The organism is Anoxybacillus ayderensis (assembly GCF_013761015.1).
Classification (GTDB): domain Bacteria; phylum Bacillota; class Bacilli; order Bacillales; family Anoxybacillaceae; genus Anoxybacillus; species Anoxybacillus ayderensis.
Genome location: NZ_JACDUV010000004.1, coordinates 230,137 through 287,807, shown reverse-complemented (window position 1 = coordinate 287,807; position 57,671 = coordinate 230,137). Strand labels below are relative to the sequence as shown.

Genomic DNA, 57,671 nt, shown 5'->3' with positions numbered 1-57,671 from the left:
CAGCTTGTCGCTACTAGGCTTCAACATAACTTATGAACGGAAAGCTTTTTTTATGATAAAAATAAAAAAGACCGGCAAAAAAATGCCGATCCGTTTATGCTCGCGCTAACATGCGCTCAAGCGCTAACATCGCTCCTTCAGCTACATCTTTCGGAACAGTAATGCGATTGACAACTTTCCCTTCAAGCAAAGATTCAAGCGCCCAAAGCAAATGTGGTAAATCAATGCGATTCATCGTTAAACATGGACACATATACGGGTTTAACGATACAATTTCTTTATCTGGATGTTGCTGAATAATCCGATTAACTAAATTCATTTCTGTTCCGATTGCCCATTTACTTCCTGACGGTGCTTGAGCGATCGTTTCAATAATATATTTTGTTGAACCTGCATCATCTGCTTGTTGAACAACTTCCCAGCTACATTCTGGATGAACAATAATTTTCATATCCGGCTTTGTTTTTCGAATATGTTCAATATGTTTTACTGTAAAATTTTCATGGACAGAACAATGTCCTTTCCATAAAATCACTTTAATTTGCTGAACGTCACCGTCGTATTGAAGTGTATTTGACGCTGGATCCCATACAGCCATTTGTTCAAGTGGAACGCCAAGATCGTAAGCTGTATTTCTTCCTAAATGTTGATCAGGCAAAAAGAAAATGCGTTCCTTTTGTGTAAACGCCCAAGCGACCATTTTTTTCGCGTTTGATGATGTCACCGTCGCTCCGCCGTGTAAGCCGACAAACGCTTTAATCGCAGCGGTCGAGTTAACATACGTTAACGGTAAAATCGTATCTCCAAACATTTGTTGTAATATTGGCCATGCTCGCTCCACTTGTTCAATTTCCGCCATATCTGCCATCGAACATCCGGCACGCATATCTGGCAAAATGACGACTTGTTCATCGCTTGTTAAAATATCAGCTGTTTCCGCCATAAAATGCACGCCGCAAAATACAATATATTCAGCTTCCTTATTTTTCGCTGCTACTTGTGCAAGTTGCAATGAATCACCTGTCGCATCTGCAAATTGGATGACTTCATCTTTTTGATAATGATGTCCTGGAATAAATAAACGCGTACCAAGCTCTCGTTTGACACGAGCGACGCGCTGTTCCATTTCTTCGACTGACAACTGTTTATACGTCTCTGGCATCGCATCTTGTTGTTGCATGAGTTGTAATACGTTCATCGTTCATTCCTCCTACTGCACGTTTAAACTAATATCTAACGCTTTCGCTGAATGCGTCAACATGCCTAACGAAATATAGTCCACACCTGTATCCCGATACTGTGCAATATTTTCAAGAGTAATTCCTCCGGAAGCTTCCGTAATGATCGATGGTGGGACGAGTTGAACAAATTCACGAATTTCTTCAGGCGTACGATTATCAAACATAATGACATCCGCCCCTGCCTCAACCGCCTCGATCACTTGTTGTTTCGTCTCTGTTTCCACTTCAATTTTTACCATATGACCAAGCTGTGAACGGACGCGTTCGACTGCTTTTGTAATCGAACCACAAAACGCAATATGATTATCCTTAATCATCACTCCATCATATAAACCGAAACGATGGTTGTATCCGCCGCCACACGTTACCGCATATTTCTCTAACATCCGCAGGCCCGGCGTCGTTTTTCGCGTGTCACAAATGCGTGTATGGTTGCTGTTTAACGCTCGAACAGCTCGGTTTGTCAACGTAGCAATCCCGCTCATGCGCTGAAGTAGATTTAAAATGACGCGCTCACCTGATAAAATCGGGATGGTCGGACCTGAAACGACGGCGATAACCTCTCCTTTTTTTACGCGTTCTCCGTCTCTTTTATATAATTGACATGTGATCGATGGGTGCAATAGCTTATATCCGATATCAATCATCGATACCCCTGCGATAATTCCATCTTCTTTGGCAACAAATATCGCTCTTCCTTCATCCTCACGAGAAAAGATCGTTTCGCTTGTTATATCGCGTTCTCCGATATCTTCTAAAAAAAACTGCTTAAGCAACTCTTTTAGCTTTAGCTCATTCAACGGAATCCCTCCTTCATGAGATGTTCTTCTTTCGTGCGGACGATGCGCCGCTTTTCCCAATACGTTCTTTCAAATGGCTCGTCACTTCGATAATGAGCCCCTCGGCTTTCTCTTCTTTGCAAAGCTGAAGTCGTCACAAGCCAGCCAACGATCAACATGTATATAATCGTCCGCTTCTCGTCATCATACTCTGGTGACATGTTGACAAGCTCATCAATCGAATATTGTTCAAACCATTGTTTCGCGTAAAACAGTTGATCATAATCGCGCACAATGCCGACATATTGCGTCATGATATGCTGAATGTCCTCTTTTGTCGGTAACGCAATATGTACGTTATTTTCTTTTGTTTCGCTTTTCTTTAACATCAAACGTTGCTCCGTTTTGTTCAACAATTGGAAAGCAACGCGTCGACTAAAGACGAGCGCTTCGAGCAGTGAGTTGCTTGCTAAACGGTTCGCTCCGTGCACACCTGTACATGCTGCTTCCCCAACGGCATACAGTCCCGGTAATGTCGTTTCACCATCGACATTCACAACGATGCCGCCCATTAAAAAGTGAGCACCTGGGACAACAGGAAGGAAACCGTTGCGCCAATCGACTTGATAGCGCTCACAAAGCGATGTAATCGTCGGAAAACGGGATGAAAAATGCGGAATCATCGAGATATCTAAAAAAACAAGATGACCGTTTTTCATTTCGCGCTCAATGGCCCGAGATACGACGTCGCGCGGCGCTAAATCTTTTTGTGGATGCACTCCGTCCATGACGCGCCGACCGTCATAGGTCAATAAAATCGCTCCTTCTCCACGAACCGCTTCCGAAATGAGACCGACAGCTTTTCCGTCCACATAAAGCATCGTTGGATGAAATTGCACAAATTCCATATCTGCTACAGCAGCACCTGCTCGGTATGCCATCGCAATGCCATCGCCCGTTGCCGTTTCTGCGTTTGATGTAAACGTATATAACTGTCCAATCCCGCCTGTCGCAATCACGATCGCGTTCGCTGTATACGTTCCATTTTTCGTTTGTACACCTACGCAACGTCCATCGGAAACGAGCAAATCAATGACCGGATCGTTTTCAATAAACGTCACACGGCTAGAAAGCTTTTCAAATAAAAATGAAACCATGTTTTTTCCTGTCGCGTCGCCCCCCGCATGTAAAATGCGTCTCATACGGTGCGCCCCTTCTTGCCCGAAAAGCAATTGGCCATGCTCATCAACATCAAATGAAAAACCGAGGTTCATAAACTGTTGAATGACCTCGCGTCCTTCTTGAACTAAAATGCGTACCGCTTCCTCGTCATTATGCTCACATCCGGCAATTATCGTATCCGTATAATGAGTTAACCAATGATCGTCAGGATGAATGGCAGCCGCGACGCCCCCTTGAGCAAGCCAAGAGTTGCTCGTCTCTTTATTCGACTTCGTGAAAATAATCACATTTTTATGCTCACATAAATGATAGGCAACCATTAACGCTGCAAGGCCGCTACCAACGATAATCACATCCGCTTCGCGCATGGATGTTCCTCCATTTCATACTGTCTTGACACCTATATTGACATATATTTAAACTGATGACAAGACTTTTGTTTTTGGAAGTGGTGAACGAGATGATTTATTTAGATTACGCCGCAACAACACCAATGAGTGAAGAAGCTTTAGCGGTTTATGTAGAAAGTGCGAGAACATATTTTGGAAATGCAAGCAGCCTCCATGATGTCGGAACAGCTGCAAACGAATTGCTTACGATTTGTCGAAAACAACTCGCTCAACTCATTCGTGGCGAGGAAAAAGGAATATATTTTACAAGCGGAGGAACAGAAGCGAACGTTCTCGCTATTCGTTCGCTCGCTTACGCCCATCGTCATAAAGGAAAACACATTATTACATCAAGCGTCGAGCACGCTTCCGTTCACGCTGTATGCGCACAACTCGAACAAGAAGGATTTACCGTGACGTACGTGCCAGTCGACCGCTTCGGGCAAGTGGATATCGAAGCGCTTGAACAGGCATTAACGGACGAAACGATTCTCGTCTCTGTTCAACATGCCAATTCTGAAATTGGTACGATTCAACCGTTGCAACAAATCGGTAAATTATTAAAAGAAAAACAAATTGTCTTTCATAGCGATTGTGTACAAACTTTTGGTAAAATACCGATAGATGTGAAACAACTTCACCTCGATAGCATATCGATTGCTAGCCATAAAATTTATGGTCCAAAAGGGGTCGGGGCTGTGTATGTGAATCCGAGCGTACGTTGGCATATGTGGCTGCCAAACACAACACATGAAAGCGGATTTCGTCCCGGAACGGTAAACGTCCCTGGCATCGCTTCGTTCACAACCGCAGCGCTTGAAGCGGAAAAAAAACGAGAAACGGTTCAACAAAACATAACCGAATTGCGTCGTTATTTTGTTGAACAAATCGTGAAAAAACAATTGCCAATCACTGTTTTTGAACATCCGACAGATCAACTACCAAATATTGTTGGCTGTCTCGTTCACGGCTTTGAAGGACAATATGTGATGTTGCATTGCAATCGTCACGGGATTGCGATTTCTACCGGAAGCGCATGTCAAGTCGGCAAGCAAGCACCATCAAAAACGATGATCGCCATCGGCAAAGAAGAAGACGAAGCAAAACAATTCATTCGCCTATCATTTGGCATGCATACGACAAAAAGCGAGGTCGAAGCCGTTGTTTCCGCACTTGAACAGCTTCAAAGAGAAAGGATGTCACGATGAAAAAAGAGAGAAAACTACTAGGGGAAGAACGTCGAACGCTCATTTTGCAATGGTTAAAAGAAACGAAACGCCCGATGACAGGAACGGAGTTGGCTAATAAAACGAACGTGAGCCGCCAAGTGATCGTTCAAGATATTTCGCTATTAAAAGCAAAAAACGAACCGATTATTGCAACAAGCCAAGGGTACTTATATTTATCTCCTTCTTCTACCCATATGTATACGCGCGTCATCGCTTGTTGCCACACGCCAGAACAGACGAAAGACGAACTATATACAATCGTCGATCATGGCGTCACAGTAAAAGACGTGAAAATTGAGCATCCGGTATACGGAGATTTAACAGCGTCCATTATGGTTAGCAATCGGTTAGAAGTTGATGAATTTATTCAAAAAATTAACGAAACGAAATCTGCCTACTTGTCTCAGCTGACCGATGGCGTCCATCTGCATACACTCGAAGCAGATTCCATAGAAAAACTTGATGAAGCATGCGTTGCATTAAAACAAGCACGATTTTTGATTGAGTAAAAAAACATCCCTTTACACGAGGGATGTTTTTTTCACCGTATAGTATGGATAGCTACCTAATATTTGCACCGTGCAGCCGAGCGCTTCCAATTCTGCAATCGCTCCTGGAATTAAAACGTCGTCCATTTTTTGATCAATATCAATAATAAAAAAGTAGTTCCCTAGCCCTGTTTTCGCTGGGCGGGATTCAATTTTTGTCAAGTTAAGCTTTCGCCACGCGAACGCTGATAACACTTGATGAAGCGCTCCTGCCTGATCTTTTGGCAACATGACCATTAACGTCGTTTTAAACCCATCTTCTTTATTTGTAACAGGCAACAAATCGCGCTCGCGATGCAAAACAATGAAGCGCGTATGGTTGTAGTCATAATCATGAATGTTTTCTTTCGCAATCGCTAAGCCGTATTGTTTCGCAGCAAGACGATTGCCGATCGCCGCGATCTTTTCTTCTGGATGCTCGCTCACATATTTTGCTGCTGCGCTTGTTGATGTGACGTATTCATACGTGGCGTGCTTTAAATGACGATGTAAAAACTTATGGCATTGAGCAATCGCATGCGAATGAGAATAAATGCGTTCAACATGCATCCAATCGTCCAATTGAGATGGATGTATAAGCAAATGTTGCTCAATTGGTGCAATAATTTCCCCAACAATCGGTAAATTACATTCATGAATTAAATAATCGATCGTCAAATTTACAGAACCTTCTAGTGCATTTTCTAGCGGGACAACGGCTAGCTCGACTTCTCCGTCGCGGACAGCGTCCATACATTGTGGAATCGTATGATATGGAACGTTTCGTATATGAGGGAAAATCGCTTCAACAGCCGCATGCGTAAACGTCCCTTCTGGTCCTAAATATCCTATTTTCACAATCCTTCCCCTCTCTACGCCCCTGAACCGAGAATTTCTACTTTTTCAACAAAAGGCAACTGTTTTAATTGCGAAAGTAACTCATCGATTGTTATCGCCATCTCGCTCGTACTAACGGACAACGTGACATTCGCCCGCCCTTGAAGCGGAATCGTTTGGTGAATCGTAAGAACGTTGCAATTTGCGGAGGCAACGACGCTTAATAGCTTCGAAAGGGTGCCTGAGCGGTCTTCTAAATGGAAAAAAAGCGTAATAATTTGTTCCCGAACCATCGTATGAAACGGGAAAACCGCGTCACGATATTTATAAAAAACGCTTCGGCTGACATCGACAAGTTGCACAGCATCGGCAACAGAATCGACTTTTTTTCGTTCAATTAATTCTTTTGCCGCCAACACTTTTTTCATTGCTTCAGGTAATACATCTTCTCGCACTAAATAAAATTTTTTATCCACCGCACAAGCTCCCCCTTTCGCATTAGTCGACAAATTCAAATTCGTAATTCAACAGCTTTACAATATCCCCATCTTTTGCTCCGCGAGCGCGCAGCGCATCATCGACGCCAAGTGAACGCAATTGACGTGCAAAGCGACGCACCGACTCTTCCCGTGAAAAATCGGTCATTTTAAACAGCTTTTCAATTTTTTCTCCTGACAAAATAAACGTTCCATCATCATCACGCGTAATATGAAACGGTGCTTCCTCTTTTTCCAATTTGTAAACGACGCGATGAATCGCTTCTTCCTCTTGTGGATAAAGCGGAAATTCTGGCGTCGTTTCAAGCAGATCAGCAATCGCAAATAATAGTTCGCGCAACCCTTGGCGTGTCACTGCTGAAATCGGGAAAATCGGCACATCGTCCTTTAACTTTTCTTTAAATTCACGCAAATGTTGTTCCGCGTTTGGCATATCCATTTTATTCGCAACAATAATTTGTGGCCGCTCTGTTAGACGCAAATTGTACTGTTTTAATTCTTCGTTAATGACTAAATAATCTTCATACGGATCTCGGCCTTCTATGGCAGCCATGTCAATGACGTGAACGATGACGCGCGTCCGCTCAATATGGCGCAAAAATTGATGCCCAAGCCCGACACCTTGATGCGCTCCTTCAATGAGACCTGGCAAATCAGCCATAACAAAACTGCGACCGTCTTCCGTTTCAACAACACCTAAATTCGGAACGATCGTTGTAAAATGGTATTCTGCAATTTTCGGCTTCGCCGCTGAAACGACGGATAGTAACGTTGATTTCCCAACGCTCGGAAAACCAACAAGTCCAACGTCCGCGAGCAATTTCAATTCTAGCGTCACGTATCGTTCTTGCCCTGGCTCGCCATTTTCAGCAATTTCCGGAGCCGGATTTGATGCAGTCGCAAAGCGAGTATTTCCACGTCCACCTCGTCCGCCTTTTGCTACGACAAATCGTTGTCCATGCTCTGTTAAATCAGCAATCACTTCTTTCGTTTCATCATCAATGACAACTGTCCCTGGTGGCACTTTTACAATTAAATCTTCTGCATTTTTCCCATGTTGATTTTTTGACATGCCATGTTCGCCACGCGGCGCTTTAAAATGGCGTTGATAGCGAAAATCCATTAACGTGCGCAACCCTTCATCAACAACAAAGACGACATCGCCACCTTTTCCACCGTCTCCTCCAGCAGGTCCGCCTTTTGGTACGTATTTTTCGCGTCGAAACGCGACCATTCCGTTTCCACCGTCGCCACCTTTCACATATATTTTCACTTGATCAACAAACATCGTTTTTCTCCTCCGATCTTTTCATCTTTTACTCAACAAGATGAATCATTGCACATATGGTTAGTTCATGTTCATGAATCGCATGTTCACAAAGCGTGAACGCATCATATTGACTATGCTTTTGAATCCATTGTTTTACCATCTCAAGTTCATGAAGCATACCACGATAATCAAAAAAGAGCCGCACGTCGTTTTCTGTTAAGTCAATCGTAATCGTTACATAGTTTTCAACATGTGGAGAAGAACATTCCTCAAGCATATGTAAAAATCGTTGACACCACGTAGCGAGCATATGATCATATGCATGTAATGAACGTGGCTCCCCTAACACTTCATACTCTAGTTGAATATGACGTGCTTGCCAATGGTACGTCATGAGCAGTTCAGCAAACCGTTCTGTTTGTAAATTCGTGAGCTTCGCTTCATTTTCTGCTTCAATGATAATTTGTTGAATTATTTCATTGACGCGATCGATACGCTGTAAAGATAAATTTCCTTTAATTAATTGGATTTTATTGAGCCAATCGTGTCGGGAATGACGCAATGCCTCTACAATCGTCCACCGCTTCTCCATCATTCATTCTCCCATAAACAGTTTGACTATAATTATAACATACGCCAACAAAAAGAAAACCCTAACCAAGTCGGTTAGAGTTTTCCACTTCCTTATGCTTCTTTCACAACAGGATATACGCTCACTTTTTTACGATCGCGACCCATGCGCTCAAAACGAACGATGCCGTCAACTTTCGCGTAAAGTGTGTCGTCGCCACCGCGTCCCACGTTTAATCCTGGGTAAATTTTCGTTCCGCGTTGACGGTAAAGAATAGAACCGCCTGTAACGAATTGACCGTCTGCACGTTTCGCGCCAAGACGTTTTGCGATCGAATCACGACCGTTCTTTGTTGAACCTACCCCTTTTTTCGATGCGAAAAACTGAAGATCTAAACGTAACATGCCGTGTCACCTCCTACAACGTTTTCGTCGTTATTTTGACGTATTTTCCGTAATCACGCTCAATCGTTTGGAGCGACACGATCATCCCTTCAAGAAGAAGTTGCACGTCGGCTTGTGCTTTCTTATCTTCAATTGTCGGAAGTTCGCAATGAAGATAGCCGTCTTTTCCTTGTTGAATGATCGGTTTCACATTCGTCAAGGCGACGATTGCGTTAACCGCACCAAACGAAATGGCTGATACACCTGCACATACAATATCTTGTCCACGCTTCGCAAACTGAGCGTGTCCGCTAATCGTAAAGGAACGAATCGTCCCTTCCACCGTTCGATTAATCGTGATACGAATCATCGCTTACGCCTTATGCGTTAATTTTTTCGATTACAACTTTTGTGTATGGTTGGCGATGACCTTGCTTACGACGATAGTTTTTCTTTGGCTTATATTTGAAAACGATGATCTTCTTTTGACGACCATGTTTTTCAACTTTCGCCGTTACTGTTGCGCCAGCGACTGTAGGATTGCCAACTTTTACGTTTTCGCCACCTACAAATAGCACTTTGTCAAATGTTACTGTTTCGCCTTCTGCTGCATCAATTTTTTCGATGTAAATCGCTTGGCCTTCTTGTACCTTAATTTGTTTTCCACCAGTTTCAATAATCGCGTACATATTTGCACCTCCTAAATTAGACTCAGACTCGCCAGCTGTGAGGCGGTTCAAGCGAACGCTTAAATAGCCTTAGCCGAGCGGTTGTAGCACGGGTGCTACACAACATAGAAGATGATAGCATAAAAAGAAAACAATTGTCAATACGTATAAAGCAAATGGCCGATCGGTTCATTCGTTCGTTTCTCATGAAAATAAGCGTACAACAATTCGTTTTCATCAAGCTCCATTTCCATTTGATTTTTCTTTACGATAATCGCATGTTTTTTCCCGCGATGAAATAAAAGAAGAACGTGAAATAACGAATCGTTCGCATCCACGACAAGTCGCTTTAACGCTCGATATTCGACCCGTTTTCCGTAATATCGTTCCAACAAAAAACGCATCCACACATACGGACGTTGCTTCCATTCCATCCAAATGGCATGCGCTAAAAAGCAGCCGATGATCCATAAATTCATGTGCAATGGAGCGTTGATCAATAAAGCGACGAAACAGATGACTAAAAAAAAGACGGAAGCATAAAGCGTTTGTTCGTGCGCCCGTCGAAACGATGTACGCGCTGTACGATACAAAAAAAAGAGCTTCCCTCCATCAAGCGGCCAAATGGGCAATAAGTTAATGAGTAAAATAGATACATTATATTCAATTAGTTGATAATACCATTCATTAGATAACATGTTCGCTTCATGAGCGATATACGCGATGAAAAAAATAAATATATGCTGAAACGGCCCTGCTAATGTGACGATCAATTCTTCATGAAACGGTCGGTTCCCGTGTTCGTCCATTTCAGCCACTCCGCCAAACGGCAAAAGTAAAATGCGTTTGACGCGCCATGAAAACATATGCGCTGCGACAACGTGTCCGAGTTCGTGCCAAAGCACAATCCAAAACAGTAAAAGAAGCGTCTGAAATTGTGCAGTCATAATGGCAATAAGCGCAACAACCCAAAAAAGTGGATGAATATGAATGTTTATAAAAATAGATAACCATTTATTCAAAGGAAATCACCTGAACTGGATCAATAAAATGATCCCCTTGCTTCACCGCAAAATAAAACAAACCTTTATGATTATTTGTTTCCGCTCTCCCGACTTCTTTTCCTGCCTCAATGAAATCATACAACTTCACCGAAATAGCGGATAACTTTCCGTACCACGTTTCACTTCCATCGGCATGTTGAATAATGACTGTTTTTCCGTACGGTTCTTTCACTCCTGCAAATACGACAATTCCTTCTTCGACTGCTTTAATGGCTTGATCGGTTTCAATGACGATGCCTTGTCCATTATGTTCAAACGTTTCCACAACGCGCGCTGAAGCTGGAAAGGCATACGCGGCTGTTGTTGTCTCTTGTTGTTTTTTTACGTTAAAAAATGCTAATGGCTTCCCAAATGTTTTTTCGTACCATTGTGCAACTGTAGCAAATTGAAAATCTTTTTCCATCGCTTGTTTCACAAATGTACGCGCACCTTCAACGTTCGGGGAGTCGTATTGAAATAAAATCGCAACGCCAAAAAACAAAAGAGCTGATAAAAAGCTTTTCAATAAAAATATATCTTTCCGAAAAAGTGGCGGTTCCCGCTCCCCATCGTACGTCACAACTGTTGGATTCCCATATTTTTCTTCTTCACTCCAATTTGTCATCATCGTTTGAACGTAACGTTCACGCTCCTTTTTTCGCTTGGCGATTCGCTTTCGAATATGTTCAATTCGATCGCTCACACTCCCACACCCCTCTCGTCCGATTTGTATTATATGTATGGGGAAATGGAGAAGATATGAATAAAAAAAGCACCTCCAAACGGAAGTGCTAACGCGCGCTAAATAGCTTTTTTATTTTCGAGAAAAAACCTTTTTGTTCTTCATCATCGAGCGACATAAGCGGTACGGATTCACCGAGAAGGCGACGAGCGATGTTGCGATATGCTAAAGACGCTTTGCTGTTCGGATCAAGAACGATCGGTTCACCGTTATTTGACGCTTTAATGACATGTTCGTCATCGACTATAATCCCAAGTAAGTCAATCGATAAGTGCATCACAATTTCATCAATATCTAACATATCATGATTTTTTAACATATGACTACGAATGCGATTAATAATTAAACGTGGTCGTTTCATATGCTCTTCTTTTTCAAGTAAACCAATAATTCGATCAGCATCGCGCACAGCTGAAATGTCCGGCGTCGTCACGACAATTGCTTCATCAGCTCCTGCAACAGCATTTTTATATCCTTGTTCAATGCCTGCTGGACAATCAATTAAAATATAATCGTAATCTTGTCTTAAATCGTCAATGAGTTGTTTCATTTGCTCTGGTGTGACAGCCGATTTGTCACTCGTTTGGGCAGCTGGCAATAAATATAAACGATCTTCAAATCGTTTATCTTTCACGAGCGCTTTTTGAATGGTGCAACGTCCTTCGACGACGTCGACAAGATCGTAAATAATGCGATTTTCAAGTCCCATAATGACATCAAGATTGCGCAAACCGATATCGGTGTCAACGAGACAGACTCGCTTTCCTAATAACGCTAGCGCCGTTCCGAGATTTGCCGTCGTTGTCGTTTTGCCAACGCCGCCTTTGCCAGAAGTAATAACAATCGCTTCTCCCACTGTCAAAAACTCCTTTCTAACCGAGTTAAATTCGGACGTAAATGCATCAATAGCTGGAGTCGATCGACAACAATTTGATCATGTTCATCAATATAAGCGCACTCCATTTCATTTCCTTCATCGCTACGGTAGTCTGGCGCTCGATTCATCACATCACTAATGCGCAACTGCGTCGGCTTCATCACCGATGCAGCGATAATCGCTTGACGGTTTCCTTCATACCCTGCATGTGCAATGCCGCGCAATGCTCCTAATATAAAAATATTTCCTGTTGCAATAACCGTTCCACCAGGATTCACATCACCGATTAAAAGTAAGTCCCCATCAACGTGTAACACTTGTCCAGAACGAATAATTTTCGCAACAGATACAATTTCATTTTTCTTCTTCCATTCTAACGCTTCTTGTTTCGTCATGACATTGCTTACAATCGAGTGGACAATTAAATGCTTTTTCGTTCGAATCACATCGCGCAATCGTTCTTCTTGCTCACGCGTCAAATATCTGTTGCCAACATGAACGTGCACAGCAACAAGCGGCCCTTCTTCGTCGCGTGTTGTTGTCGTCAATAATTCATCCACTTGTTTTAACAATTCGTCATAGGCACACGTATCATCAAGATGCAACGTCAGCCCTTCTTTCGTCCCTTTCATTGACACATATGGTCTTTTCTCCTTGCCAGCCACGACTTTCACCTCAATGAATAGTTCTCCGCATTTTTCTTGTATTCCTTCATACTGGCGACGATTCGTCCCGCTTCTCACACCACTTAAGCAGCGTTTGCTTTAACGGATAAGCAATGATTAAAATAACAATTGTATGAATAAATAGCGTTGGCAAAAAGCGCGACTGCAAAAACGTTTGAACAGGCATCGTCGTCCGGCTAATAACGAGTTGAATGGCATATGCGTACCATTCGACACATGCAATGGCAACAATCGCAAAAAAGGAAGCTGTCCATGCATTTTTATGAAAAATGTTCATCGCTTTCGCAATTAAATAAGCGATAAGCGAAAAGGCGAACGCATAAGCGCCTAATAGTTCTGTATATGCGACATCATATAACAGACCAAAAATAAATCCATACGTCATTCCTTCTGTTTGTCCAATAAAAATCGTAATAAACACGATCAAAATAAGCAAAATGCGCGGAACGAGCAAATAAACATCGAATAATGGATCGGGGAAAAGTTGTACGATAATGCTTTCCAATAAAAACATAACGGTCACAAGGGAAGGAAGAAACAAACGTCTCATTGTCCTTCCTCCTCTTGCGACATTTCAATTTTTCGTTTCACGATCATCACATCATCAATGTCATAAAAATTCGCTGCTGGCTTGATATAGGCAATTTGTGTAAGCCCGTACTCATCCGCAACGACTTCTTCCACTTCTCCGATAAATAGTCCTTTTGGAAAAATCCCGCCAAGTCCTGATGTAAATACACGCTGTCCCTTGTTTATTTTCGCATCATATGGAAGGCGTTTCAGCAGCAATGCTTCCCGTTCTTCATCGTATCCTTCGATTAAACCGAATACGTTTTCATCTCCTTGAACAAACGCAGAGATGCGATTTTGTCGATCATTTGCGCTAAGAAGTTGCACCGTTGCGCTAAATGGTGAGACGCTACGCACTTTGCCGATGAGTCCTTGAGGTGTAATAACAGCCATATCTTTTTTTACACCGTGTTGGGATCCTTTATTTACAATTAACGTCTCTTCCCAACGATCTGGATTGCGCCCGATCACCGTCGCTTGAATGGCGACAAAATCACGTAAACTTTCTTTTTTATCAAGTAGTTCACGCAAACGTTCGTTTTCTTTTTTGAGCGATTCCACCTCGGACTGCAAGAGAACGTATTGTTCTAAATGCGCTTTTAACTGTTTGTTTTCTTCATATGTATGACGCAAATCGTTCACATTTTCAAAGAAGCCCGCAACGAGCTGTGCGGGCTTGTGCACGATAGATTGCATAAAAACAACGGTGTCTTTTGCGAATTTTTCCATCCATGTTAATTCACTTCGTTCTTTTAACGAAAAACCAATGAGAGCCACGAGCACCATGATGCTAACAAGCAAGATAATTAGCCGTTTATTTAAGAAAAATTTCGGCATGACGACACCTTCTTACACATTAGCGATGGTCTCGCGCTTTATTTTTAAATAAATGAATGTGGTCAAGCGCTTTTCCTGTACCAATCGCCACGCAATCGAGCGGATTTTCAGCAATAATGACTGGCATATTCGTCTCTTGGCTGATGACTTTATCTAAATTGCGCAACAACGCTCCTCCACCCGTTAACACAATTCCACGATCCATAATATCTGCAGCAAGTTCTGGCGGCGTTTTTTCAAGCGTATTTTTTACGGAATCAACAATGGCATATACCGTATCGCGCAACGCTTCAGCGATTTCTTCCGCATGAATTTCAATCGTTTTTGGCAAGCCTGTCAATAAGTCACGACCGCGAATTTCCATGCTTCCGATCCCTTCCGGATTGCCTGCCGAACCAATTTCGACTTTAATCGCTTCCGCTGTGCGCTCCCCAATCATTAAATTGTACGTTTTGCGAATATATTGGATAATTGCCTCATCCATTTCATCACCAGCAACACGAATTGACTGGCTCGTAACGATACCACCTAAAGAAATGACAGCGACTTCCGTTGTGCCACCCCCGATGTCGACGACCATGCTTCCTGTCGGTTCCCATACAGGCAAATTCGCACCGATTGCTGCCGCAAACGGCTCTTCGATCGTATAAGCGTCGCGAGCCCCTGCTTGTCTCGTCGCGTCAATGACGGCACGCTCCTCGACCGCCGTAATCCCTGACGGCACGCACACCATCACGTATGGCTTTCCAGCAAACAGTCCACTATTTTTCGTCGCTTGCTTAATGTAGTACTTCATCATAATGGCTGTCGTTTCGTAATCAGCGATCACTCCATCTTTCATCGGACGAAGCGCCACAACGTTTCCTGGCGTACGTCCGATCATTTGTTTCGCTTCATTCCCAACCGCAACAATTTGTTTCGTATCTTTTTGTAGCGCAACGACAGAAGGCTCGCGCAAAACGATTCCTTTTCCTTTGACATATACAAGCGTGTTGGCAGTACCTAAATCTATTCCGAGATCTCTTGATCCAATTCCAAACATGTTCGTATCTTCCTTTCTGAAACAAAATGCTTTCAAAAACTCATGACATTTATTATAACGCAATTACAATGAAAAGAGAATGATTTACACATATCCTTTTTCTTTTAAACTCACATATGTTTTATCACCAATAATTAAATGGTCAAGCAGCTCAATGCCAACGAGACGGCCGCATTCCGCGAGCCTGCGCGTCACTTCAATATCTTCGCGGCTCGGCGTCGGGTCCCCTGACGGATGATTGTGAATGCAAATGATGGAAGCAGCAGAACGTTTAATCGCTTCTTTATACACTTCGCGCGGATGGACGATCGATGCATTTAGACTGCCGATAAATACTGTCTTTTTATGCATCACTTGATTTTTCGTATTTAAATATAACACAACGAAATGTTCTTGGCTTAAAAAACGCATATCTTCCATGACGTAACGTGCACCATCTTCCGGAGAACGAATGACGTAACGATCATCGTATTGAATTTGATGCACGCGTCGGCCAAGCTCAAGCGCTGCAATAATTTGGATCGCTTTTGTTTTTCCGATCCCTTTAATGCTTGTCATTTCTTCAATCGTTGCATCTTTTAACTGACGAAGTCCTTCAAAATGGGTAAGTAAATGTTGCGCAAGCGTAAGAACGGAATATTGTTTCGTCCCCGTGCGAAGCAAAATGGCTAACAATTCTTGATTGGATAAACTTTGCGGTCCTTCAGAAAGCAAGCGTTCACGCGGGCGTTCATCGGGTGGAACATGACGAATAAGCATACGTTCCCCCCTCTATTTTAACCTTTTTTTAACGAAATGGATAAAATCCGAATTTTTTTAATTCGCGAGCGATCCTTGCAATCGGCAAACCAACAACGGAAAAATAGTCGCCGTCAATCTTTTTTACAAAAAGCGCTCCCCGTTCTTGAATGCCGTACGCGCCCGCTTTATCGAGCGGTTCTTTTGTCGCAATATACGCCCAAATGTCTTCATCTGTAAGCGGCCAAAACGTGACGTCCGTTTTTTCTGCAAAAGTGACGCACTCTTTTTCTGTACAAATGGCGACACCTGTCCATACTTCATGTGTCATTCCGGATAAACGTTTTAACATACGAAAGGCGTCTTGTTCGCTCGTCGGCTTCCCAAGCACCTCTCCTTCACACACAACGATCGTATCAGCCCCGATGACGCACGCGTCTTTTTTTTGTTGCCATACCGCATTTGCTTTTTTATGTGCGAGCTGCTGTACAATTTCACTTGGGGATAACTCAGCATCGAATAATTCATCGACATCGCTGACGAGGATGTCAAACGGAAGTCCAAGCATACGAAGAAGTTGTTTTCGACGAGGAGAACTAGAAGCTAACACAAGTTGCATCGTCATCACCTTTCTGTCATGAGCGTTTGTTTCAAGGAAGATACACTTGTATCGTACCAAATTTATACACAATATACAATGGTTCGACAAAGAAAAAAAGAAGCTGTGCGCTTCTTATTGTAAAACATTTAATATATGTTGTTGTGCGGCCCATAATTGTGCTTGATCGTTTGTTTGCCGGAAAGCGAAAAGCGCTTCATACGCTTTTTTCATCTGTTCATCATGAAACGAATACGACTGGAGCTGCTTCCATTGTTCATTTGAAAACGGTTGTCCATTCAATAATAAACTAATCGCGGAAACGATCGTCATAAACGGTTCATTTTCTTTTTCGTCCACGGATACGTTCCATGCTTTTACGTATGTGTCAATTCCGAGCGATTCGTATAAGCTCGCGATTTTCTTTGCCTCCTCTTTCGTTAATGCCATGCCTAAAAAGACGTAAATCGGTTGTTTTCCTACCATGACGCTTGGACGATGTTGTCCTTTTATTTTTTGCGCGTACGCTTTCGCCGCTTCCGCATCTTGAAACACCCCACCTTGAACGACAAAAACGGTTTCTGTCCGTTGCGCAACTGGCTCTTCTTCCTTTTGTTCTTGCTGCAATGTGGCGGTCGAAGGAGTGTCAGTTGTCGGAATGATCGTTAATACAAATAAACCGAAGCTTGTCCCAAGAACGACAGCTAAAGCGATCGCTAGCAAAAACGAACGCCAAGGTGATCGTTTTTTATATCGTTTACTATCCGTTTCAAATTGGATCGAATCATCTTGTTTTTCATGCCTTTCATCGCTCCCGTCACTTGACCATTGCGGTAATACGTTCGTCGCCGTCGTATACGGTTGTTCTTTCCCATTCACTTTAATCACAATTGCTTTTTTCGCTGGCTTGTCCAACTTTTCTCCCTCCCGCTGTCATTCTTCGGTCATCGTAACATAAAAAAAGAAAAAAAAAACGAGACATTTGTCGTCTCGTCGCGGAAGGTTTTCGTCAAATTTCGCACTATCGATCTTGAATGTCATCGACCGACAACTGATCGACAGGTACACCATTTTCTTTACAAATTTGCTTCGTTTCTCCTTTTAAACAAACCGCATATGCAATCGTGCCGTCATGTTGCTTCGTCACAATGACATACGAATCATCGTTTGGGGGCAACCGTTTCGATGTGTACGGATCCATGATTCCCTCAAGAACGCCATCGTCAACTAACTGTTTGTACGTTAATATTTCACTTTCATTTGGTGTTAAAAACTCTACTTTCTGCGCACCAACGTGAAGCCTTGCCGCCTCGTATAGCGAATACGCTGTCGCGACAAACGCTCGATCACGTGACTTTTTAATGACTTCAACAACAGAAATAGTCGCAATCATGACTAAAATACTTAAAATAACAATGACGGCTAACAGTTCAATTAACGTCATTCCGCGCTCATTTTGCATCCGACCGACTCCTTTATTGCTCCGTTAATGAAGGAAACGGATTGCGCTTTTCGCTCGGTTGCGGTAAATCAAGCGGTGGCAGTTGCTCAATCCATTGGCGTAACTCTGGTGCATAAAACGTTGAAACAGTGAGGGAATAAGACAGTTCCGGTACTTCATCCATCACCGTCGTCCATTCTTCATATCCTGTAAACGATAGCGAATCGACTGAAACGATGCGCTTCGATCGCTCCAACACATCAATAAATTGTTCGAGCGCAAAATAAGAAGGAGAACGAACAGATATATTGACCGTTAATTTTTGAATCGGAGTGGGAGGTCCTTCGACGTTTTCCCCTTCTTGAAATGTAAGCGACAATACCGTACTATTGGATACAACTTCCGCTTTTTCAATATCTAATAAAAATTGCTCGACAAACGGTTGAACAGGAACGCGTTTTTGTAACTCGACAAGACTAACACGCAAATCGTCCGACGGTTGTTTGCTTTGCAACGTTTGCAGCAACTTTTTTTCCGTCTGCAATTCTGTTTCCAGTTGTTCTTTTCGGTCATCAAGCGGTTTGTACATATATATATATAGCGCAAATGATAGTAGCGTAAGCAACAAGAGAGAGACCGCCACAATAAGTCCTTTTCTCATTTTTCCCCTCCTTGTTGCTGTTTTTTCCATTCCTCCATATTCAGTTGAACAGTAAACTGTCCGATATACCGCGGCATTGCTCCTTCTTCTTCCGCCTTTCCTTCTGATGCAGTTAAACTCGTCAGTTTTACGTCAGCGATAAACGAGGCATCTTTTAACGCTTGTAAATATGCAGCACTTTCACGCGTTGTATCAAATTGAGCAGTCAATTGAATGGCACCATCTCGCGCATAAGAAACGTTCATTAAAAACCCGCGCTCTGGCAAACGTTCAATCAATTCATGTAAAAGCGCGACCGTGTGAATGGGATATTGCTCCGCCCATTGAATCGCTTCTTGCAACTGGACTCCGACAGATGTGTTCGCAGCTGTTTTTTGTTTTTCTTCTTCTGCGATTCGTAACGCTTTCGTTTGATCGAGCTCCGTTTTTAATTGCGCGATTTGTTGTTCCATGCGCTGTACAATGACATAAAATGTTGTCGCGCCAACGATCAATAAAACAGTAAACACAATGGATAAAAGTGGAATAAGTCGGGATTTTTGTTCACGTTTTGGCAGTAAGTTAATTTCTACGAGCATATGCATTACCCTCTTTTAGTCCGAGTCCAATTGGTAAATAATAAGCTGGGTCGACCGAAAGCGGCAGCGTCAACGTTTCAACCGCGACATCAAGACGCTCTTGTAACAAGAGGGAAAATGTATGAACGAGCGGATGATCGCCGGTGATGATGACGCGTGTAATTTGCGCTTTGCCTTGCTGCAACGAAAAGCGATAAAAGTTCATGACGCGCTCGAGTTCTTTATATACGTCCTCTAGCTGACGTTCAGGTTGACCTTCTTTCAACCACGTCCATCCTTCATTCGTCTTTTCCCAAAACGTCCATTGGGCATCAAACGCTAACTGACGCGTGAATATTGGGCGATGTTGATAAAATACGCTGACGTTTAACGACGATAAATCAAATTGAACGAATAAAAAGTGATCGACATCGTTCGCTAAATCAAATGTGTAAAATAAGCGATATAAGCTAAGTGGAGAAATATCTGCCACAATCGGTTTTAATTTGACTGCTTCAAATAGCTGTGCATATTGCATTACGTTCGCTTCCGGTGCGGCAAACAATAAAACATGAAGCGCTTCTTTCGTTTTTTCAAGCACGGCGTAGTCAAATACGGCATCTTCAAACGGAAGCGGGATCGTTGAACCAATTTCCATAAATAAATAACTACGTATATCTTCTACATCGATTTCTTTCGGTAACGCAACTTTCCGAATAACGATGAGTGGATCAGGAACGAGGAATCGTACGCGGCGACGTTTCATTTTCCACATGTCGACACATTGCTCCATAATATGAGCGAGCTGTTCTTCATCGACAATTTTCCCGTCCCGCACAATTCCTTCTGGGAGCGGCCATTCCTCACACGTATGCAAAACGAGCGGTTGCTGTTGTTTTAACTCGACATAGCGAATGACGTGATCTTTTATAACAATGTTGCCCACTTTATGTTTCATCGAAAAAAGCCGCATAGTTCGTTCTCCTTACATCATAACCTTTACGTACGCGTGGATGATCGTTTCCCCGAAAAAATAAGCGATTAACGTCCCAACGACGATCGCTGGTCCAAACGGCATCGGTTCGCCTCGTTTCACACGCCCGAGCGCCATGCCAATCAGTCCGAATATCGTCCCGACGAGCGTCGATAAAAAGAACGCTAAAACGGTAAGCTTTGCGCCAAGCGCCAAACCAATTAACGCAAATAACTTAATATCTCCACCGCCCATGCCACCTTTACTCACAACCGCTATTACAAACAATATCATAAACCCAACAACACTACCGAGCAAACTATCCCACCAAGGAGTAAGCGGAGCAATCCATAAACGTTCAACAAGAAGAAGTGGAGTGAAAAATAATAAAACACGGTTTGGGATAACCATATAATGCACATCAGAAACAAAAATAATAACGAATAAAGAAATGAGCGTCCAACTAACGGCTACTTCCGCTGACCAACCGACAAAAAGCGGGGCAAGCGTAAACAATATAGCCGTGGACAGCTCAATTAACGGATAAACAAAGGAAATGCGCGCCGAACACGCGCGACATTTCCCTTTTTGCAACACATACGAAACAACTGGAATTAACTCTAACGCCGTCAACGTTCGCTTACAATGTGGACAATGCGAACGCGGCGCAACAATCGACTCCCCCTTCGGCACCCTTAACCCAACAACATTATAAAATGAGCCGAGGAGAAGACCTAAAACAAAAAATGCAATATAATATGCTGTAAACACGATCTTTACTTCCCTTAAACGATGTTATCTCACATTATCACGTTTTAACTGATCTTCAGCTACAGCTTTATTATCACTCGTTTGAACACCCCGAGAAGAATTCACTAATTTGACCTTATAACTCAATTTATTGTTACTATCAGCAGAAATAACAACATAAGAATCTGAACTTGGTTCAGTTAAAGTAGCTGAAGGAGCAGGAGTGTTGGCTGTAGCTTTTGTATAGCCTAAACCATCTGGATCCTTCACGGTCTCTAAGTATCCTTTATCCTCTAAATAGGAAAGATTTACATACAAACTCTGGCTTTTCGGAGGAACAAGAGATTTATCCGCTGTCACAGCAATTTTTGCAGCGTTAATCATTTGTTGTGCGTTTGCTACATGGGCGTCTTTTTTGGAGTTGTCGATTAATCCCCCAATACTCGGAATCGCAATGGCAGCAATGATCCCTAAAATAACGATGACTGCCAACAACTCAATTAACGTTAAACCTTTTTCGTTACGAATGAATCGTTTTAACATAATTCCTCTCCTTTGCAATTTTCTGTTTTCTCTCATCATTTTACACGATCACAGTCTAGTTGAAAAGTACTAGTTTTATTGTTGAATATGATTAAATATATCAAACATCGGCACTAAAATGGATGTGACGATCGTCCCAACAACGCTTGCAAGCAATACGATCATGAGCGGCTCAATTAACGATTTTAAACGATCGGTCGCTGCTTCGACTTCCGCTTCGTAAAAGTCAGCGACTTTGGCAAGCATCGCATCAAGTGAACCGGTTTGCTCTCCGATCGCAATCATTTGTGTAACAAGTGGCGGAAATGCCCAATGTCGCTTCATTGGCTCTGTTAACGATTCCCCGCGTTCAAGCGCATCACGCGATGTACGAATGACGCGGGCAACGACTTCGTTTTCAACAACCGTTTCAACGATCGCAAGCGCTTGTAAAATCGGAACAGCGCTTGAAAAAAGGGAACTTAATGTGCGCGTCATGCGCGCCAGCACCGCTTTTTGCATCATTCCACCGAAAATTGGCATGCGAAGCATGAGAACATCTAAGTAATATTTCGTTGCTTTTTGTCTTCTTAACACGATCAATAAAATATATAAAGCGATAAACAGCAAAATAACGCCCCACCAATACGTTTGCATCACTTCGCTTGCACGTAAAACAAACTTCGTAATGGCCGGCAACTCTGCACCAAAATCAGCAAACATCGAAACGAATGTCGGAACGACGCTCACGAGCAAAAAGATGACAACGATGACAGCAATGATTCCAACAACGATCGGATATGCTAAAGCAGACACAATTTTTTGTCTTGTGCGATGCACTTTTTCAAAATGATCGGCAAGCCTTTCGAGCGTTTCGTCAATGCTTCCGCTCGCTTCTCCCGCACGAATCATATTGACGACGAGCGAAGGAAAAATGTTCGGATGATCGGTCATCGCGACAGATAACGGTTGACCGCTTCTTAATTGCTCCTCAATGCGCACGAGCGCTTTTTTTAACGCTTTACTTTCTGTTTGTTCCCCTAAAATGCGAGTGGCGTCAACGATCGTCACCCCCGCTTTTAACAACGTGGCAAATTGGCGTAAATAAATGACGAAATGCTGCAGCTTCACAGGATTTCCAAACGTAATTTCTTTTGTTAATAACGTCTGCGGTACTTCGCGTACATCAATGACTTTTAATCGTTGCTCCCGCAATTTCATCATGACATCTCGACGCGAAGAAGCAACGATCGTACCTTTTTTCACTCGCCCATGCACATCGCGTGCTTCATAGCGAAATTGCGCCATCTATCTCATCCTTCCTGCAAATACGGCTCCACCGATTCTTTTGCAATGAACCCTTGCTGCACAAGCTCTTTAATGTTCGCTTCAAGCGTATGCATGCCGAGCGCGCGGCTCGTTTGCATAATGCTCGGAATTTGATGAATTTTTCCGTTACGAATTAAATTCGCAATCGCTGCATTGTTAATTAATATTTCTGTCGCTGCGATGCGCCCGTTTTTTTGAGCGCGTGGAAATAATCGTTGCGAAATAATTGCAACTAAAACGGTTGCCAATTGAATGCGAATTTGTGTTTGTTGTTCAGGTTGAAACACATCAATGATGCGATCAATTGTCGCCGGTGCGCTGGACGTATGCAGCGTCCCGAATACGAGATGCCCTGTTTCTGCGGCGGTAATAGCTGTTTGAATCGTTTCTAAATCGCGCATCTCTCCAACTAAAATGACATCCGGGTCTTGACGCAGCGCTGCCCGAAGTCCGTTTGCGAAGTTGTTTGTATCCGTCCCGACTTCACGCTGGTCAATAATGCATCCTCCATGCTTATGCACGTATTCAATCGGATCTTCAAGCGTAATAATATGTTTGCGCATCGTTTTATTCATATAATCGATCATTGCGGCTAACGTCGTCGATTTTCCGCTTCCTGTCGGTCCAGTAACGAGAATAAGACCTTGTGGTTTTGTCACTAACTTTTTCAATACATCTGGCAATTGCAATTCTTCAAGCGTCGGAATTTTTGTCGGTATGGTACGAATGGCGAGCGATATGCATCCACGCTGTTTAAACACATTTACACGAAAACGAGAAACACCTGATAGGCTATATGACAAATCTAACTCGCCGTCTTTTTCAAAACGCGGCCACATATGCTCCGGAACAATCGCTTTTGCCATTTGTTCCGTATCGATTGGCGATAACACCTCTTGACCGTATCGTTTTAAATCTCCGTTCACGCGAAAAATCGGGGGAACGCCGACCGTTAAATGAATATCAGATGCTTTTAGCTCAAATGCGGCACGTAACATCGCATCTACTTTTTGTTTCATCTTCATCACCTTATCCAATGCTTACACGCAACACTTCTTCTGTTGTCGTGAGCCCTTGTTTCACTTTTAATAGTCCGTCATCAATTAAAAAGATCATTTTATTTTTTATCGCAATTTCGCGCAGTTTCGAAAGCGATTCGCCATTTAAAATCACTTTTCTCATTTCATCAGACATGACCATTAATTCATGTAGCGCAATACGTCCTTTATATCCTGTCATATTGCACGTCGGACAGCCCCGCCCCCGCATCACTTTTTCAATTTTTAAACCACGACGCGCGAAAATGTCGATTTCTCGCTTCGTCGGTTCGTGCTCTTCTTGACAATCGCGACAAACGCGACGCACGAGACGTTGAGAAACAACCCCTGAAAGTGATGTGGCAACTAAAAACGGCTCGACCCCCATATCAATTAAACGAGCAACAGTGCTTAATGCATCGTTTGTATGCAACGTACTTAACACGAGATGTCCTGTTAAAGAAGCACGAATCGCCACTTCCGCTGTTTCGCGATCACGAATTTCTCCAACCATAATAATGTTCGGGTCTTGACGCAAAATCGAGCGCAACCCTTCGGCAAATGTCATCCCGACATTTGGATTGACTTGAATTTGGTTCACTCCTTCGAGCTGATATTCGACCGGATCTTCAATTGTAATAATGTTCACATGTTCGCCGTTTAATCGGTTCAATGCCGCATAAAGCGTCGACGATTTTCCTGAACCGGTCGGCCCCGTAATTAACACGATGCCCGTTGGTTGTTCGATCAATTGAATAAACCGTTGTAAATTCAATTTATTAAATCCAAGTTTGTTTAAGTCGTTTAACGCCGCTCCTAAGTCAAGCACGCGCATAACGATTTTTTCACCATAAATCGTCGGCAATGTCGATACACGCAAATCGACCGGGTGAAAATCGATATTCATTTTAATACGTCCATCTTGCGGAACGCGATGTTCTGTAATATCCATATTCGCTAAAATTTTAATACGCGCCGTTAACATTCCTTGCATATGCTTAGGCAACGCTCGTTCTGTACGCAAAATGCCGTCGATGCGATAACGAATGACGACTTTTGTTTCCTGGGGGTCAATATGAATATCGCTCGCCCGCTGTTCTACTGCCATTTGTAAAATTTGATTGACGAGTCGAACAATCGGCGAGTCATCTTCAACAAGTTTCTCTTGTTCGCGCACTTCTTGCGCAGGAGCAATGTTTAAAAATTCTTCCACCGAATCATCAATATCGTAATATTTATTAATTGCCCGTAAAATATCATCTTTTGATGCAATAGCTACTTCAATATGAAAGCCCGTCGATAAACGCAAATCATCAATCGCAAAAAAGTCCATTGGATCTGCCATTGCAACAAATAGCCGATCCCCTTCTTGCTTTAAAGGAATAAGCATGTTTCGTTTCGCAAATTCTTTCGGTACGAGATTCGTTAATTTCGGATCAATTGGATAACGATATAAGCTGACGTGTGGGATGCCAAGTTGAAACTCTAATACTTCAATTAACTGTTGCTCCGTAATGTATCCTCGCTGCAACAACGCATCCCCTAATTTTTGACCAGGTGCTTTTTCTTTTAACGTTTCTTCGAGTTGTTCTTTCGTAATTAATCCCGCTTCAATAAGCAAATCGCCTAATCTTTTTCGCTCTTGCTTTTTCATGAGGTCTCATCCTCATTTCCTTTCATTTGCTCGTTTTCATTTCCCCATATATCATCTTGTTGTGGTAACTGTGTTGAAGGTGATTCATTTGGAGTTGGTGTCTCACTTGTTCCGTTATTTACTCCCGATCGCAACCCACGCAATTCGACGCGATGAACAGGTGGATAAAAATCTTCCGAAACGGGTACCGTCTCAATTAATGTTCGGTTTCGATCGTACACTTCTTTATACAAACGAATGAGCATTCCTTTTTTTCCTTCTTCCTTGATCCGCTTTTCGTTCGGCTTCAACAATGCGCTATATTGGACAATCGTTTTTGGATCGTAATATTCAATTGGATCCGTCTTTAATACATATTGATACATAAACGGTATTCCTGTAAGAGAAAGTTTCATTTGACTGCCTTCCGTTCTCATTTCAACCGTGTACGACTGATCGTTTGGATTAAAAAACATAAAGTCTTTTTTATTTTGTTCAACAGCTGCTTCAAATCCTGCCTTAATCCCATTTGGTAATATAGGGCTCGTATGCCGTTCAACAATTTCAAAATTTGTCGGTACAACCGCCTCATACAATCCAGATGCAAATAACGTCATCGCTTCTTTTGATAAGCTTATTCCTTGCTTTTTGAAAAAGTCCAAAACAGAAAACACTTGTTTTGGCTCAATGACAACGGTTGTTTGCGTTATCGCATGAAGTTCTTGATGGAACGGGATAGTTGCTTGCGATAATATCGTTTCCTTTTGCATCTCTTCTCGAACGTATTGACTAAGAGATAGTTGAGCAGATGTAAGCGAAGCTGCAGCTTGTTCTACTTGTGCTCTTACTTTTTCAACATCGATCCAATCACTTAATGCACCAAGCGAAGAAATCACATCTTGCAAAGCTTGTCCATTAACGGAAACGAGGAGAGGGGTAGTTTTTCCGCTCTCCGCTTGTTTCATGCTCTCCTCAATATGAAATGTAAAATGATTAGTTTGTACCGTTGCTTCTTTTCCTTCTAGCATGAGCGTAATCGTCGCTGATTGTTTCCACTCATTTACTTTTTGATTGATTTGTTCATACGCTTCTTCGTATGAACGATTTGATATATCGACTGGTCCGATCATCGTTCCTTCAACAAATGTATCGCCACTAACGAACGACTCGTACGCCCATGTCGCCACTTTCGTACTTGCAAGTAAATATGAAACGGTAAGAAGTAACGTAAAAAACAACTTAAGCGAAGCGATTTGGCGCACGGCATACGCCTCCTTACTCGACATTCATCGACAGTTCAATAACAACGTCTGGCCCTTCTTCTTGGGCACGAATAATATGTTCTTTCGTTAAAATTGTATCTTTCGAGATGAATATTTGACCGTTTGCATCCACAATATCTTTTAACACTCGTTTTCCTGTTAACATATCAATTTGTTTTCGACGCAACTCATCAAGTTCAGTTTCAACTGTTTTTGGAGCAATTTGTTCAATAAGGGGCTCTACTTGCGTCCCTTTTAGTGGCAACAATTCACTCACGTCCGAAGCAACTGTTTGCTGTGCATCTTCATGAACAATTAATAATTCTTTTCCATACGTAATGACGTGATCAGCACGAACGATGCGAGATTCATTTCCAATTTGCACTTCAATCCCGGTAATTTGTCCGGTTTCTTCGTCAATATAAAACTCCGTTGCTTCGCCAAGCAATTGTCCTTTTCTTGTCATTACTTTCGCTTGTTTAATCGAAATTTTTTTATTGACAAGCTCATTTGCGATCGGAATGACGTTTAAATCGAGCACAGCTCGCTCTTCTTCAACCGTTACCGCAAATTCACCAATTCCGATGACGTTTCGAAACGGAATCGCTTTCATACTAATTTCCCAATTTTCTTGATCAACAATTAAAAAATCGACTGTTCCTTTTTCTGGGTTTAAGACAAGTGACTTCACTTGTCCGAGTTGAACTCCGTTTTGAATGCTAATGACTGGAAGACCAATAACTTGTGTGCTACTTTTCATTTTTTCCACCCCATTTTTTGTTCAGCGTAATGTATCATATGTGTTAATTGTTGTTGAATCATTGGATAAGACCCATATTGAGCATACAATTGTTTTGCAAAAAGATGTAGCTTTTCATATTGTTTTGAAGCTACATAATGCTCCATTAATACATTTGCAAATGTATAATAATCTTGTTCGTGTAAGCGAGGGTGCAAATGTTTATGAATAAGCTGTTCATATTCCGCATCCGACAACGCTGGACGCATCGCGTATAAAGAAGCAAGTAAATTTTTTAGCAAAGGTTTTGGAAGTATACGCAAAGGTTCATTTGTGTTTTCTTCCGATGTTGTTTCCATCTCGTCATATGCGCTCTGAAACAGTTGTTCTTCATAAACAACCGCTTCTTCAATCATCGGAATGTTTGTCCCTTCGTCTTGCTCGTGTAAAGCATGATCGATACTCGGAATGATATCCATTTCTTGCTCGCTCACTGTATGTACGACAAGACTTTGTAACGTCGTTTCGCTTTCATGTCGTTCGTTAGCCATTTGTTCGATCGGTTGTTCTACGATAGCGAGCGTTTCTATATCAAGCCCTTCTTTTATTTCACTCCCAAATACTTCATCGCGTGACGTTTCATCACTTGTTTCGCTAAGCAAATCATCCCACCGTTGTTGCATGATAAACGCTTCGTCTACATCTATGTCATCGTTGTGTAACGGTTCAATGACATCGTCCATATCCGCGATCGGTTCAATCGTATCATTATATTCATCTTTTAACGGCTCGAGCGAAACGGGTTGCTCGACTTCCTGCCAATCACCCTCACTCCATTTGACATCGGTGTCATCTACTTGTTGCAACTCATTTTTCGGATTTTCTTCCACCGCTTCTTTCCTAACAAGCGGCTGTTCATCCTTTCGCTCATCTTCTCCGTCATCTTCGACAATAAAACCGTGCTCATAAATGCGTGCATAAAATAAATGACCGAGCTTTTGTTCAAGTAAATATGTACTTGCGATCACTAAAAGAAAAAGAAACAATGTAGCTTGCCATAATGGAAATTGTTCGATCGCAATGATGCCAAAAGCGCTTAATAAACAAGCGACCGTTAATACAAGAGCAATCCCTTTTTTTGTCCACCCAAAAGGCAACCGAATATAGATGGGGATTAATATGAGAAAAAAGATCGCAAAAAATAAGTACGCCAAGTCGCTCCCCCCATTCAAAATGATACAACACCTAACTCTAACATATTGTATAATAAAGTTATGTATTTTAAAAGAAGGAGAAGGAAAATGTGTCAAAAGAAAATGAATATTTTTGAACGTGGGTTTACTTTAATTGAAGTGCTCCTATCGATCGTCATTTTGTCGTTTGTTGTCAGTGGCATGTTTATGTTTTTTACAAATGCGATGACATATACGACATATAATCAATCAAAAACGGTTGCTATAAATATTGCACGCGGTGTGATTCATTATATGGAACAGCTTGATTTTCAAACAATAGCCAAATATACAACCGATCATATCACACAACAAACACCTTTTGTTCGTTTTGATGCTTCATCGTGTTCAAATTCGTCTTTATTCCCTAACGAAAATGTATGTAAAGCTGTTTTTTCACCGACGATTAACAATGTCGCATACGATGAAGAAGACGTACAAGCTTGGCTCATTCCATACGATCAAGCGATATGGTCGCAAATAAAAACAAACCCACCAACTGAATTTCCTGCCCCTTTAAAACAAGTGATTCAACAAGAAAAAGAAATGGCTGAAGACGTAAGCAATTATTTACTTCGTTTATATGTCACCGTTCGTTCAAACAACGAAGTAGTCGTATTAAAAGGAGTGATCGCCGATGAACGTATTCGCTAATGAACGAGGATTGACGCTTATCGAACTGCTTGTTGGGCTAGCGATCACATCGATCATTGCCGCTTCTGCATACGGCGTATTTACAGCAGGAACGAAGGCGTATAAACGCATCGGCATTGAAAATCAACTACGAAGCGAAGCGGACATATTAATGACTACAATTTTTAACGAGCTTTATACGCTGGCGCCGGACGGTTTAAAAAAAGATGAGTCAAATAACTACACACTTACATTTGTCAATCAAGTAAAAAAAGAAATTGATACAAATACAGGGCTCGTGGAAGAAAGGGAAAAAGGAAATGAAACGCTACAAATCATGATCGACGCGTCAACCGGAACGTTACAAATGAACGGCAAACAAATTACGACACCTAACTTACGAATTATTCCTGAACAATCTACATTCACTTATACGTGCATTCGAGAACAACAAAACGTATGTAAAAGCGGCATCATTTCGATTCGTTTATCTGTTCAAGACAACGATCATCGAAATCCGGATGATCCATTATATATTGAACCGTTTACGTTACAATCACAATTCGGTTTTTAAAGGGGGGATGGATGTGAACGAAAAAGGATACAGTCTTGTGCTCGTGATGCTAACCGTCACTGTCTTTTTTATTATCGGGCTTACGATTTTATCTGTTAGCATATATCAAGCAAAATTTACACAAGTGCGTATAGAAGATGTCACATCGCTTCACGATGCCGTCAAAAACGTAGAAGAAACGATCGCTGAACTGAAAGTAAAAGTCGAACAGTTAACGTTATCAACCCCTGCGCAGCTTGATCTTGATTTAGGCAATGCACAAGCAGGTTTTTTGAACGAGCTCATGAACCGCCATGGCGTCACGATCGAAGATATAACGGATGCGAAAGGAATTGTGCGCAATCAATTATTTACGCGCGTCTTTCGCATATCTGCCCCTTACGGAAAAAAAGTCGTTACACGCGAAGTAATTATTACGAATGCGCCAAGCTTTTTAAAATATGCCCTTGGCTCCCGTGAAAATGTCACATTAAATGGCGGGGCATATATTGATGGCAATATATATGCAGGGAAAAATATATACATCACAAACGTCGCTAACTATATTTACAACTCAACGCTTTATTCTGTGCAAACATCATTCCCGACGACAAGCGAAAAAAGTATATTGTTTGTTGAAGGAAATCGCTATGCATGCGATCACGGAAACGGAGCAAAAAGTTGTTACACGATATCAAACGAATTTACAAAAAACATGAACGATTTTTCATCTAGCTCCCTGTCGTTTCAATATCAAGGACCGAGCGTCCAAAAAGAACAAGAGGAGTTTATTGATGTGAACTTTGATCTCACATTAAAAGATAAACTGCTCTCCGCAGCTGGTATTGATGCATTTGATCAAAGTAAACAAACGCAATATCGAAATCTCATTTCTTTACCATTATCAGAGCTTATAGAACAAGTAAAATCATCGTTTGTGACTGTTGTCGTTAATGACCTTATCGATTTATCAACCGCATTAGAAGGGGCAATTGCAAGCGGAAAATCTATTTTTCTTGATACGAGTACGATTCCTTATTTTGATATTTCTTCATTGACTTTAAATGATAACCAATGGTTAATTGTAAACGGCGACTTGACATTAGAAAACGCAGGAAGTTCTCCTTTACAAATTTCAGGAAACATCATTGTCCTCGGCAACTTAACGATTACAGGGGAAGTGGCGTTCGATTCTACTGTTTACGTCAACGGAAATACTTCGATTTACAATACGACGATTAGCGGCTTAAACGGAAAAGAAGTCGTATTATTAACAAAAGGAGAGCTCGAAATCGCCCGCGTGAACGAATTTACGAACAATTTTTCACTCACCACCCCGAATTTAAAAGGATTTTTTTATACAGATAGCAATGCTGTGATGTATGCTGTTGGTTCATATGTAAATATTGAAGGAGGGCTATTTGCGCGCGGGAATAGCTCAATCATTCCGTACACAGATGAAAACGGGTTAATCATCAATACGTATCGCGGGGAAACGAGCGATAGCGGAACGAATCTTTCGTTTCAAGCGCCTATATCATCAGAAGAAGAACAAAAACAATATGCTCGCTTTGTTGTCAAACATAATAAAGATGTATTTATTAACCGCGGTCTCGGTTTACCGCTTGTCAAACAGCTTGCCGTCATCGTTGATGAACTGCGGGTACAATAGAAAAAGGAGCTACTTCGCTCCTTTTTCTTTTAGCTGTTTGATTATGTTTTCATGTTTCCAATATTGCGCAAGAGAAAGCGCTGTGTTACCCGTCTGATCTTTTATGTGTACATCGGCTCCGTAACGAAGTAAAAGCGTTACTAACTCATCATATCCGTATTCTGCCGCAACCATTAATGGCGTTTTTCCGATGTTCGTTTTTGCGTTGACATTTGCCTTTTTCCCTAATAAATATGTTGCTACGTCAATAAAATTTCGTTCAACAGCTTTATATAATGGCGTTTCACCGGCTTCATTGGCGATCTCCGTATTTGCTCCCCGTTCATATAAAAAGCGGACAACATCCACATTCCCTGCCTGCACAGCAAGCAATAATGGCGTTTCACCTTGTTTATTTTTTGCATTGACATCAACATCGTATTGGCAAACGAGTTGAACGAGAGAAAGATTTCCACTCCCTGCAGCGATATGCAATGGGGTATTGTTTTCCTTATCTTTTTCACGCACCGTCTGTTCGTTCACCATTTGTTTCACAATTTCAATATTTTCTTCATCCCCTTGAGCCAAAGAAGAAGCAAGTGCAAAATGAAGGGGAGGAAGCGGCATGACAGCCGACTTTCCTCCAGCTTTCAATAGTTGTACCGCAATTTCACGCTGACCGTTCCGCATTGCTACATCAAGCGGTGTCTCATTGTTCATTTTAAAGTTAATGTTTTTTTCTTGTTTCATATAGTCGCGAACCGCTTCCATGTTTCCTTGCTCGATCGCTTTGATGAATTTTTGTTGCTTTTCTTCTTTTGACGGGAAGCATCCGCTTAATAAGCTGATGATGACAACTAGCATCATCACTTTTTTCATACGTGTTCACATCCTTCATTAGTACAGCCAGCCGTTTTTATTTCCGCCTTTCGTTGGATCTGTCGCTTGTTCAACAATGCGAATGACTGTTGATGCCGTCCACGTCTTTCCTGTTTCATCAACGAGTTTCACCGTCAGTGGTGTTTCACCGAGACGTTTCGCAGTGACTTCCCCGTTTTGATCGACAACGGCATAGTAACTATTTTCGACAGTAAATGAACGGCTTACAATTTTTGTCGTCGCATTAGCTGGAATCGGTGCAATGTATGGCAATACATTGATCGTTTTTCCTTTTTGGACAAGTAACGTCGATGGAAGGGAAATACCTGTCAGCGGCGAACCAACATGCACGATTGCTGTTCCGATCACACCGTTGTGTGCTTGCGCTGTCACTGTCACTTGCCCTGTGCTTAGTCCTGTGACACGACCGTTTTCATCGACAGAAGCGATATTCGGATTGGACGAGCGCCATTCAATTGTTTTATACGTCGCATTATTTGGCGCAACCGTTGCGGTGAGCGTAACCGTTTCACCAATGTTCATATTTACAATTGTTGGTGAGACGACAACGGCAGTTACCGGAATCGACTGAATTGTGACGGTCACCGTTTTTTCAATGAGTTCATCATTTCTATTGAACGCCTGAACAGTTAACGTCGTTACCCCTTCTTTTAATCCTGTAATCGTTCCGTTTGCACCATTCACCTCAGCATACAAGCTATTTCCTAGTGAATAAGATACCGCTTTTTTCGCATCCGAAGGTGATACGGTTATTGGAATCGGAATCGTTTCACCGACATAAACAGTAAAGTTTTGAATTGTTATCGAATCGACTGGAATGCGTACAATGACCGTCATTGTCGCTGTTTTGACGTTACCGAACATGTCTTTTACTTTTGCCGTCACTTGTGCTGTTCCTTCTTGTATTGCGGTAATGACGCCGTTTTGGTCAATCGAAATGACTTGCCCATTACTATTTTCGCTCCATTCTACTGATGCAATTGTCGCTTCTTGCGGCAAGACGTTTAACAATAGCCGCGCATTTTTTGGTACACCACGGTTCACAAAAATTGTGCTTGGCAGCGTTGCATCTGTCACTTTGTAATCAGAAACGAAAGATACGGCATTAAACGATAAATTAACGACTTGCGTATTTATATCTTTGTACGTCAGTTTAGCTTGTGAGAGCGAAAACGTTCCTTTCGCCGTCGGTTTCACTTGAATCGTAAACGTTTGCGGTTCAGCAATATACGTTGTTCCTGATTTAATAAACGAAATATCAGGCAACGTTCCTTGAATTGTATAACCTTCTGTCACCGTTCCTTGTTTTGTAAATCCGTTTGGCAATGAGACAACTTCAATGCCTGCCGGCAATTTTTCTTCAAACGCGACGTTCGTTACGTTTAACAACGTATTCGTTAATAAAGATAACGGTTTTGGTGTTAACGTATATTGCATCGCGATCGGTTCGTTAACAGGTGTGAGCGTTTTTGAAATCGTTCGACTAACTTCGATATTTGCCGATACTTTTTCAATGATCACTTGAAATTCTTTTGTTACTTTTGCTCCACGCCCATCTGTTGCTTCAATTTTAATCGTCGCTGTCCCACCGTTTGGCATATTGTGTGGAATAGATTGAATGATCGTCTTTCCGTTTGGCACATTGTTTTGAGCATACACTTCTTGACCGTTTAACCATACTTTCGTTGAAAACGTTCGGTCAACTAAATCTAAATCTTCCACTTTATACGATAGCTCAATCGGCTGGTTGCTCGGAATTTTTTCGTTTTCTTTCGGTGTGATAACTGTCAACTGCGGTGCATGGTTCGAACCGAAAAACGCACGATACATCGTATTGACGAATAGTTTTTGTTCTTCAAATGGAAATCTTTTTTTATTGTTCTCGTATCTTAATGCACTTGAAGCCCCAACATGACCTGTTCCGGAATAAGTCACATTTCCCTTGGAATACGTATAATAGTGATTCCAACTGTCATATACGTCACGTGGAGAGCCATTAATGTTATACCACACAATAATATTTTCATCTTCTAAATCAAGCGTATAGTATTGGTTATGTGTTTCTGCAATTGCAATGCTATCGCTTAGTGCAAAAGGATAATTTGTCATTAAACCACTATTCACTTGTTTTGTACTTGTTGACGGACTTGGAGCTCCATTTCCTAAATCTGTCCACGGTTGAATTTGTCCAACGATCGGACCAAATTCACTGACCCATACGTTATTTGGTGGTCCGAACATGACATCGTGTGTAAACATAACGCTTTGACCAGATTGAATAAAGTTTTTAACGGATTGGACTGCATTTGGATTTAGAGTAGTAGATCCACATCCGTTATAACAATCGGCAAATCCAAAAATGATCATATCATATTTTCCATTAATCACTTCATGTGAGTAATTCGGTTCGTACGTTTTGCTTTTTTGAAAATCATCTAATGTTGTCACATCAATATGAATGTTATATTCGTTCGCACGACTTAAAAATTTCGGGTCCATATTTTCTATATTTAATAATGAGCTCACATCGTTCCCTTTACGAATTTGTAACACTTTAATGTTTGCGACAACATCTTGAAACTTCACAAATCCTTTTTCATAATCTTTTAACGCACTCGTTTCATCAACGATTTCTACCTTCCAATAACGCGGACCTGAATAACCAGCTGGAAGCGTGTATGAAATCGTTCCTGTCGCTCCTTGTACTTGTTTAGACGCGACAATTTCTTCGCTCGTATATTTGTCGTTAAAATCAGAGTCAATATATAAGTTTACAGTTAGCAATTTATTTTGAAATTGCGTATAATTGGTGATTTGATATACGAACGACAATGTGTCCCCTTTTTTATACGTTTGTGTAGGAGATGGGGCATTTGTTAACACGAAATGAGGACGTTTCGTGCCATTTGTCGCAAAGTAGTTTTTTATGTTCGTATTCGCTGTGAAGAAAATAACATTTTGCTTTGTCGTCCATGCATTTGATTGAGAGTAGCTATGCAGTTTACTTGTTGGATGTTTTTTCATACTATCGTCATGAAGAAAAACAGGTAACCCCTTGTCAATATAAAATGTTTTTATTTGTCTAGCTTTTAAGTCTGTAATGTCATTTAATACATCCGCTGTATTATGCAGTTTCTCTCGTTCTGTCTTGCTAAGTGTCGGCGCATTATCTGGTATCTTCTTAGGATCATAATTCCCCTTCGAAATGACAATAGCATCATATTTCCCGTCTAATTCGTCCCGCAAAGCGACAAAGCGCTTCATCGTCATCGTCGTCACGTTTATATTCGACGTACTTCCTAGTTCTTTTTTTAACGGTGACGAAGATAATTGATCGGCATGACTAACAATTTCGAGCACATTGTATGTGATATTATCAGTAGCTCGCACAGTCATAACAGGAATAAACAAAGGAACAAGCAAAAGAAGTGTTAAAAACACCGAAACAGCTCTTTTCACCCACCTCTCCCCCTTTCAAAAGTCCTATTTTTTATCTATTATACCAGTAATCTTGCCATTATTTATATTTATTTTTTATAAAATTTCGTACGTTTGAGATGAAATAAAGCGAACCTGTAATTAAAATGATGTCGTCTTTTCCCGCTTGTTTTCGTTTTTCTTTTAGCCATTGTTTCCAATCGTTCGTGCATTGAACGTTTGGATGTGTCGCTTGTTCGGCTAGTTGTTCGGCGGACAGAGCGCGTGGAAAATCAAATGTTGTAAACGTCAGCGTATGTGCAATCGTTTCTAGTTTTCGAATCATCGCTGTGACTGGTTTATCCCCTAACGCTGTAAAAAGGACATGCACACGATGGTTCGGATAATGGGCGTTCATTGTCGCCACGAGGCTATCGATTCCTTCTTCGTTATGCGCCCCATCAATAATAATAAGTGGGCGATCGTTCATCTTTTCAAATCGTCCGAGCCACTCGGCTTTCCGAACGCCGTTATACATATGTTCTCGCTCAATCAAAAACGAATAATACGTGCGTAAATAATCAGCCGCCATTAGCGCAAGTGCTGCGTTTTTCACTTGATGCTCGCCAAACATCGCCGTCGTGACATCATGATATGTCGTAAACGGTGTTTGTAATGAAAAACGTTCCCCATCGCTCGTCGGTTCATGAGCGAAAACGGTAAAATCGCGACCGAGCGCATATACTTTCGAACGTACAGATACTGCTTTTTCCTCTACGACCCGTACAGCTTCAGGCTGGTCGATCGCAGTTACAACAGGGATCCCTGCTTTTATAATTCCCGCTTTTTCAAATGCGATTTGTTCAAGTGTATTCCCTAATATATGTATATGATCGTAACCGACATTTGTAATCACCGATAAGAGCGGATAAATGACGTTCGTCGAATCTAAGCGACCACCAAGTCCTACTTCAAAAATGACGACGTCTTGTACGTTCATTTTTCCAAAGTAATAAAGCGCCATAGCCGTAATGACTTCAAATTCAGTCGGACCACCTAATTCCGTCTGTTCTAATTCTTCTGCCAAAGGTTGAATCACTTGGACGAGTTTCATTAAATCAACGTCACAAATCGGTTGCCCATTGATGCTAATCCGTTCATTAAATTGTTCAACATAAGGCGATGTAAATGTTCCGACACGATACCCTGCTTCTTGTAATATATGACGTAAAAAACAAACGGTTGAACCTTTTCCATTCGTTCCACCAACATGAATTGCTTTTATGCGGCGTTGTGGATGACCGAGTTTTTCCATCATCCATTCCATTCGTTTCAATCCCGGCTTTACACCGAATGATAAACGACTATGAATCCAATCGACTGCTTCTTTATATGTGCGAACCATGAAAAATCCCTCCTGTGCAAAATGAAAGACGAACCCAAAGTGGATTCGTCTTCATCATAAAACTATTGCTTTAATTGTGCAAGACGGGCGCGAACAGCTTCACGTTTTTCTATATAGTCGCGCTCTTTTTTCCGCTCCTCTTCGACGACGTGCGCTGGCGCTTTCGCTAAAAATCCTTCATTGCTTAATTTCTTTTGCACACGCTCGACTTCTTGATCGAGTTTTTGTAACTCTTTTTCGAGGCGTTTCACTTCTTCTTCAATATTAATTAATCCTTCAAGCGGCAAGCTGAGTTCCGCACCTGTCACAACAGCCGTCATCGCTTTTTCAACAGTTGGAATCGCTGTGCCAATCACAAGTTCACTCGGATTGCAGAAACGCTCAATATATGAGCGGTTTTTCTCAAGCGTTGTTGCAATGTGCTCTTCTTTCGCTTTAATGTGTAACGTAATTGGCTTGCTTAATGGAGTATTTACTTCAGCGCGAATGTTACGCACCGCGCGAATAATATCAACAAGCAAACGCATTTGCTCAGCAGCTTCATGATTGCTTAGTTCAGGACGAACTTGCGGCCACGGAGCAACTGTAATCGACTCTCCTTCATGCGGAAGCTGTTGCCAAATTTCTTCCGTTACAAACGGCATAAACGGATGAAGGAGGCGCATCGTTTGATCGAGCACATAAGCAAGCACTGAGCGCGTCGTCTTTTTCGCTTGTTCATCTTCACCGTATAACGGTAACTTCGCCATCTCAATATACCAATCGCATAAATCATCCCAAATGAAGTTATATAACACGCGACCGACTTCGCCAAACTCGTATTTATCTGCAAGTTTTGTCACCGTTTCGATCGTTTCATTTAAGCGCGTTAAAATCCAATGATCTGCAACCGTTTTTTCACCGTTTAAGTCGATGTCATCATACGTGAATCCTTCCATGTTCATAAGCGCAAAACGAGACGCATTCCAAATTTTATTGACAAAGTTCCATGTCGCTTCAACTTTTTCTGTGCTAAAGCGCAAATCTTGACCCGGCGCGCTTCCTGTCGCTAAGAAATAGCGAAGCGAATCCGCACCGTACTGATCGATGACATCCATCGGATCGACGCCATTGCCAAGCGATTTACTCATTTTCCGTCCTTGCGCATCGCGCACTAATCCGTGAATAAGCACATCTTTAAATGGACGTTTTCCAGTAAACTCTAACGCTTGGAAAATCATGCGCGATACCCAGAAGAAAATAATGTCATAGCCTGTCACGAGCACATCTGTTGGGTAATAGCGATTGTAATCTGCCGATGTTTCATCTGGCCACCCCATCGTCGAAAACGGCCAAAGCGCAGAGCTGAACCATGTATCTAATACATCTGGATCTTGCTCCCAATTTTCGATATCTGCTGGTGGCTCATGGTCTACATACACTTCGCCCGTTTCTTTATGGTACCATGCTGGAATGCGATGTCCCCACCAAAGCTGACGGGAAATGCACCAGTCACGAATATTTTCCATCCAATGTAAATACGTTTTTTCAAATCGTTCTGGAACGAAATTTACTTTTCCTTCTGTTTTTTGTAGTTCAATGGCAGCTTCAGCGAGCGGCTTCATTTTCACAAACCATTGTGTCGATAAATACGGTTCAACGACTGCACCGCTACGCTCACTATGACCGACTGCATGCATATGTTCTTCGATTTTAAATAGCACGCCTTGTTCTTGTAAATCTTTCACGATTTGTTTCCGGCATTCGAAACGATCAAGTCCCTTATATTGAAGGGCGTTGTCGTTCATTGTACCGTCTTCGTTCATCACAAGAATGCGCGGCAAGTTGTGACGGTTGCCGATTTCAAAGTCGTTTGGATCGTGTGCTGGCGTAATTTTAACCGCCCCTGAACCGAACGACATATCAACGTATTCATCGCCGACAATCGGAATCTCACGACCAACGATCGGTAAAATGACTGTTTTTCCGATAAGGTGTTTGTAACGCTCATCTTCTGGATGAACTGCAACTGCTGTATCGCCAAGCATCGTTTCCGGACGCGTCGTCGCCACTTCAATATAGCCAGAACCGTCCGCAAGCGGATAACGCATATGGTATAGTGCACCTTGCACATCTTTGTATACTACTTCAATGTCCGATAGCGCTGTTTTCGTCACCGGATCCCAGTTAATAATATATTCGCCGCGGTAAATGAGCCCTTTTTTATATAACGAAACGAATACTTCCCGCACTGCTTTTGATAACCCTTCATCGAGCGTGAAGCGCTCGCGCGTATAATCGAGCCCAAGGCCGAGCTTAGCCCATTGAGAACGAATATGTCCCGCATATTCTTCTTTCCACTTCCATGTTTCTTCCACAAATCGTTCACGCCCTAAATCGTAACGTGTTTTTCCTTCGTGACGAAGCTTTTCTTCTACTTTCGCTTGCGTTGCAATTCCCGCATGGTCCATGCCCGGAAGCCATAAGACGTCGTACCCTTGCATGCGCTTCATCCGTGTAATAATGTCTTGTAACGTCGTATCCCACGCATGTCCTAAATGAAGCTTTCCTGTCACATTTGGCGGTGGAATGACAATCGTAAATGGCTTTTTCTTCTCATCGCTTGTTGCCTCAAAAAACTTTCCTTTTAACCACCATTCATAACGGTTTGCCTCGACAGCACGGTGGTCATATTTTGGCGGTAACATAAAAAATCCCTCCTTCACTAAAATAAAAAACTCCCTTCATCCGAAAAGGACGAAAGGAGACTCTTTCGCGGTACCACCTTTTTTCTTAAGCGATGCTTAAGCACTCAAATCGATAACGGCGACGTGCCGGCTTCTTCTACTATCGTTCAAAGAAGCAGCTCCAGGGCGACCTTCCGACGACCACAAACCTAGGAAATCTCGCAGCTATTGATTTCCCTCTCTGCAAGGCAGGTTACGCCGTACTCTTCCCTATCTTCGCTTTTTTCTATTCATACATAATACTATATAAAAATCATACGAATCGTCAATAAGGTTTGCCACATTTTCACTCTTTTATACATATGATAAAAAAAGAAAAGCCCCTCGAAGGAGCGAAACGTGTAAAAAGGATGTGAGCATATGCGTAAACGTTACAATCCGTACGCTTGGCCACCGTGGCTTAGAAAACTTCGCTTTATTGCTGAACAATGCATCATTCCGATTACCGTTGTTCAAGCGATCCGTACCGTTTTATTTCCAACAACAATCGACGTTATTTTACTCGCTATTTTCATTTTTCTTTCATTCGCTTTACATCACGATTGGATTTGATTTGTTTGCTTTTCTTCTTCCCACTTTCCGATGACATATTCGATGTTTTTCATTTGCCAATACGCTCGTTGCCAAACAGCTGTCATTTGTCGATGATGTCGCTGTTGTTCGTATCGATGAATAAGACGAACAAACCGATGTGGATCCACAAGTAAATGAAAAAATAAAAGTCGCTCATCTTCTTCAAGCGCTAATGTTTGTTCATATTGTGAAAGCCATTGTACAGCGTCATCACATGTCATCGGATACGTTTGCAAATATTGTCGAAAAAATAAAAGTAAATCATGAAATGGAGGCGCCCAGCGCGCTTGTTCAAAACTAATAAAATATGATGTTCCGTCGTCTCGCTCGACGTAATGTTGAAACGATGGACGACCGTGAATATAACAAATGCGAACCGTCTTTTTTTCCCGCATTCGCTCGCGCCACTCATTTAACGTATGTTCAGAAAATGTAATGGCGCGCATGATGTCGAGGAAATGAGTGCAACATTGTAGTTGAAACGGAGACATATACCATTGTTTTTCACATGTTTCTATATAATGAGTTAATGTTTTTTTAGCGTCCTCAAGGGAAAGTTTGCGTTCTTCGTAATACCGCTCAATTTCTGTTTCAATCGTTTGTATTTCTTTTAACGAATGTTTATGCCATCGTGCCAAATCATGAAAAAACGACGACCCCGGATCCGCTTTTTCTTTTAGCCACGGCATAATATAGTACCATTGCCCATCTCGCTTTTTCATTTCATAAATCGGAATGGCGAGCGGTATGCGTAAGCGATGGGCTTGCTCAATCGCCTGCCAATGTGCCAAAGATTTCACTCGTTTAAGCGCATATGTTCCATTTGTCGTTTTCCATCTTTCTACATTCTTATGTTGTTGCACCGTTTGCATCATCATGCAACCCTTTTACACTTTACTTGGCGTTGGAATGTATAACAACTGACCTTCGTGTATATCCGCACCGCTTTCTAAATGGTTTGTGCGCAACAACTGTTGGACAGATACATCGTATCGCTCGGCAATCTTGTCCAACGAATCACCTTGTTGGACAATACAAATTTTTAAACGAGCAAACGCCTGTTCTTCATTTTTGCCGAATAGCTTTGTTAAGTATAAGGCGTTTTCATTTCGTTTTTCGTTTGTATCTCTCCCTTTCATTTCAAGTTGAAACGATTGTTTTTCTTCTTTTTGTTCTTCCGCTCGTTCGACTTCACCGTCATCTTCTACTTGCTCATGTTGAAAAGACGGTTCTTCTACTTGTTCGCTTTCTTCATGAAACATATAAAATTTCGGAACGTTGACGATACTCCCTTGTTCTTCTTCTGTTTCTTCCTGTTGATATACTTCTTCCCGAGCAACAGCTTCAAACGGCTCGAAATCGTCTACGTTGTACGGCTCCCATTCGTCATCTTCGCGATCATGATCCATTTGAATGCCGTGAATCGCTACTTCTGCAATTAAACGTAATTCATGCTGCCTTAAATCATAATCGAACGATTCAATCATTACATATACTTGTTCAATGTCATCAATTCTCTCTTTCGGTACAGTGACGTCGATCGGGAATTGATGCAAAAATTCACCAATTTGTTCATCATTTATACGTACATGTTCCACATAGCGAACCGCTTCAAACGGTTGATCGTCCTCTCCATCTTCTTCTCGTTTCGTATATTCTCCTGATAACTCTAGCACACCGCGAATATACACATAATCTTCTTGTTCCTCAATCGTAATCGTCGGCTGTAGCGAAATGGATAATAATTGATCAACGTGATGTTCACGTCGAAAGGCAATCGCTTCTTCAATTGAAAAACGCAACATGCTCATCTCTCCTTCAACGTCCAAGTCATTTCACATTACTATGAGTATGAGAGAGAAAAAAGAAGTATGCATAAAAAAAGCGACGCCTTATAGGCAATCGCTAATTTTTGCAAACGCACGTCGCGCTGCTTCAATCGTCTTTTCAATATCTTCATCTGTATGCGCAGTCGACAAAAACATGCCTTCAAATTGAGATGGTGGCAAGAAAATGCCTTCGTTCGCCATTTCTTGATAATAGCGAGCAAACAAGTCTAAATCGGATGTTTTCGCTGTTTCGTAATTGATGACACGCTCATTTGTAAAGAAAATGCCGATCATCGAGCCCGCTTGGTTAATTGTATGTGGAATGCCATACGCTTTTGCCGCTTCGCTTAGTCCTTCCGCTAACCGATTCGCTTTTTTCTTGAACGCTTCGTATGTCTCTGGCGTTAATTGACGCAACGTTTCATAACCTGCTGTCATCGCCATCGGATTTCCCGATAACGTGCCCGCTTGATAAATTGGACCGCTTGGCGCAATTTTCTCCATAATATCGGCACGACCACCGTATGCGCCAACTGGTAGTCCACCACCGATGACTTTTCCAAGACATGTTAAATCAGGAGTGACACCATAATATCCTTGACCGCTATAATAGTCTACACGGAAACCTGTCATCACTTCATCAAAAATAAGAAGTGCACCGTATTCGTTCGTCACATCGCGCAATCCTTGTAAGAAACCAGGCTCTGGTGGAACAACTCCCATGTTTCCAGCGACAGGTTCTACAATGACAGCTGCGATATCCTCTCCAAACTTTTCAAACGCATAACGTACGCTTTGTAAGTCGTTGTACGGGACGGTAATCGTATGTTGGGCAATCGTTTCTGGCACTCCCGGGCTATCTGGCAAGCCGAGCGTCGCGACACCTGATCCGGCTTTAATTAAAAGCGAATCACCATGTCCATGATAACACCCTTCAAATTTCACAATTTTATTTCGTCCTGTATACCCCCGTGCTAAACGAAGAGCGCTCATCGTCGCTTCCGTTCCTGAGCTAACCATGCGAATGATTTCAATGGACGGCATGCGCTCCATCACAAGTTTAGCGAGTTCATTTTCGATTAACGTTGGGGCCCCGAAACTTGTTCCTGTTTCTGCTACTCGTTTTAACGCCTCGACAACTTGATCGTTTGCATGACCTAAAATAAGCGGTCCCCACGATAAAACGTAATCAATATATTCGTTTCCATCAATGTCGTAAATTTTTGATCCTTTTCCTCGCGCCATAAAAATCGGATCCATTTTCACCGATTTAAATGCGCGCACCGGGCTATTTACCCCACCAGGCATCAGTTTCACTGCTTCAGCATATGCCGCTTTGGAACGTTCATAGCTACGCATCACTTTTCCCCCTTTAGCCAACGAGCAACATCTTTCGCAAAATACGTTAAAATTAAGTCCGCTCCGGCTCGCTTCATGCTCGTTAACATTTCAAGTACAACTGCTTTTTCATCGATCCAACCGTTTTGTGCCGCTGCTTTCACCATCGCATATTCCCCGCTCACGTTGTAAGCGACGATCGGCAAATGGAAATGGTTTTTCAAGTCGCGAATAATGTCTAAATAAGACAGTGCCGGTTTCACCATTAAAAAGTCGGCTCCTTGGTCCACATCTGCTTGCGCTTCACGAAACGCTTCTAGACGATTGGCAGGATCCATTTGGTACGTTTTACGATCCCCGAATTGTGGTGCGCTATGCGCGGCATCACGAAACGGTCCGTAAAATGCCGAAGCATATTTGACCGCATAAGACATAATCGGGACATATGTAAATCCTTCTTCATCTAACGCTTGCCGAATCGCTGTGACAAACCCATCCATCATATTGGACGGTGCGATGATGTCCGCTCCGGCTTTCGCTTGACTTACTGCTGTTTTCGCTAACAATTCGAGCGTATCGTCATTAATAATCGTCCCGTTTTCTACGATACCACAATGACCATGGCTCGTATAATGGCATAAGCACGTATCAGCAATAACAACAAGTTCAGGAAACGCATCCTTTATCGCACGAATAGCACGTTGAACGATGCCGTGCTCACAATATGCTTGCGAAGCGATGTCATTTTTTTCATTTGGTACACCAAACACGATAATGGAACGAATGCCTAAGTCAACAGCTTCGCGCACATCTTCAAGCGCATAATCGAGCGACTGCTGATACACACCAGGCATGGATGGCACTTCATTTTTTATTTTTTCTCCTTCGATGACAAAAATCGGATAAATGAAATCTTCCGTATGGAGATGTGTTTCACGTACCATAGCTCGCAAATTGGCCGTTTGGCGCAAACGTCGATGACGTGCAAATTGCATATTATTCACTCCTTGTAAAATATTGATGAAGTTGTTCAACCATCTCGTCGATTGTATATGTATGTGGACAAACGTGAACAGGAAGTCCAAGCTGAAGTGCAGTTTGTTTCGTAATCGGACCGATACATGCGATTGTGACGAAAGACAAGTCAACGTTTTCCCCTGCGATCGCTTGTGCAAAACTATGTACCGTCGATGAGCTTGTAAACGTGATCGCATCAATCATTCGTTGCTGAAGAAAATGAATGAGTTGTGGTTTTGCTTCTTCGTTGTATGTCGTTTCGTATACAATCCAATCGGTCACGTTCGCTATGTTGCTTAATTGCTCGCGCAACGTGTCGCGCGCTAAGTTTCCTTTCACAAGCAAAATGCGCGCATGCGCTGAAAGCAACGGCTTTAACGCTTCGGCCAAACTTTCAGCCACAAACTCATTTGGAATCAAATCAACAACGACGTTTCGTTTTTGTAATGCTTTTGCTGTTTTTTCTCCTACCACTGCCACTTTTGGCCACGTTGGCGGCTTCATTTCGCCAATGTGCTCGAAAAAGTATTTGACGCCGTTTTGACTCGTAAACACGATCCAATCAAACGTATGCCACTTATGCAACAATTCCTGATCCGTCTGTTCCGCTCGTACGATGCGAATTAACGGCAGTTCCACAGGAATCGCACCGTATCGTTCTAACGTTTGCGATAACGCTTTTGCTTGCGCTTTCTCGCGCGTCACAAGCACCCGTTTCCCCCGAAGCATTTACCCCAGCTCCTTTAACACACGTTCAATGAGCTGTTTCGCTCCTCGTTCGATTAATCGCTTTGCCGCTTCCATGCCTACTTCTTCTGGCTCTGTTCCTCGCACAACTTCTTTTAACACTTCTGTTCCATTCGGCGTCGCAACAAGCGCTGTAAGCACGACGATCTCCCCATCCACGTACGCATACCCAGCCACAGGAACTTGGCAACCGCCTTCAATGCGCTGTAAAAATGCGCGTTCTGCACGAACAGCGCGTTCTGTCTGCTCGTCAGTCAACTTGTTTAACCAGTGCAATAACTCTGCATCATCTTCTCGACATTCAATAGCCAACGCCCCTTGTCCAACGGCTGGAACACATATGTCAGTCGGCAAATATTGTGTCACTACTTCTTTCGCCCAGCCCATGCGATGCAAACCAGCAGCTGCTAATATAATCGCATCGTACTCATCTGTTTGTAGCTTTGCTAAACGAGTATCGATGTTGCCGCGAATCCATTGAATCTTCAAGTCTGGGCGGACAGCTAACAGTTGTGCCGAGCGGCGTAAACTGCTCGTTCCAACAATCGCTCCACTTGGCAATTGTTCAAACGGAATATGCCCTTTCGAAATAAGCACATCGCGATGATCTTCACGCTTCGGCACACATCCGATCATTAATCCGTCAGGTAAAACGGCCGGCATATCTTTCATACTGTGAACCGCAAAATCAATTTCGCCATCTAGCATCGCCTGTTCAATTTCTTTTACAAACAGCCCTTTGCCTCCGACTTTCGATAACGTCACATGTAAAATTTGATCGCCTTTTGTGACAATTTCTTTTACTTCAAATTCAAATGGCGCACCGAGCTGTTTCAGTTGCTCGATGACCCAATTCGTCTGGGTTAACGCTAACTTGCTTCGGCGCGAACCAACAATGATTTTTCTCATCATGCTTTCCTCCAACAGTCGTTAAAAGTGAAATTGCGATAACGTGCCAAACAAAAAGAAATTAATAAGCAAAATAAGAAACGATCCGATATTCCAAAGCGCCATTTCTTTTCCTTGTATCCCTTTGACAGCTCGTTTATATAAATAAAAACTGTATGTTGCAAATACAGTAAACGAACCGAGCACTTTTGCGTCATATAAAACGAAATGATCTACTTTCATGTATGCCCAAACAATACCTAAAATTAAACTTAATAATAAAACTGGCACACCGACGCCGTTTAACACATAAGAAAGATCGTCAAGCTTCGCTAAGTCGCCGAGTCGCCATAACCGTTTTCCCCATTTTTTTTTCTTTAATAGCTCATATTGAAGCAAATATAAAAGCGAAAACATAAATGAAATCGAAAATGCTCCGTACGATAAAATGGCCATCGTAATATGGATAAACAATAGCTCTGACATGAGTTGTTCAGCAATGCCAACGGTGTACGGCGTCGGTGCGAACGTATGCAATGAAAGAATAAAAAACGCTAATACGTTTGTAAAAAAGACGAGGAAATCAACGCGCAGCCATCCGTTAATCGCAAGCGATAACGTAATTAGTAGCCACGCATAAAACGACAGCCCCTCCGCAAGCGTTAAAACAGGAAATCTTCCTGTTTCGACCATTCTCGCAAAAAAGAAAAATGTTTGCATCCCCCAAACAATAGAAAGCAACCCGAAAGCAATACGGTTTGCCTTCCGGTTGTGGTGAAGAAAATCAATAAAATAAAACAAAACGGACGATGCATGTAAAAGAAGCGAGAGTTCATACCATCTCGTCATGTCAAACATATATGATCTTCCTTACGATTGAAAAGATGGTTCTGTTGCTCGCTCGTGAACACAGCTCATCTCTTTTTGTTGCTGCTTCACTTGTTGTTCAATATTGAAAATTTTCATAAACAACTGAAGCGCTTCTTCTGCATTGTCCTCTGCAGCCAATTCTTTTGCGCGCAAAATCGGATCGCGCAACAATTGATTGACGATGCTTTTTGTATGTTTGTTTAATACTTTTTTATCTCGTTCTGATAAATGTGGCAATTTTCGTTCTAAACTTTTCATCGTTTCTTCTTGAATGAGCATCGCCTTCTCGCGCAAAGCTGCAATAATAGGAACGACACCAAGCATATGCAGCCATTGTTGAAACTCGTCCATTTCCTCAGCAATCATGCGCTCAATTTGCTCCGCTGCCTTTTTTCGCTCCACCAAGTTCGCTTCAACAATATCTTGCAAGTCGTCAATGTCGTATAAAAAGACGCTATCTAATTCAGCAAGCGCCGGGTCTAAATCGCGTGGTACAGCAATATCAATCATAAAAAATGGACGACCTTTGCGCATTTTTTCAATCACTGCCATCGTTTCTTTTGTGATGACGTATTGCTTTGCGCCCGTCGAACTAATTAAAATATCCGCTTCTAACAGCGCACATTGCAATTGGGATAACGGCTTAGCATCCCCGTTAAATCGTTCTGCAAGTTGTTGCGCCTTTTCAAACGTGCGATTCACAACTGTCACGCGTTTGACGCCGCTTCCGTACAAGTTTTGCAACGCCAATTCTCCCATTTTCCCAGCACCTAAAACGAGCACGTGTTTATTTTTCAAATCGCCAAAAATTTTTTTCGCAAGCTCGACAGCTGCATAGCTAACAGAAACCGCATTTGCACCAATTTCTGTTTCCGCATGTGCGCGCTTCGCTAACGTAATCGCTTGTTTAAATAGCTGTTTAAACACCGTGCCTATTGTGTTTTCTTGCTGTGCTAAAAGAAAACTTGTGCGCACTTGCCCAAGAATTTGCGTTTCTCCTAAAATCATGGAATCAAGACCGCAAGCGACGCGGAACAAATGCTCAATCGCTTCACGCTCTTCATAAATGTGCAAATACGGAACGATTTGTTCTTTATCGAGCCCAAACCAATCCGCTAAAAATGTTTTTATATAATAACGCCCTGTGTTCAGCTGATCGACAACCGCGTAAATTTCCGTGCGGTTACATGTCGATACGATGACGTTTTCTAACATACTTTTTTGCTTTTGTAGCGCTTTCATCGCTTCAGCAAGTTCCGTTTGATTAAACGTCAACTTCTCACGAATTTCGACAGGGGCTGTACGATAGTTTACGCTGACAACGACGACATACATTCCCATCACCCCGAATTTTAAAGTCATCTCATTTCATTATAGCACGTCTATTTTGTTTTTTCCTTATAAAGTGTGAATACAATTTGACAACTTTCGATCTTTCTTAAATGCTGTTCATTTAGTAAACTAGTGAACAGATGCTGTTTTAAGTGTCGCACGGAATTGGGGGATTTTCAATGAAAAAACGTGGTATTTTTTCCGGCATTATTTTGATCGGTTTTGGAACGTACTTTTTACTAGAGCGATTTTCACTTTTTCCGTCTTTCCATACGTGGCCAACGTTGCTGTTTATTATCGGCATCGCTTTTTTAGGCCAAGCGTATATCGGAAAAGACTACTCCGCTATTTTGTCCGGTGTGGCGTTTACTGGGATCGGCATTCATTTCCATCTCGCTTCACACCTTTCAGCGTGGCCAGATGATGTAAGCGTGTTGACGCTCATTATCTCACTCGGGTTGTTGTTACAATATGTAAAAACAAAGCAAGCATTGCTTCCTACCATTTTATTGTTTGCGCTATCCATTATTTTTTTATTTTCACATCGTCTTCAACAAGTGTTTACGTCCGTGACATTTGATTCACTCATCCGCATTTGGCCGATGGCGTTCATTTTGCTCGGATTGTACTTATTGTTCGTAAAAAAGGGGTAAATATGCAAAAATGTGGGTCATTCACCCACATTTTTTATTTACATCCATTTTTGTAATGCACCCCATGCTTCATCTTTCCCTTGACCTGTCTCTGCAGAAAAAATAATGAGTTCGTCATCTGGAATAAGGCGCAATGTTTCTTTGGCGACCTTCGCATGTTGTTGCCACTTTCCGCGCGGAATTTTATCCGCTTTCGTCGCAATGACGAGCGTTGGAATGTTGTAATGCTTTAAAAACTCATACATCATCACATCATCTTTCGTCGGGGGATGACGCAAATCAACGATCAACAATGCCGCTTTCAATTGTTCGCGCGTCGTAAAATACGTTTCAATCATTTTTCCCCACGCTTCACGTTCGGTTTTTGATACTTTCGCAAATCCATATCCCGGTACGTCGACAAAGTATAACGCATCATTAATTCGATAAAAGTTTAATGTTTGTGTTTTTCCCGGTTTAGATGATGTGCGCGCAAAATTTTTTCGGTTAATCATTTTGTTAATAAATGATGATTTCCCGACATTTGAGCGCCCAGCAAGCGCAAACTCGGGGAGCTGTCCTGCTGGGTATTGTTCTGGCTTCACAGCGCTAATGACCATTTCTACGTTTGTAATTTTCATCATTCTCCACCTACCAAAGCATGTTCAAGTACATCATCAATATGTGAAACAAGAACAAACTGTAATTGTTTTTTTACGATCTCCGGAATATCTTCTAAATCTTTTTCGTTTTCTTTCGGTAAAATGACTTTCTTCAACCCCGCGCGATGAGCGCTTAATACTTTTTCTTTGACACCGCCAATGGCAAGCACACGACCGCGCAACGTAATTTCTCCCGTCATGCCGACAAAGCGGCTGACCGGTTTTCCTATTAATGCGGAAATTAGTGCTGTTGCCATCGTAATTCCTGCTGATGGACCGTCTTTCGGCACCGCTCCTTCTGGCACGTGAATGTGAATGTCTAGTTTTTCATGAAACTCCGGATCAATCCCCAATTGTTTTGCTTTTGAGCGAATGTATGTAAATGCTGCTTGAGCAGACTCTTTCATTACATCGCCTAATTGACCGGTAAGCGTCAATTTTCCTTTTCCAGGAGCGATTGACACTTCAATCGCTAGCGTATCTCCACCAGCGGCTGTGTATGCAAGACCTGTCGCTACACCGACTTGGTCTTCACTTTCCGCCTGTCCGTAATGATATTTCGGCTTTCCTAAAAACTCGCTCACATTTTTTTCTGTGACAACAATTCGTTTTCGTCCTTCCGATACGATTGTTTTCGCTGCTTTACGGCAAATGGAAGCAAGCTGACGTTCTAAGTTGCGCACACCTGCTTCACGCGTATAATAACGAATGACTTGCATAATCGCATCATCGCGCATATGGAGCATTCGTTTTTGTAAGCCGTGCGCTTCCATTTGCTTTGGCAATAAATGTTCTTTTGCAATATGCAGCTTTTCGATTTCTGTATAACTTGGAATTGTAATAACTTCCATGCGATCTAACAACGGACGCGGAATTGTCGCGAGCGTATTTGCTGTCGCAATAAACATCACTTTTGATAAATCGTATGGCTCCTCAATGTAATGATCGCTAAACGAATGGTTTTGTTCTGGATCCAACACTTCCAATAACGCTGCAGACGGATCACCGCGAAAATCGCTTGACATTTTATCAATTTCATCAAGCAAAAATACAGGGTTAATCGTTCCCGCTTTTTTCATTCCTTGAATAATTCGACCTGGTAAAGCGCCAACGTACGTGCGGCGATGACCACGAATTTCCGATTCATCACGCACGCCACCGAGCGAAATGCGAACGAAATGTCGATTTAACGTTTTCGCAATGGAACGAGCAAGCGATGTTTTCCCAACCCCCGGTGGCCCAACTAAACAGAGAATCGGCCCACGTAACGAATTTGTTAATTGTTGAACAGCTAAATATTCCAACACGCGCTCTTTTACCGTCTCAAGCCCGTAATGCTCCTCGTTTAAAATTTTTTCCGCGCGATGAATATCGTGAATATCTTCTGTTTGTTTCGTCCATGGCAACGCAAGTAACCAATCTAAATAGTTACGAATTACCCCGCTTTCAGCAGAGGCAGCTGGCACTTTTTCATAACGCTCTAATTCTTTTAGTGCGGTTGCTTTCACATGTTCTGGCATCCCAGCTTGTTCAATTTTTTCGCGCAACAAATCGATTTCGCCCGCTTTTCCTTCCTTTTCGCCGAGCTCTTTTTGAATCGCCTTCATTTGTTCGCGCAAATAATATTCTTTTTGCGTTCGCTCCATCGATTGCTTCACACGCTGGCTAATTCGTTTTTCTAAATGTAAAATTTCTTTTTCATTATGAAGAATTTGAATGATTTGATGGACGCGTTCTTTTACATCCACCGCCTCAAGCAACCGTTGTTTTTCTTCAAGCTTTAACGGCAAATGGGAAGCGATAATATCGGCCATTCGTCCCGCTTGCTGAATGTCCATGACAGACGTATAAATATCTGCAGACAATTTTTTAGATAGCTTTATGTACTGCTCAAAATATTCGAGCATTGTTCGACGCAACGCTTCAAACTCTATATCTTCCTTTTCGTTATCCACAAACGGTTCCACTTGCACAACATAGCACGGCTCTTCACTTACCCACTTGACTACTTTTCCACGCGATACTCCTTCCACTAACACACGAAACGTTCCGTTCGGGAGCTTTAACAATTGCTTCACGCGTGCAATCGTCCCCATCTCGTATACATCTTCAAGCTCTGGATCATCAATTTGCACATCTTTTTGCGACGTTAACAACACGAGATTTTCTTCAACCATCGCTTTTTCTAGCGCTTGTACCGATTTTTCCCGCCCAACGTCTAAATGCAACACTGTCGTCGGAAACACAAGTAACCCTCTTAACGGCAAGAGTGGAATGACTTTATTTTTCTTTCTCGCCACAACCCCGCACCTCCATCATACTTCTATTGCCCTATTGTATAGTACATTATAGCGTTTGTAAAATCTTTCATCGTAAAAAATCGACTTCAACGCTCCGTTGAAGCCGATTGCTTTCACATTCGTTCTGTTTTTGGTAAATGATGACGCATCGGAACAGAACGGACATGTTCGTGAAATAAAAAGGAAAGAACATCACTAATATGATCAACAGGAACAATCTCAATGTCTGTCACTTGTCTTAAAATCGACTGCATATTGCCACGCGGAATAATGACCGTTTTCGCTCCAGCTTGCTTTGCTGCCTTCACTTTCGGAAAAATGCCGCCAACAGGCTTCACGTTTCCATGTACACCGATTTCCCCAGTCATCGCTACCATTGGATCAATCGGTAAACGATAAATGGCGGAGTAAATACCGATCGCCATCGCAACACCAGCCGAAGGACCATCGATCGGAACGCCCCCCGGAAAGTTGACGTGAATATCATATTGATCGGCAGGAACACCAAGTGTACGTAAAACAGTAATGACGTTTTCTATCGAGCCACGAGCCATACTTTTTCGGCGAATGGATTTTCCTTGTCCGCCAATTTGCTCCTCTTCGACAATGCCGGTCATATTGATCGTTCCCTTTTCTTTTGCCGGCAATACAGCAACTTCAATTTCTAATAGTGCTCCACTATTTGGACCGTAAACCGCTAATCCGTTTACTAATCCGACTTTTGCTTCTTGTCCTACTTTTTTCTCATATCGCGGTGATAGTTGGCTTGATTGAATGACCCATTCGATATCTTGTCGTAAAATTTTAGATCGTTTCTCTGAAATGACGATTCCCGCTGCGATTTGTAGCGTATTGACCGCTTCTCGTCCATTCCGAGCATACATCGCAAGCTCATCAACTGCTTGTTCCTCAATCGGAAGGTTTACTTTTTCTGCGGCCTTTTTCACAATTTGGGCAATTTCTTCTTGCTCTAACTCCCTAAAAAATACTTCCATACAGCGCGAGCGAATAGCTGGCGGGATTTCATTTGGCGTTCGTGTCGTGGCGCCAACAAGTCGAAAATCAGCGGGCAGCCCGTTTTGAAAAATGTCGTGAATGTGGTTTGGAATGTTCGGATTTTCTTCGCTATAATATGCGCTTTCAAAAAACACTTTACGATCTTCTAACACTTTTAACAGCTTGTTCATTTGAATCGGATGCAACTCGCCAATTTCATCAATAAATAACACCCCACCGTGAGCATTCGTTACCGCTCCTTGTTTTGGTTGTGGAATACCGGCTTGTCCCATCGCTCCTGCTCCTTGATAAATCGGATCGTGTACAGAACCGATAAGCGGATCAGCAATACCGCGCTCATCAAATCGAGCCGTCGTTGCATCTAATTCAATAAATACTGCATCTTTTCGAAATGGAGATAGTGGATTTTTTTTCGCTTCTTCTAATACGAGGCGGGCAGCTGCTGTTTTTCCGACACCAGGTGGGCCGTAAATAATGACATGTTGTGGATTCGGTCCACATAATGCCGCTTTTAATGCTTTCATTCCATCTTCTTGGCCGACAATATCATCAAACGTTTTTGGACGCACTTTTTCAGCAAGTGGTTCTGTTAATGAAATGGAACGCATTTTTCGAAGTTGTTCCATCTCTTTTCGTGCTTCTTTATCAATTGAAATTTTTTGTGTGCGTTGACTTTTTAATAAATTTAAAAAGTAGAGGCCGATAATAATCCCGAAAAACAACTGAATAAGCAGCGCAATGTTTGTCCAATTCATGGCCGTTCCTCCTGCATATGTATTGTACGCATAGTATCTCCGAGCAAACAAGGAAATAAACAAAAAAAGATCGACTTTCCGATTCGGAAAATCGATCTTTTTCCATTTACGCTGATGTTTTTCGTTCGTACTCGACGATCGTTCCGTCGTGTAAAATGAGAAGCGGCGCTTTTTCTCCGCGTACCGTCTCTGCCGTAATGACGCATTTTTTCACATCTTCACGCGACGGTAATTCAAACATGACGTCAAGCATAATCCCTTCAATAATAGAGCGTAAACCGCGCGCTCCTGTTTTTCGTTCAATCGCACGTTTTGCAATTTCTCGAAGTGCTTCTTCTTCAAATTCAAGTTCGACATCGTCAAGTTCGAGCATTTTTTCATATTGCTTGACAAGGGCATTTTTCGGCTTCACTAAAATATCAACAAGCGCATCTTCATCGAGTGGTTGTAAGCTCGTAATGACCGGAAGACGTCCAACGAACTCTGGAATTAATCCGAATTTTAATAAGTCTTCTGGCAACACTTTCGACAGCAAATCTTTTTCTTCAACTTCCGCCTGTACATCTGAGCTAAAGCCGATCACTTTTTTCCCAAGACGACGTTTAATAATTGGTTCTAAACCGTCAAACGCCCCACCACAAATGAATAAAATGTTCGTTGTATCAATTTGAATGAACTCTTGATGAGGATGTTTCCGTCCGCCTTGTGGGGGAACGCTCGCAATTGTTCCTTCTAAAATTTTCAATAGCGCTTGTTGCACACCTTCTCCCGATACGTCGCGCGTAATGGAAGGGTTTTCTGATTTGCGCGCAATTTTATCGATTTCATCGATATAAATAATTCCTTTTTCTGCACGTTCAATGTCGTAATCTGCCGCTTGAATGAGCTTTAATAAAATGTTTTCAACGTCTTCTCCGACATATCCCGCTTCTGTTAGCGATGTCGCATCAGCAATTGCAAACGGCACGTTTAAAATGCGAGCAAGCGTTTGAGCAAGTAATGTTTTTCCGCTTCCTGTCGGCCCGATCATTAAAATATTGCTTTTCGCTAATTCGACATCATCAATTTTGCTGTTTGAATTAATGCGTTTGTAATGGTTATATACCGCTACAGAAAGCGCTTTTTTCGCTTCGTCTTGTCCGATGACGTACTCATCTAAAATTTCGCGAATTTCCTTTGGCTTCGGTACGTCTTTGAACTCTACTTCTTCTTCCGATCCAAGCTCTTCTTGCACAATTTCTGTACACAATTCAATACACTCATCGCATATGTATACACCCGGGCCAGCAACAAGCTTGCGCACTTGTTCTTGCGTTTTGCCACAAAACGAGCATTTCAACTGCCCTTTTTCATCATTAAATTTAAACATGATTTCACCCCTTATTTCCCTACTATCATATGTACACGAAAAGAAAAAACGTTATGTATTCGTCATTTTATCATAAATCTTTAAAAGTATGCCAATAAAAACGTAAATGTGCACGAAAAGTTAGAAAACTTTCATTACTGCAACTATATGTGGAAAGAACAAGGCACGTGATGCACCTTGTTCTTTCTCTTCTCATTATGCAACAACTTTGCTGTTTTCAACAAGGAAATCGATTGCTTTGCGCATTTTTAAGTCTTCTTTTAAGCCATCTAATGTACCTAAAAGTTCTTTTAACTTATCGACCGATAAGCTGTAAAGGTTCGCCATTTCCTCTAGTTCTTTTTCTACTTCTTCTTCTGTTACGTCAATGTTTTCTGCTTTTACGATCGCTTCAAGCGTCAATGTGACACGAACACGTTTTTCTGCTTCTTCTTTCATTTGCTCGCGAAGTGCCGCTTCATCTTGTCCAGAGAATTGATAGTATAAGTCAAGGTTTAACCCTTGCATTTGTAAACGTTGCTCAAACTCGCGAAGCATACGGTCTGTTTCGTTTTTCACCATCACTTCTGGGATGTCCATTTGTGCGTTTTCTGTTGCTTTTTGAACAACCGCATCGCGAAGTGCCGCTTCTGCTTCTTCTTTTTTCTCTTTTGTTAAGCGCTCTTTTATTTTTTCTTTTAGCGCATCTAATGTTTCTACTTCTTCATCTACGTCTTTCGCAAACTCGTCATCAAGCGCAGGAAGTTGTTTTGCTTTAATTTCGTGCAATTTAATTTTGAACACAGCTGGTTTACCAGCTAATTGCTCTGCATGATATTCTTCTGGGAATGTCACTTCAATGTCTTTTTCTTCCCCAGCCGCCATGCCGATTAATTGCTCTTCAAATCCTGGGATGAATGTACCTGAACCGATAACAAGAGAATAGTTTTCTGCTTTTCCGCCTTCAAACGCTTCACCGTCAACGAATCCTTCGAAATCGATGACAACTGTATCACCGTTTTCTACTGTTCCTTCTTCTTTCACAACAAGCTCCGCATGACGCTCTTGCAAACGTTTTAATTCTTGTTCGACGTCTTCGTCAGTTACTGTATCATCTAATTTCTCTACTTCAAGCCCTTTGTATTGACCAAGCGTCACTTCTGGCTTCACAGTCACTTTTGCAGTGAAAATTAAGCTTTTTCCTTTTTCCATTTGCTCGACGTCGATTTCTGGACGATCGACTGGCTCAATGCCTGTTTCTTCAACAGCTTTTGCGTATGCCTCTGGCAATAAAATATCTAACGCATCTGCGTATAACGATTCAACGCCGAAACGTTTTTCAAATAAAGAGCGAGGAATTTTTCCTTTACGGAATCCTGGAATTTGTACTTTTTTCACTACTTTTTTAAACGCTTCATCTAATCCTTCGTTCACTTTTTCAGCGTCTACTTCTACTGTAAGAACGCCTTGATTGCCTTCGAGTTTTTCCCATTTCGCCGACATGTTTATTTCCCTCCAACTTCAAAAATTCATGTAAATGAACTACATATATGTAGGCATACACGGTTTTATGTGTAATACAACCATTATATTATACCATACAATTATATACTTTCAACAGAGAGCCACAATTTTTCCGCTTCATAAAGTTTGGCAACGAGCGGATTTGTCCATACCGTTTGTCCTGTTTCACATTGCTCAACATATGTGTATAATGCAGTCGCCCATTGTTGTGCTGAGCCTTCTGGAAGAAACGGGTATGTCACAACCATGTAACGAAACCATATTTGTTCGCACCATTCATACATCGTTGGATTTTGTGTCGCCCATGTTTGTTCGACGATATCAAGCACTTGTTCTATCCAACGCTTTTGTGTTTGTTCGTCGAGTTCGGCTGGAATAACCGTCATCGTTTGTCCAAATTTTTTTACAGTCATCGGCTCCATCACTTGTTCTTTCCTTAATATGCGTAACATCGTCGTTTTTACAATTGGATGTTTCATTTCGTCATGTAAATAACGAGAAAAAATAGAAACAAGGTGTGGAACGATGCGCGAATCTAATTGGTGAAGGGTGCGCATCTGTTTCGGCCATTGATCGCTTTCGAAAATCGCTTCGTATTGTTTTGCCCGTTGTTCGTGCTGAGACCGAATCATTTTTTCACTAAACTGTAAAAGTGGTAAAAAAGGCGTGCAATCGATTCCTTTTCGCTGGAGTTTATGAATGACTGCGACAA

The 57,671-nt window shown here is 42.1% G+C and carries 57 protein-coding genes and 2 other annotated features (1 of these 59 running past the window's edge); of the genes, 7 read left to right on the top strand and 50 right to left on the bottom strand.

The genetic code is table 11. From position 1 onward, the window contains the following. Nucleotides 1-94: 94 nt before the first annotated feature. Genes nadA through nadB form a run of 3 tightly spaced genes read right to left on the bottom strand, consistent with a single transcriptional unit; the run spans nt 95 to nt 3,570 of the window. A complete protein-coding gene (gene nadA, locus HNR63_RS08060) occupies nt 95-1,198 on the bottom strand; it encodes a quinolinate synthase NadA (RefSeq protein WP_085788080.1) in 1,104 nt (367 codons plus the stop codon). Between the two features lie 12 nt (nt 1,199-1,210). After that, nucleotides 1,211-2,041, bottom strand: a complete 831-nt coding sequence (nadC, locus tag HNR63_RS08055) for a carboxylating nicotinate-nucleotide diphosphorylase (protein WP_181520388.1) — start codon at nt 2,039-2,041, stop codon at nt 1,211-1,213. After that, nucleotides 2,038-3,570, bottom strand: coding sequence for an L-aspartate oxidase (gene nadB, locus HNR63_RS08050; RefSeq protein ID WP_181520387.1), 1,533 nt, complete (start codon nt 3,568-3,570; stop codon nt 2,038-2,040). Before nadB ends, nadC begins: the two co-directional genes overlap by 4 nt. Before the next feature lie 92 nt (nt 3,571-3,662). Between nadB and HNR63_RS08045 the strand changes: the two genes are divergently transcribed. Continuing rightward, the gene (locus tag HNR63_RS08045) at nt 3,663-4,799 is read left to right on the top strand and encodes an IscS subfamily cysteine desulfurase (protein WP_181520386.1); all 1,137 of its coding nucleotides are present in this window, start codon (nt 3,663-3,665) and stop codon (nt 4,797-4,799) included. Then, on the top strand, nt 4,796-5,329 hold the full coding sequence (locus HNR63_RS08040) for a transcription repressor NadR (RefSeq protein ID WP_085788076.1): 534 nt from the start codon (nt 4,796-4,798) through the stop codon (nt 5,327-5,329). Before HNR63_RS08045 ends, HNR63_RS08040 begins: the two co-directional genes overlap by 4 nt. A gap of 12 nt (nt 5,330-5,341) precedes the next feature. Here HNR63_RS08040 and pheA read toward each other — a convergent pair whose 3' ends face one another. From pheA to HNR63_RS07895, 29 genes are all read right to left on the bottom strand, one after another. Then, entirely contained in the window at nt 5,342-6,205 is an 864-nt protein-coding gene (gene pheA, locus HNR63_RS08035; RefSeq protein WP_181520385.1) for a prephenate dehydratase, read from the bottom strand. Between the two features lie 14 nt (nt 6,206-6,219). Beyond that, the gene (locus HNR63_RS08030) at nt 6,220-6,660 is read right to left on the bottom strand and encodes an ACT domain-containing protein (protein ID WP_042534170.1); all 441 of its coding nucleotides are present in this window, start codon (nt 6,658-6,660) and stop codon (nt 6,220-6,222) included. 22 nt (nt 6,661-6,682) lie between these two features. Then, nucleotides 6,683-7,969, bottom strand: coding sequence for a GTPase ObgE (obgE, locus tag HNR63_RS08025; protein ID WP_085788073.1), 1,287 nt, complete (start codon nt 7,967-7,969; stop codon nt 6,683-6,685). A gap of 28 nt (nt 7,970-7,997) precedes the next feature. Continuing rightward, nucleotides 7,998-8,546: a Spo0B C-terminal domain-containing protein gene (locus tag HNR63_RS08020; RefSeq protein ID WP_084220256.1), complete on the bottom strand. Its 549-nt coding sequence runs from the start codon at nt 8,544-8,546 to the stop codon at nt 7,998-8,000. Nucleotides 8,547-8,635: 89 nt separating this feature from the next. Then, complete coding sequence (gene rpmA, locus HNR63_RS08015; RefSeq protein ID WP_003396301.1) at nt 8,636-8,926, bottom strand: 50S ribosomal protein L27; 291 nt, start codon at nt 8,924-8,926, stop codon at nt 8,636-8,638. Nucleotides 8,927-8,939: 13 nt separating this feature from the next. Further along, entirely contained in the window at nt 8,940-9,275 is a 336-nt protein-coding gene (locus tag HNR63_RS08010; protein ID WP_042534164.1) for a ribosomal-processing cysteine protease Prp, read from the bottom strand. A 10-nt stretch (nt 9,276-9,285) separates the two neighbouring features. After that, the gene (gene rplU, locus HNR63_RS08005; RefSeq protein WP_003396311.1) at nt 9,286-9,594 is read right to left on the bottom strand and encodes a 50S ribosomal protein L21; all 309 of its coding nucleotides are present in this window, start codon (nt 9,592-9,594) and stop codon (nt 9,286-9,288) included. Nucleotides 9,595-9,608: 14 nt separating this feature from the next. Beyond that, nucleotides 9,609-9,687: a sequence feature (ribosomal protein L21 leader region), on the bottom strand. A gap of 44 nt (nt 9,688-9,731) precedes the next feature. Then, nucleotides 9,732-10,595, bottom strand: coding sequence for a M50 family metallopeptidase (locus HNR63_RS08000; RefSeq protein WP_181520384.1), 864 nt, complete (start codon nt 10,593-10,595; stop codon nt 9,732-9,734). Further along, nucleotides 10,588-11,319, bottom strand: coding sequence for a peptidoglycan DD-metalloendopeptidase family protein (locus tag HNR63_RS07995; RefSeq protein WP_181520383.1), 732 nt, complete (start codon nt 11,317-11,319; stop codon nt 10,588-10,590). Before HNR63_RS07995 ends, HNR63_RS08000 begins: the two co-directional genes overlap by 8 nt. 88 nt (nt 11,320-11,407) lie before the next feature. Then, the gene (minD, locus tag HNR63_RS07990; RefSeq protein ID WP_009361731.1) at nt 11,408-12,214 is read right to left on the bottom strand and encodes a septum site-determining protein MinD; all 807 of its coding nucleotides are present in this window, start codon (nt 12,212-12,214) and stop codon (nt 11,408-11,410) included. 2 nt (nt 12,215-12,216) lie between these two features. After that, nucleotides 12,217-12,867, bottom strand: coding sequence for a septum site-determining protein MinC (gene minC, locus HNR63_RS07985; protein WP_216367445.1), 651 nt, complete (start codon nt 12,865-12,867; stop codon nt 12,217-12,219). 79 nt (nt 12,868-12,946) lie between these two features. Next, complete coding sequence (mreD, locus tag HNR63_RS07980) at nt 12,947-13,471, bottom strand: rod shape-determining protein MreD (protein WP_085788068.1); 525 nt, start codon at nt 13,469-13,471, stop codon at nt 12,947-12,949. Continuing rightward, entirely contained in the window at nt 13,468-14,328 is an 861-nt protein-coding gene (mreC, locus tag HNR63_RS07975; protein ID WP_181520382.1) for a rod shape-determining protein MreC, read from the bottom strand. The genes mreD and mreC overlap by 4 nt, the downstream gene beginning before the upstream one ends. 19 nt (nt 14,329-14,347) lie before the next feature. Further along, a complete protein-coding gene (locus HNR63_RS07970) occupies nt 14,348-15,370 on the bottom strand; it encodes a rod shape-determining protein (RefSeq protein WP_006320433.1) in 1,023 nt (340 codons plus the stop codon). 84 nt (nt 15,371-15,454) lie between these two features. Next, nucleotides 15,455-16,129, bottom strand: a complete 675-nt coding sequence (gene radC / locus HNR63_RS07965) for a RadC family protein (protein WP_035049165.1) — start codon at nt 16,127-16,129, stop codon at nt 15,455-15,457. A 28-nt stretch (nt 16,130-16,157) separates the two neighbouring features. After that, complete coding sequence (locus HNR63_RS07960; RefSeq protein ID WP_181520381.1) at nt 16,158-16,727, bottom strand: Maf family protein; 570 nt, start codon at nt 16,725-16,727, stop codon at nt 16,158-16,160. Nucleotides 16,728-16,841: 114 nt separating this feature from the next. Further along, nucleotides 16,842-17,621: an SPOR domain-containing protein gene (locus HNR63_RS07955; protein ID WP_181520380.1), complete on the bottom strand. Its 780-nt coding sequence runs from the start codon at nt 17,619-17,621 to the stop codon at nt 16,842-16,844. A gap of 106 nt (nt 17,622-17,727) precedes the next feature. Continuing rightward, nucleotides 17,728-18,168, bottom strand: a complete 441-nt coding sequence (locus tag HNR63_RS07950; protein ID WP_085788063.1) for a type II secretion system protein — start codon at nt 18,166-18,168, stop codon at nt 17,728-17,730. A gap of 13 nt (nt 18,169-18,181) precedes the next feature. After that, on the bottom strand, nt 18,182-18,808 hold the full coding sequence (pilO, locus tag HNR63_RS07945; RefSeq protein WP_181520379.1) for a type 4a pilus biogenesis protein PilO: 627 nt from the start codon (nt 18,806-18,808) through the stop codon (nt 18,182-18,184). Continuing rightward, complete coding sequence (locus tag HNR63_RS07940; RefSeq protein WP_085788061.1) at nt 18,805-19,386, bottom strand: PilN domain-containing protein; 582 nt, start codon at nt 19,384-19,386, stop codon at nt 18,805-18,807. The genes pilO and HNR63_RS07940 overlap by 4 nt, the downstream gene beginning before the upstream one ends. Beyond that, nucleotides 19,370-20,338 (bottom strand): type IV pilus biogenesis protein PilM, encoded by a 969-nt coding sequence (pilM, locus tag HNR63_RS07935; protein ID WP_181520378.1) that lies wholly within the window; start codon nt 20,336-20,338, stop codon nt 19,370-19,372. The genes HNR63_RS07940 and pilM overlap by 17 nt, the downstream gene beginning before the upstream one ends. A gap of 12 nt (nt 20,339-20,350) precedes the next feature. Further along, nucleotides 20,351-21,109: a prepilin peptidase gene (locus HNR63_RS07930; RefSeq protein WP_343047672.1), complete on the bottom strand. Its 759-nt coding sequence runs from the start codon at nt 21,107-21,109 to the stop codon at nt 20,351-20,353. Between the two features lie 24 nt (nt 21,110-21,133). Further along, nucleotides 21,134-21,631 (bottom strand): prepilin-type N-terminal cleavage/methylation domain-containing protein, encoded by a 498-nt coding sequence (locus tag HNR63_RS07925; protein WP_181520377.1) that lies wholly within the window; start codon nt 21,629-21,631, stop codon nt 21,134-21,136. A 75-nt stretch (nt 21,632-21,706) separates the two neighbouring features. Continuing rightward, nucleotides 21,707-22,918 (bottom strand): type II secretion system F family protein, encoded by a 1,212-nt coding sequence (locus tag HNR63_RS07920; RefSeq protein WP_181520376.1) that lies wholly within the window; start codon nt 22,916-22,918, stop codon nt 21,707-21,709. Between the two features lie 5 nt (nt 22,919-22,923). Further along, nucleotides 22,924-23,958, bottom strand: a complete 1,035-nt coding sequence (locus HNR63_RS07915; RefSeq protein ID WP_021093868.1) for a type IV pilus twitching motility protein PilT — start codon at nt 23,956-23,958, stop codon at nt 22,924-22,926. 10 nt (nt 23,959-23,968) lie between these two features. Continuing rightward, nucleotides 23,969-25,630, bottom strand: a complete 1,662-nt coding sequence (locus HNR63_RS07910) for a GspE/PulE family protein (protein ID WP_085788057.1) — start codon at nt 25,628-25,630, stop codon at nt 23,969-23,971. After that, nucleotides 25,627-26,871, bottom strand: coding sequence for a VanW family protein (locus HNR63_RS07905; protein WP_181520375.1), 1,245 nt, complete (start codon nt 26,869-26,871; stop codon nt 25,627-25,629). The genes HNR63_RS07910 and HNR63_RS07905 overlap by 4 nt, the downstream gene beginning before the upstream one ends. Before the next feature lie 13 nt (nt 26,872-26,884). Beyond that, entirely contained in the window at nt 26,885-27,631 is a 747-nt protein-coding gene (locus HNR63_RS07900; RefSeq protein ID WP_181520374.1) for a PRC-barrel domain-containing protein, read from the bottom strand. Then, on the bottom strand, nt 27,628-28,824 hold the full coding sequence (locus HNR63_RS07895) for a hypothetical protein (RefSeq protein ID WP_181520373.1): 1,197 nt from the start codon (nt 28,822-28,824) through the stop codon (nt 27,628-27,630). The genes HNR63_RS07900 and HNR63_RS07895 overlap by 4 nt, the downstream gene beginning before the upstream one ends. Before the next feature lie 87 nt (nt 28,825-28,911). Between HNR63_RS07895 and HNR63_RS07890 the strand changes: the two genes are divergently transcribed. From HNR63_RS07890 to HNR63_RS07880, 3 genes are read left to right on the top strand one after another with little or no spacing between them, the layout of a single operon-like run. Continuing rightward, entirely contained in the window at nt 28,912-29,496 is a 585-nt protein-coding gene (locus HNR63_RS07890) for a type IV pilus modification PilV family protein (RefSeq protein ID WP_181520372.1), read from the top strand. Continuing rightward, nucleotides 29,480-30,049, top strand: a complete 570-nt coding sequence (locus HNR63_RS07885; protein ID WP_181520371.1) for a PulJ/GspJ family protein — start codon at nt 29,480-29,482, stop codon at nt 30,047-30,049. Before HNR63_RS07890 ends, HNR63_RS07885 begins: the two co-directional genes overlap by 17 nt. A 13-nt stretch (nt 30,050-30,062) precedes the next feature. After that, entirely contained in the window at nt 30,063-31,700 is a 1,638-nt protein-coding gene (locus tag HNR63_RS07880; RefSeq protein WP_181520370.1) for a hypothetical protein, read from the top strand. A gap of 9 nt (nt 31,701-31,709) precedes the next feature. Here HNR63_RS07880 and HNR63_RS07875 read toward each other — a convergent pair whose 3' ends face one another. The 4 genes from HNR63_RS07875 to HNR63_RS07860 all read right to left on the bottom strand — a co-directional run bounded on the left by HNR63_RS07875 (nt 31,710) and on the right by HNR63_RS07860 (nt 40,088). After that, nucleotides 31,710-32,558 carry an ankyrin repeat domain-containing protein gene (locus HNR63_RS07875; protein ID WP_181520369.1) on the bottom strand — a complete coding sequence of 283 codons (849 nt, stop codon included), beginning with the start codon at nt 32,556-32,558 and terminating at the stop codon, nt 31,710-31,712. 18 nt (nt 32,559-32,576) lie between these two features. Then, nucleotides 32,577-36,038: an Ig-like domain-containing protein gene (locus HNR63_RS07870; protein ID WP_181520368.1), complete on the bottom strand. Its 3,462-nt coding sequence runs from the start codon at nt 36,036-36,038 to the stop codon at nt 32,577-32,579. Nucleotides 36,039-36,096: 58 nt separating this feature from the next. Then, on the bottom strand, nt 36,097-37,401 hold the full coding sequence (locus tag HNR63_RS07865; protein ID WP_181520367.1) for a bifunctional folylpolyglutamate synthase/dihydrofolate synthase: 1,305 nt from the start codon (nt 37,399-37,401) through the stop codon (nt 36,097-36,099). A 62-nt stretch (nt 37,402-37,463) separates the two neighbouring features. After that, nucleotides 37,464-40,088, bottom strand: a complete 2,625-nt coding sequence (locus HNR63_RS07860; RefSeq protein WP_085788748.1) for a valine--tRNA ligase — start codon at nt 40,086-40,088, stop codon at nt 37,464-37,466. Between the two features lie 42 nt (nt 40,089-40,130). Further along, nucleotides 40,131-40,353 (bottom strand) — a binding site (T-box leader). A 134-nt stretch (nt 40,354-40,487) separates the two neighbouring features. Between HNR63_RS07860 and HNR63_RS07855 the strand changes: the two genes are divergently transcribed. Further along, nucleotides 40,488-40,679 (top strand): hypothetical protein, encoded by a 192-nt coding sequence (locus HNR63_RS07855; RefSeq protein WP_085788747.1) that lies wholly within the window; start codon nt 40,488-40,490, stop codon nt 40,677-40,679. Here HNR63_RS07855 and HNR63_RS07850 read toward each other — a convergent pair. The 8 genes from HNR63_RS07850 to hemA all read right to left on the bottom strand — a co-directional run bounded on the left by HNR63_RS07850 (nt 40,664) and on the right by hemA (nt 48,724). Beyond that, complete coding sequence (locus tag HNR63_RS07850; protein WP_085788746.1) at nt 40,664-41,578, bottom strand: protein kinase family protein; 915 nt, start codon at nt 41,576-41,578, stop codon at nt 40,664-40,666. The genes HNR63_RS07855 and HNR63_RS07850 overlap by 16 nt on opposite strands. 9 nt (nt 41,579-41,587) lie before the next feature. Further along, a complete protein-coding gene (locus tag HNR63_RS07845; RefSeq protein WP_085788745.1) occupies nt 41,588-42,505 on the bottom strand; it encodes a LysM peptidoglycan-binding domain-containing protein in 918 nt (305 codons plus the stop codon). Between the two features lie 87 nt (nt 42,506-42,592). Beyond that, nucleotides 42,593-43,888: a glutamate-1-semialdehyde 2,1-aminomutase gene (hemL, locus tag HNR63_RS07840; protein WP_181520366.1), complete on the bottom strand. Its 1,296-nt coding sequence runs from the start codon at nt 43,886-43,888 to the stop codon at nt 42,593-42,595. Then, nucleotides 43,888-44,871 (bottom strand): porphobilinogen synthase, encoded by a 984-nt coding sequence (gene hemB, locus HNR63_RS07835; protein ID WP_181520405.1) that lies wholly within the window; start codon nt 44,869-44,871, stop codon nt 43,888-43,890. The genes hemL and hemB overlap by 1 nt, the downstream gene beginning before the upstream one ends. Next, entirely contained in the window at nt 44,864-45,613 is a 750-nt protein-coding gene (locus tag HNR63_RS07830) for a uroporphyrinogen-III synthase (protein ID WP_181520365.1), read from the bottom strand. Before HNR63_RS07830 ends, hemB begins: the two co-directional genes overlap by 8 nt. Continuing rightward, nucleotides 45,614-46,540: a hydroxymethylbilane synthase gene (gene hemC, locus HNR63_RS07825; protein WP_181520404.1), complete on the bottom strand. Its 927-nt coding sequence runs from the start codon at nt 46,538-46,540 to the stop codon at nt 45,614-45,616. A gap of 21 nt (nt 46,541-46,561) precedes the next feature. Beyond that, a complete protein-coding gene (locus HNR63_RS07820) occupies nt 46,562-47,377 on the bottom strand; it encodes a cytochrome C assembly family protein (protein WP_009361764.1) in 816 nt (271 codons plus the stop codon). A 12-nt stretch (nt 47,378-47,389) separates the two neighbouring features. Beyond that, on the bottom strand, nt 47,390-48,724 hold the full coding sequence (gene hemA, locus HNR63_RS07815) for a glutamyl-tRNA reductase (RefSeq protein ID WP_181520364.1): 1,335 nt from the start codon (nt 48,722-48,724) through the stop codon (nt 47,390-47,392). Between the two features lie 176 nt (nt 48,725-48,900). On the opposite strand from hemA, the gene HNR63_RS07810 reads away from it, so the two are divergent. Then, nucleotides 48,901-49,374, top strand: a complete 474-nt coding sequence (locus HNR63_RS07810) for a LiaI-LiaF-like domain-containing protein (protein ID WP_181520363.1) — start codon at nt 48,901-48,903, stop codon at nt 49,372-49,374. 38 nt (nt 49,375-49,412) lie between these two features. Here the strand turns inward: HNR63_RS07810 and yihA are convergent, their stop codons facing one another. The 6 genes from yihA to HNR63_RS07780 form a co-directional block, all read right to left on the bottom strand. Next, nucleotides 49,413-49,994: a ribosome biogenesis GTP-binding protein YihA/YsxC gene (gene yihA, locus HNR63_RS07805; RefSeq protein WP_021093847.1), complete on the bottom strand. Its 582-nt coding sequence runs from the start codon at nt 49,992-49,994 to the stop codon at nt 49,413-49,415. Beyond that, nucleotides 49,994-52,315, bottom strand: coding sequence for an endopeptidase La (lon, locus tag HNR63_RS07800; RefSeq protein WP_181520362.1), 2,322 nt, complete (start codon nt 52,313-52,315; stop codon nt 49,994-49,996). Before lon ends, yihA begins: the two co-directional genes overlap by 1 nt. 113 nt (nt 52,316-52,428) lie before the next feature. Further along, nucleotides 52,429-54,087, bottom strand: a complete 1,659-nt coding sequence (gene lonB, locus HNR63_RS07795) for an ATP-dependent protease LonB (protein WP_181520361.1) — start codon at nt 54,085-54,087, stop codon at nt 52,429-52,431. 106 nt (nt 54,088-54,193) lie between these two features. Beyond that, nucleotides 54,194-55,456, bottom strand: a complete 1,263-nt coding sequence (gene clpX / locus HNR63_RS07790; protein ID WP_085788737.1) for an ATP-dependent protease ATP-binding subunit ClpX — start codon at nt 55,454-55,456, stop codon at nt 54,194-54,196. A gap of 195 nt (nt 55,457-55,651) precedes the next feature. Beyond that, nucleotides 55,652-56,938 carry a trigger factor gene (gene tig / locus HNR63_RS07785; RefSeq protein WP_181520360.1) on the bottom strand — a complete coding sequence of 429 codons (1,287 nt, stop codon included), beginning with the start codon at nt 56,936-56,938 and terminating at the stop codon, nt 55,652-55,654. Nucleotides 56,939-57,039: 101 nt separating this feature from the next. Beyond that, a protein-coding gene (locus tag HNR63_RS07780) for a DUF3196 family protein (protein ID WP_181520359.1) crosses the window boundary here: on the bottom strand, nt 57,040-57,671 show its 3' portion. It continues 289 nt past the right edge of the window; only the last 632 of its 921 coding nucleotides appear in the window; its start codon lies beyond the right edge, outside the window; it ends in the stop codon at nt 57,040-57,042.

Excerpts from the sequence above, each read along its gene's own strand:
- obgE (WP_085788073.1), bottom strand. The coding sequence starts at position 7,969 with ATGTTTGTTGATCAAGTGAAAATATATGTGAAAGGTGGCGACGGTGGA.
- HNR63_RS07865 (WP_181520367.1), bottom strand. The coding sequence starts at position 37,401 with ATGGTTCGCACATATAAAGAAGCAGTCGATTGGATTCATAGTCGTTTA.
- yihA (WP_021093847.1), bottom strand. The coding sequence starts at position 49,994 with ATGAAAATTACAAACGTAGAAATGGTCATTAGCGCTGTGAAGCCAGAA.
- HNR63_RS07915 (WP_021093868.1), bottom strand. The coding sequence starts at position 23,958 with ATGAAACAAAAAGTAGATGCGATGTTACGTGCCGCATTTGAGCTAAAA.
- tig (WP_181520360.1), bottom strand. The coding sequence starts at position 56,938 with ATGTCGGCGAAATGGGAAAAACTCGAAGGCAATCAAGGCGTTCTTACA.
- mreD (WP_085788068.1), bottom strand. The coding sequence starts at position 13,471 with ATGAGACGTTTGTTTCTTCCTTCCCTTGTGACCGTTATGTTTTTATTG.
- rpmA (WP_003396301.1), bottom strand. The coding sequence starts at position 8,926 with ATGTTACGTTTAGATCTTCAGTTTTTCGCATCGAAAAAAGGGGTAGGT.
- HNR63_RS07855 (WP_085788747.1), top strand. The coding sequence starts at position 40,488 with ATGCGTAAACGTTACAATCCGTACGCTTGGCCACCGTGGCTTAGAAAA.
- HNR63_RS07900 (WP_181520374.1), bottom strand. The coding sequence starts at position 27,631 with ATGAAAAGTAGCACACAAGTTATTGGTCTTCCAGTCATTAGCATTCAA.
- HNR63_RS07890 (WP_181520372.1), top strand. The coding sequence starts at position 28,912 with ATGTGTCAAAAGAAAATGAATATTTTTGAACGTGGGTTTACTTTAATT.
- HNR63_RS07920 (WP_181520376.1), bottom strand. The coding sequence starts at position 22,918 with ATGGCGCAATTTCGCTATGAAGCACGCGATGTGCATGGGCGAGTGAAA.
- clpX (WP_085788737.1), bottom strand. The coding sequence starts at position 55,456 with ATGTTTAAATTTAATGATGAAAAAGGGCAGTTGAAATGCTCGTTTTGT.
- HNR63_RS08020 (WP_084220256.1), bottom strand. The coding sequence starts at position 8,546 with ATGATGGAGAAGCGGTGGACGATTGTAGAGGCATTGCGTCATTCCCGA.
- HNR63_RS07970 (WP_006320433.1), bottom strand. The coding sequence starts at position 15,370 with ATGTTTGGAATTGGATCAAGAGATCTCGGAATAGATTTAGGTACTGCC.
- pilO (WP_181520379.1), bottom strand. The coding sequence starts at position 18,808 with ATGAGAAAAGGACTTATTGTGGCGGTCTCTCTCTTGTTGCTTACGCTA.
- HNR63_RS07940 (WP_085788061.1), bottom strand. The coding sequence starts at position 19,386 with ATGCTCGTAGAAATTAACTTACTGCCAAAACGTGAACAAAAATCCCGA.
- HNR63_RS07820 (WP_009361764.1), bottom strand. The coding sequence starts at position 47,377 with ATGTTTGACATGACGAGATGGTATGAACTCTCGCTTCTTTTACATGCA.
- HNR63_RS07910 (WP_085788057.1), bottom strand. The coding sequence starts at position 25,630 with ATGAAAAAGCAAGAGCGAAAAAGATTAGGCGATTTGCTTATTGAAGCG.
- hemA (WP_181520364.1), bottom strand. The coding sequence starts at position 48,724 with ATGTATGTCGTCGTTGTCAGCGTAAACTATCGTACAGCCCCTGTCGAA.
- mreC (WP_181520382.1), bottom strand. The coding sequence starts at position 14,328 with ATGCCGAAATTTTTCTTAAATAAACGGCTAATTATCTTGCTTGTTAGC.
- hemC (WP_181520404.1), bottom strand. The coding sequence starts at position 46,540 with ATGAGAAAAATCATTGTTGGTTCGCGCCGAAGCAAGTTAGCGTTAACC.
- HNR63_RS07925 (WP_181520377.1), bottom strand. The coding sequence starts at position 21,631 with ATGTTAAAACGATTCATTCGTAACGAAAAAGGTTTAACGTTAATTGAG.
- HNR63_RS08045 (WP_181520386.1), top strand. The coding sequence starts at position 3,663 with ATGATTTATTTAGATTACGCCGCAACAACACCAATGAGTGAAGAAGCT.
- lonB (WP_181520361.1), bottom strand. The coding sequence starts at position 54,087 with ATGAATTGGACAAACATTGCGCTGCTTATTCAGTTGTTTTTCGGGATT.
- HNR63_RS07875 (WP_181520369.1), bottom strand. The coding sequence starts at position 32,558 with ATGAAAAAAGTGATGATGCTAGTTGTCATCATCAGCTTATTAAGCGGA.
- HNR63_RS07950 (WP_085788063.1), bottom strand. The coding sequence starts at position 18,168 with ATGCAAAATGAGCGCGGAATGACGTTAATTGAACTGTTAGCCGTCATT.
- HNR63_RS07810 (WP_181520363.1), top strand. The coding sequence starts at position 48,901 with ATGAAAAAACGTGGTATTTTTTCCGGCATTATTTTGATCGGTTTTGGA.
- HNR63_RS08010 (WP_042534164.1), bottom strand. The coding sequence starts at position 9,275 with ATGATTCGTATCACGATTAATCGAACGGTGGAAGGGACGATTCGTTCC.
- HNR63_RS07960 (WP_181520381.1), bottom strand. The coding sequence starts at position 16,727 with ATGCAACTTGTGTTAGCTTCTAGTTCTCCTCGTCGAAAACAACTTCTT.
- HNR63_RS07845 (WP_085788745.1), bottom strand. The coding sequence starts at position 42,505 with ATGTTGCGTTTTTCAATTGAAGAAGCGATTGCCTTTCGACGTGAACAT.
- radC (WP_035049165.1), bottom strand. The coding sequence starts at position 16,129 with ATGCTTATTCGTCATGTTCCACCCGATGAACGCCCGCGTGAACGCTTG.
- pilM (WP_181520378.1), bottom strand. The coding sequence starts at position 20,338 with ATGCGGCTTTTTTCGATGAAACATAAAGTGGGCAACATTGTTATAAAA.
- hemL (WP_181520366.1), bottom strand. The coding sequence starts at position 43,888 with ATGCGTAGCTATGAACGTTCCAAAGCGGCATATGCTGAAGCAGTGAAA.
- HNR63_RS07850 (WP_085788746.1), bottom strand. The coding sequence starts at position 41,578 with ATGATGATGCAAACGGTGCAACAACATAAGAATGTAGAAAGATGGAAA.
- HNR63_RS08040 (WP_085788076.1), top strand. The coding sequence starts at position 4,796 with ATGAAAAAAGAGAGAAAACTACTAGGGGAAGAACGTCGAACGCTCATT.
- HNR63_RS07860 (WP_085788748.1), bottom strand. The coding sequence starts at position 40,088 with ATGTTACCGCCAAAATATGACCACCGTGCTGTCGAGGCAAACCGTTAT.
- HNR63_RS07885 (WP_181520371.1), top strand. The coding sequence starts at position 29,480 with ATGAACGTATTCGCTAATGAACGAGGATTGACGCTTATCGAACTGCTT.
- minC (WP_216367445.1), bottom strand. The coding sequence starts at position 12,867 with ATGAAAGGGACGAAAGAAGGGCTGACGTTGCATCTTGATGATACGTGT.
- nadB (WP_181520387.1), bottom strand. The coding sequence starts at position 3,570 with ATGCGCGAAGCGGATGTGATTATCGTTGGTAGCGGCCTTGCAGCGTTA.
- rplU (WP_003396311.1), bottom strand. The coding sequence starts at position 9,594 with ATGTACGCGATTATTGAAACTGGTGGAAAACAAATTAAGGTACAAGAA.
- nadA (WP_085788080.1), bottom strand. The coding sequence starts at position 1,198 with ATGAACGTATTACAACTCATGCAACAACAAGATGCGATGCCAGAGACG.
- HNR63_RS07830 (WP_181520365.1), bottom strand. The coding sequence starts at position 45,613 with ATGCTTCGGGGGAAACGGGTGCTTGTGACGCGCGAGAAAGCGCAAGCA.